The 57192-nt window shown below is 65.9% G+C and carries 46 protein-coding genes and 2 tRNA genes (2 of these 48 cut by a window edge); 25 read left to right on the top strand and 23 right to left on the bottom strand.

Features of this window, described 5'->3' with window-relative positions:
• The 7 genes from plsX to GYH26_RS14965 all read left to right on the top strand — a co-directional run.
• On the top strand, positions 1-679 hold the 3' portion of the coding sequence (plsX, locus tag GYH26_RS15000; protein ID WP_014068242.1) for a phosphate acyltransferase PlsX. Its footprint begins 329 nt before the window's first position; the window shows 679 of its 1008 coding nt (coding positions 330-1008); its start codon lies off the left edge, out of view; its stop codon occupies positions 677-679.
• Between the two features lie 26 nt (positions 680-705).
• On the top strand, positions 706-1746 hold the full coding sequence (locus GYH26_RS14995) for a beta-ketoacyl-ACP synthase III (protein WP_014068241.1): 1041 nt from the start codon (positions 706-708) through the stop codon (positions 1744-1746).
• A gap of 5 nt (positions 1747-1751) precedes the next feature.
• Positions 1752-2711: an ACP S-malonyltransferase gene (gene fabD, locus GYH26_RS14990; RefSeq protein ID WP_161542330.1), complete on the top strand. Its 960-nt coding sequence runs from the start codon at positions 1752-1754 to the stop codon at positions 2709-2711.
• A 3-nt stretch (positions 2712-2714) separates the two neighbouring features.
• Entirely contained in the window at positions 2715-3464 is a 750-nt protein-coding gene (gene fabG, locus GYH26_RS14985) for a 3-oxoacyl-[acyl-carrier-protein] reductase (RefSeq protein WP_014068239.1), read from the top strand.
• A 91-nt stretch (positions 3465-3555) separates the two neighbouring features.
• Positions 3556-5073, top strand: a complete 1518-nt coding sequence (locus tag GYH26_RS14980; RefSeq protein ID WP_014068238.1) for a DEAD/DEAH box helicase — start codon at positions 3556-3558, stop codon at positions 5071-5073.
• Entirely contained in the window at positions 5070-5945 is an 876-nt protein-coding gene (locus GYH26_RS14975) for a ChaN family lipoprotein (protein ID WP_161542329.1), read from the top strand. The genes GYH26_RS14980 and GYH26_RS14975 overlap by 4 nt, the downstream gene beginning before the upstream one ends.
• A gap of 397 nt (positions 5946-6342) precedes the next feature.
• Positions 6343-6939 (top strand): type 1 glutamine amidotransferase, encoded by a 597-nt coding sequence (locus GYH26_RS14965; RefSeq protein WP_242006495.1) that lies wholly within the window; start codon positions 6343-6345, stop codon positions 6937-6939.
• A 135-nt stretch (positions 6940-7074) separates the two neighbouring features.
• On the opposite strand, the gene GYH26_RS14960 is transcribed toward GYH26_RS14965, so the two are convergent.
• The 3 genes from GYH26_RS14960 to GYH26_RS14950 form a co-directional block, all read right to left on the bottom strand.
• Positions 7075-9651, bottom strand: a complete 2577-nt coding sequence (locus GYH26_RS14960) for a family 20 glycosylhydrolase (protein WP_161542328.1) — start codon at positions 9649-9651, stop codon at positions 7075-7077.
• A 139-nt stretch (positions 9652-9790) separates the two neighbouring features.
• A complete protein-coding gene (locus GYH26_RS14955) occupies positions 9791-11413 on the bottom strand; it encodes a SusD/RagB family nutrient-binding outer membrane lipoprotein (protein WP_161542327.1) in 1623 nt (540 codons plus the stop codon).
• Positions 11414-11437: 24 nt separating this feature from the next.
• Complete coding sequence (locus tag GYH26_RS14950) at positions 11438-14578, bottom strand: SusC/RagA family TonB-linked outer membrane protein (protein WP_161542326.1); 3141 nt, start codon at positions 14576-14578, stop codon at positions 11438-11440.
• Between the two features lie 295 nt (positions 14579-14873).
• On the opposite strand from GYH26_RS14950, the gene GYH26_RS14945 reads away from it, so the two are divergent.
• Positions 14874-15818 (top strand): N-acetylglucosamine kinase, encoded by a 945-nt coding sequence (locus GYH26_RS14945; protein ID WP_161542325.1) that lies wholly within the window; start codon positions 14874-14876, stop codon positions 15816-15818.
• A gap of 6 nt (positions 15819-15824) precedes the next feature.
• Here GYH26_RS14945 and GYH26_RS14940 read toward each other — a convergent pair whose 3' ends face one another.
• Genes GYH26_RS14940 through nagB form a run of 3 tightly spaced genes read right to left on the bottom strand, consistent with a single transcriptional unit; the run spans position 15825 to position 19949 of the window.
• Complete coding sequence (locus GYH26_RS14940; RefSeq protein ID WP_161542324.1) at positions 15825-16898, bottom strand: hypothetical protein; 1074 nt, start codon at positions 16896-16898, stop codon at positions 15825-15827.
• A complete protein-coding gene (locus GYH26_RS14935; protein WP_161542323.1) occupies positions 16895-18034 on the bottom strand; it encodes a carbohydrate-binding family 9-like protein in 1140 nt (379 codons plus the stop codon). The genes GYH26_RS14940 and GYH26_RS14935 overlap by 4 nt, the downstream gene beginning before the upstream one ends.
• The gene (gene nagB / locus GYH26_RS14930; protein WP_014068229.1) at positions 18021-19949 is read right to left on the bottom strand and encodes a glucosamine-6-phosphate deaminase; all 1929 of its coding nucleotides are present in this window, start codon (positions 19947-19949) and stop codon (positions 18021-18023) included. The genes GYH26_RS14935 and nagB overlap by 14 nt, the downstream gene beginning before the upstream one ends.
• 186 nt (positions 19950-20135) lie before the next feature.
• Here nagB and GYH26_RS14925 point away from each other — a divergent pair, with 186 nt between their 5' ends.
• The 4 genes from GYH26_RS14925 to GYH26_RS14910 are packed head-to-tail and all read left to right on the top strand — an operon-like array spanning position 20136 to position 24469.
• Positions 20136-21872, top strand: coding sequence for a GMC family oxidoreductase (locus GYH26_RS14925; RefSeq protein ID WP_161542322.1), 1737 nt, complete (start codon positions 20136-20138; stop codon positions 21870-21872).
• Positions 21869-22477, top strand: coding sequence for a gluconate 2-dehydrogenase subunit 3 family protein (locus GYH26_RS14920; RefSeq protein ID WP_161542321.1), 609 nt, complete (start codon positions 21869-21871; stop codon positions 22475-22477). Before GYH26_RS14925 ends, GYH26_RS14920 begins: the two co-directional genes overlap by 4 nt.
• Positions 22478-22505: 28 nt before the next feature.
• Positions 22506-23525, top strand: a complete 1020-nt coding sequence (locus GYH26_RS14915) for a LacI family DNA-binding transcriptional regulator (protein ID WP_014068226.1) — start codon at positions 22506-22508, stop codon at positions 23523-23525.
• A 50-nt stretch (positions 23526-23575) separates the two neighbouring features.
• Positions 23576-24469, top strand: a complete 894-nt coding sequence (locus GYH26_RS14910) for a tetratricopeptide repeat protein (RefSeq protein WP_161542320.1) — start codon at positions 23576-23578, stop codon at positions 24467-24469.
• Here the strand turns inward: GYH26_RS14910 and mgtE are convergent.
• Positions 24466-25854, bottom strand: coding sequence for a magnesium transporter (mgtE, locus tag GYH26_RS14905; RefSeq protein WP_161542433.1), 1389 nt, complete (start codon positions 25852-25854; stop codon positions 24466-24468). The two genes, GYH26_RS14910 and mgtE, sit on opposite strands and share 4 nt — an antisense overlap.
• Positions 25855-26070: 216 nt before the next feature.
• Between mgtE and GYH26_RS14900 the strand changes: the two genes are divergently transcribed.
• Entirely contained in the window at positions 26071-26961 is an 891-nt protein-coding gene (locus tag GYH26_RS14900) for a manganese catalase family protein (RefSeq protein ID WP_014068221.1), read from the top strand.
• A gap of 69 nt (positions 26962-27030) precedes the next feature.
• Here the strand turns inward: GYH26_RS14900 and GYH26_RS14895 are convergent, their stop codons facing one another.
• The 3 genes from GYH26_RS14895 to GYH26_RS14885 form a co-directional block, all read right to left on the bottom strand.
• Entirely contained in the window at positions 27031-28833 is a 1803-nt protein-coding gene (locus tag GYH26_RS14895) for a methyl-accepting chemotaxis protein (RefSeq protein ID WP_161542319.1), read from the bottom strand.
• Positions 28834-28837: 4 nt separating this feature from the next.
• On the bottom strand, positions 28838-29437 hold the full coding sequence (locus GYH26_RS14890) for a hypothetical protein (protein WP_014068219.1): 600 nt from the start codon (positions 29435-29437) through the stop codon (positions 28838-28840).
• Positions 29438-29506: 69 nt separating this feature from the next.
• Positions 29507-30454, bottom strand: coding sequence for a LysR substrate-binding domain-containing protein (locus tag GYH26_RS14885; RefSeq protein WP_161542318.1), 948 nt, complete (start codon positions 30452-30454; stop codon positions 29507-29509).
• Between the two features lie 109 nt (positions 30455-30563).
• Between GYH26_RS14885 and GYH26_RS14880 the strand changes: the two genes are divergently transcribed.
• The 3 genes from GYH26_RS14880 to GYH26_RS14870 all read left to right on the top strand — a co-directional run bounded on the left by GYH26_RS14880 (position 30564) and on the right by GYH26_RS14870 (position 33797).
• Positions 30564-32060, top strand: a complete 1497-nt coding sequence (locus tag GYH26_RS14880; protein ID WP_161542317.1) for a catalase — start codon at positions 30564-30566, stop codon at positions 32058-32060.
• 131 nt (positions 32061-32191) lie between these two features.
• Positions 32192-32413, top strand: coding sequence for a hypothetical protein (locus GYH26_RS14875; RefSeq protein WP_161542316.1), 222 nt, complete (start codon positions 32192-32194; stop codon positions 32411-32413).
• A gap of 196 nt (positions 32414-32609) precedes the next feature.
• Positions 32610-33797, top strand: coding sequence for an XdhC family protein (locus GYH26_RS14870; RefSeq protein WP_161542315.1), 1188 nt, complete (start codon positions 32610-32612; stop codon positions 33795-33797).
• Between the two features lie 379 nt (positions 33798-34176).
• Here the strand turns inward: GYH26_RS14870 and GYH26_RS14865 are convergent, their stop codons facing one another.
• From GYH26_RS14865 to GYH26_RS14830, 8 genes are all read right to left on the bottom strand, one after another.
• Complete coding sequence (locus GYH26_RS14865) at positions 34177-34809, bottom strand: nucleotidyltransferase family protein (RefSeq protein ID WP_161542314.1); 633 nt, start codon at positions 34807-34809, stop codon at positions 34177-34179.
• The gene (locus tag GYH26_RS14860) at positions 34806-35843 is read right to left on the bottom strand and encodes an XdhC family protein (protein WP_161542313.1); all 1038 of its coding nucleotides are present in this window, start codon (positions 35841-35843) and stop codon (positions 34806-34808) included. Before GYH26_RS14860 ends, GYH26_RS14865 begins: the two co-directional genes overlap by 4 nt.
• Complete coding sequence (locus GYH26_RS14855) at positions 35836-36996, bottom strand: vWA domain-containing protein (RefSeq protein WP_161542312.1); 1161 nt, start codon at positions 36994-36996, stop codon at positions 35836-35838. Before GYH26_RS14855 ends, GYH26_RS14860 begins: the two co-directional genes overlap by 8 nt.
• Positions 36997-36999: 3 nt before the next feature.
• Positions 37000-37893 carry an AAA family ATPase gene (locus GYH26_RS14850; protein WP_161542311.1) on the bottom strand — a complete coding sequence of 298 codons (894 nt, stop codon included), beginning with the start codon at positions 37891-37893 and terminating at the stop codon, positions 37000-37002.
• On the bottom strand, positions 37890-38441 hold the full coding sequence (locus GYH26_RS14845; protein ID WP_161542310.1) for an SRPBCC family protein: 552 nt from the start codon (positions 38439-38441) through the stop codon (positions 37890-37892). Before GYH26_RS14845 ends, GYH26_RS14850 begins: the two co-directional genes overlap by 4 nt.
• A gap of 102 nt (positions 38442-38543) precedes the next feature.
• Positions 38544-40910 (bottom strand): aerobic carbon-monoxide dehydrogenase large subunit, encoded by a 2367-nt coding sequence (locus tag GYH26_RS14840; RefSeq protein WP_161542309.1) that lies wholly within the window; start codon positions 40908-40910, stop codon positions 38544-38546.
• A gap of 34 nt (positions 40911-40944) precedes the next feature.
• A complete protein-coding gene (locus GYH26_RS14835; RefSeq protein ID WP_054685088.1) occupies positions 40945-41448 on the bottom strand; it encodes a (2Fe-2S)-binding protein in 504 nt (167 codons plus the stop codon).
• A gap of 3 nt (positions 41449-41451) precedes the next feature.
• Positions 41452-42327, bottom strand: a complete 876-nt coding sequence (locus tag GYH26_RS14830) for an FAD binding domain-containing protein (protein ID WP_161542308.1) — start codon at positions 42325-42327, stop codon at positions 41452-41454.
• A 126-nt stretch (positions 42328-42453) separates the two neighbouring features.
• Between GYH26_RS14830 and GYH26_RS15710 the strand changes: the two genes are divergently transcribed.
• Positions 42454-42891: an IS1 family transposase gene (locus GYH26_RS15710; protein WP_161540667.1), complete on the top strand. Its 438-nt coding sequence runs from the start codon at positions 42454-42456 to the stop codon at positions 42889-42891.
• Between the two features lie 26 nt (positions 42892-42917).
• Entirely contained in the window at positions 42918-43508 is a 591-nt protein-coding gene (locus GYH26_RS14820; RefSeq protein ID WP_206751733.1) for a hypothetical protein, read from the top strand.
• Positions 43509-43693: 185 nt separating this feature from the next.
• Here GYH26_RS14820 and GYH26_RS14815 read toward each other — a convergent pair.
• Together GYH26_RS14815 and GYH26_RS14810 are read right to left on the bottom strand one after the other, a co-directional pair.
• A tRNA-Val gene (locus GYH26_RS14815) sits at positions 43694-43767 on the bottom strand.
• A 67-nt stretch (positions 43768-43834) separates the two neighbouring features.
• Positions 43835-43907 (bottom strand) — tRNA-Gly (locus GYH26_RS14810).
• Positions 43908-44132: 225 nt separating this feature from the next.
• Here GYH26_RS14810 and rpmH point away from each other — a divergent pair.
• The 4 genes from rpmH to mnmE all read left to right on the top strand — a co-directional run bounded on the left by rpmH (position 44133) and on the right by mnmE (position 48072).
• Positions 44133-44291 (top strand): 50S ribosomal protein L34, encoded by a 159-nt coding sequence (gene rpmH / locus GYH26_RS14805; protein WP_012845243.1) that lies wholly within the window; start codon positions 44133-44135, stop codon positions 44289-44291.
• 13 nt (positions 44292-44304) lie between these two features.
• A complete protein-coding gene (locus GYH26_RS14800) occupies positions 44305-44766 on the top strand; it encodes a ribonuclease P protein component (protein WP_014068207.1) in 462 nt (153 codons plus the stop codon).
• Positions 44767-44841: 75 nt separating this feature from the next.
• Positions 44842-46665: a membrane protein insertase YidC gene (gene yidC, locus GYH26_RS14795; protein ID WP_161542307.1), complete on the top strand. Its 1824-nt coding sequence runs from the start codon at positions 44842-44844 to the stop codon at positions 46663-46665.
• A gap of 18 nt (positions 46666-46683) precedes the next feature.
• Positions 46684-48072 (top strand): tRNA uridine-5-carboxymethylaminomethyl(34) synthesis GTPase MnmE, encoded by a 1389-nt coding sequence (mnmE, locus tag GYH26_RS14790; RefSeq protein ID WP_161542306.1) that lies wholly within the window; start codon positions 46684-46686, stop codon positions 48070-48072.
• On the opposite strand, the gene GYH26_RS14785 is transcribed toward mnmE, so the two are convergent.
• The gene (locus tag GYH26_RS14785; RefSeq protein ID WP_161542305.1) at positions 48049-50406 is read right to left on the bottom strand and encodes a PAS domain S-box protein; all 2358 of its coding nucleotides are present in this window, start codon (positions 50404-50406) and stop codon (positions 48049-48051) included. The two genes, mnmE and GYH26_RS14785, sit on opposite strands and share 24 nt — an antisense overlap.
• A 1-nt stretch (position 50407) precedes the next feature.
• On the bottom strand, positions 50408-52981 hold the full coding sequence (locus GYH26_RS14780) for a PAS domain S-box protein (protein WP_161542304.1): 2574 nt from the start codon (positions 52979-52981) through the stop codon (positions 50408-50410).
• Positions 52982-53140: 159 nt separating this feature from the next.
• On the opposite strand from GYH26_RS14780, the gene mnmG reads away from it, so the two are divergent.
• From mnmG to GYH26_RS14765, 3 genes are read left to right on the top strand one after another with little or no spacing between them, the layout of a single operon-like run.
• Complete coding sequence (gene mnmG, locus GYH26_RS14775; RefSeq protein ID WP_161542303.1) at positions 53141-55042, top strand: tRNA uridine-5-carboxymethylaminomethyl(34) synthesis enzyme MnmG; 1902 nt, start codon at positions 53141-53143, stop codon at positions 55040-55042.
• 33 nt (positions 55043-55075) lie between these two features.
• A complete protein-coding gene (locus GYH26_RS14770; RefSeq protein ID WP_242006493.1) occupies positions 55076-55762 on the top strand; it encodes a 16S rRNA (guanine(527)-N(7))-methyltransferase RsmG in 687 nt (228 codons plus the stop codon).
• A gap of 40 nt (positions 55763-55802) precedes the next feature.
• Entirely contained in the window at positions 55803-56813 is a 1011-nt protein-coding gene (locus tag GYH26_RS14765; RefSeq protein WP_161542301.1) for a helix-turn-helix transcriptional regulator, read from the top strand.
• Here GYH26_RS14765 and mfd read toward each other — a convergent pair.
• On the bottom strand, positions 56786-57192 hold the 3' end of the coding sequence (mfd, locus tag GYH26_RS14760) for a transcription-repair coupling factor (RefSeq protein WP_161542300.1). It continues 2932 nt past the right edge of the window; the window shows 407 of its 3339 coding nt (coding positions 2933-3339); its start codon lies off the right edge, out of view; its stop codon occupies positions 56786-56788. The genes GYH26_RS14765 and mfd overlap by 28 nt on opposite strands.

The raw sequence follows: 57192 nt of genomic DNA, 5'->3' as shown, positions 1-57192 counted from the left end.
CATCATGGCCGCCGCGCTGTTCATTCTGGGGCGTTTGCCCGAGGTCTCGCGTCCGTCGGTGGTGGGCTTTTTCCCCACGACGAAGGGCCGTTGCCTGGTGCTCGACATCGGCACGAACGTCGACTGCAAGCCCGAGCACCTGCTTCAATTCGCCCGGATGGGATCGATCTTCGTCGAGCGCGTCTGGCATGTCGAACGGCCGGTCGTGGGCCTGCTGAACGTCGGGGAAGAGCCCGGTAAGGGCAATGCGCTCACGAAGGCGGCCTACGAGCTGTTGCGGGCCGCGCCGGATCTGAACTTCCGCGGCAACGTCGAGGGTCGGGATCTGATGCACCATGTGGCCGACGTGGTCGTGTGCGACGGCTTCGTAGGCAACGTGATGCTCAAACTGGGCGAGAGCATGGTGACGGCCTTCGTCGAGATGCTCCGCCAGGAAATGGCGGCGCAGGGGCTCGACGCCGCGCAACAGCGACAGGTGCTGGGATTGCTCCGCGGTGTGCTGCGTCGCTTCGACTATGAAGAATACGGGGGGGCGCCGCTGCTGGGCGTCAACGGTGCCGTCGTGATCGGACACGGTAGCTCTTCAGCCCGAGCCATTGCCCGCATGATCCAGGCCGCGGCCGAGCTGGTCGAGCAGGACGTGGTTCGCTCCATTGCCGCCGCCTTTCATCCAGCCTGAACTGCACGTAACCGCAAACGGGAGCAATGCCCTACGCAGCCATTACCGCCGTCGGCCATTTTCTACCCGAAGATCGGCTGACGAATGCCGATCTGGAAAAGATGGTCGACACCAGCGACGAGTGGATCCGCACGCGCACCGGCATTCGGGAACGCCGCATTCTGCGGGATCCAAACAAGGCCACTTCGTACATGGCCACCGAGGCGGCCCGGGAGTGCCTCCGGAAGCGCGGGATGGATCCCGAGGATGTCGAGTTGATCATTGTGGCCACGGTCACGCCCGACATGTTCTTCCCGGCCACGGCCTGTCTGGTCCAGGCCAACCTGGGAGCCCGTAACGCCTGGGGGTTCGATCTCTCGGCCGCCTGCAGCGGTTTTCTGTTTGCGCTCTCGACGGCCGCCCGCTTCATCGAAAGCGGCAAGCACAAGCGGGTGATGGTGATCGGCGCCGATAAGATGAGCACGATCACCGACTATACGGATCGAAAGAACTGTATTCTGTTCGGCGATGCGGCGGCGGCCGTGCTGCTCGAGCCGGATCCGGAGTGTGGCGTGATCGATTCGGTCGAGCACTGTGATGGCAACAACTGGGAACTGCTCTGCATGCTGGGGGGCGGCAGCCTGAACCCGCCCACCCACGAGACGGTCGATCGCAAGATGCACTATCTGCACCAGGAGGGCCGTGCTGTCTTTAAGCTGGCCGTCGAGGGGATGGCGCAGGTGGCCGTCGAGATCATGGAGCGCAACAACCTGACGGCCGACGACGTGCGCTATCTGGTGCCCCACCAGGCCAACCTTCGCATTATCGACGCCACGGCGCGCCGCATGGGGCTTTCGCCCGACAAGGTCATGGTCAACATCGATCGCTACGGCAATACGACGGCGGCCACCATTCCGCTCTGTCTGTACGACTGGGAACGGCAACTCCGGCGAGGGGACAACCTGATTCTGGCCGCTTTTGGCGGCGGTTTCACCTGGGGGGCTATCTACCTGAAATGGGCCTACGACGGGGATAAAGTGGCGGCCGCGGCCGAGGCTACCGCCGAAACTTCCACCGAAAACGCCTGAGCGCAATGGCGCAGGTCTGGTTGTTTCCCGGACAGGGATCGCAACGGGTAGGCATGGCCCGGGATCTGATGGAACGCTTCCCGGAGGCCCGGGCACGTCTGGAAGCAGCCGATCGGTTGCTGGGCTTTCCGCTGACCGCCTACATGTTCGGCACACACACCGACGATGCCGAAGCGGCCGCTTCGGCGCTGGCGCAGACCGACATCACGCAGCCGGCGCTTTACGTGCACAGTCTGGCCGTGGTGACCGTACTCGAAGCAGCCGGACGGCGTCCCGACGCGGTGGCCGGCCACAGCCTGGGCGAGTACAGCGCGCTGGCGGCCGCCGGCGCGCTTTCGTTCGAGGACGGGCTTCGACTGGTGCGGCTCCGCGGCCAGCTCATGGCCGAAGCCGGCCGCACGCGGCCCGGCACGATGGCGGCCATTCTGGGGCTGGACGACGAGGCCGTCGAGGCGCTCTGCCGCGAGGTGGTGGACGAAGGCGGGGGCTTCGTGCAGCCGGCCAACTACAACGCGCCGGGTCAGGTGGTCATCTCGGGCGAAGTGGCGGCCGTGGAGCAGGCGGCCGAAAAAGCGAAGGCCCGTGGTGCCCGCCGCGTGGTGATGCTGCCCGTCAGCGGGGCTTTCCACTCGCCGCTCATGGAGGAGGCCAGCCGGAAGCTGGCCGAAGCCATTGCCGAGGTGCCGCTCGAGACGCCCCGCTGTCCCGTCTATCTGAACGTGACGGCGGCGCCTACCACCGATCCCGAAGAGATCCGGGCCCGACTCGTCGAGCAGATGCTCGCCCCGGTGCGCTTCACGCAGATCCTGCACCGCATGCAGGCCGACGGCTTCACGTCGTTCCTGGAGGTGGGACCGGGCAACGTGTTGACGGGGCTGGTGCGGCGCACGCTGGGCCGTGACGTGGAAGTGGCCACGGCCGGAACGGCCGACGAACTGGAATCTCTCCTGCAGCAAACCTCCTGAGCCATGACGTTCGATTTCTCCGGGCAGTCCGTACTGGTGACCGGCGGTACGCGCGGCATCGGCCGCGCCATCGTGGAGGCCTTCGCAAAGGCCGGCGCCCGCGTCGCCTTCACCTATCGCAGCTCCGTGCAGGAGGCCGAGGCGCTCAAGGCGCAGCTCGAAGCGCAGGGGACCGAGGTGCTGGCCTTTCAGGCCGATGCGGCCGACTTCGAGGCGGCCGGACGCGTCGTGGAGGCCGTGCTGGAGGCCTGGGGGAAGATCGACGTGCTCGTGAACAATGCCGGGATCACGCGCGACAACCTGCTGCTCCGCATGAACGAGGCGGACTGGGATGCCGTGCTGGCGGCCAATCTGAAAAGCGTGTTCAACTTCTGCAAGCACGTCTACCGGCCCATGATGCGCCAGCGCAGCGGCCGCATCATCAACATCTCGTCGGTGGTGGGCGTGGTGGGCAATGCCGGGCAGACGAACTATGCGGCCTCGAAGGCCGGCATCATCGGCTTCTCGAAGAGCCTGGCGCGGGAGCTGGGCAGCCGGGGCATTACGGTGAACGTGGTGGCGCCCGGCTACATCGAAACCGACATGACGGCCGCGCTGCCCGAACAGGCCCGTCAGGCCATGCTGAGCGGCATTCCGCTGGGCCGGCCGGGCACGCCCGAAGACGTGGCGCAGGCCGTGCTGTTTCTCGCCTCGCCTGCCGCCGGCTACATTACCGGACACGTGCTGCACGTCGACGGCGGCATGGCCATGTAGGCGCTTCGGATCGAACCGGCGGGCTTCGGCGTTGGGAAAAACGGCGGCCTCTGGCCGCCGCATCTGTTTTGATCAAAACCACAGGAAAACCATGGCCGAAGAACCGGTTCGCTCGCCCTACACCACCGTCATCGATCTGACGCGACGGGCTCAGCAGAAAAAACAGGAGGCGGCGGCCGTTCAGGCCACCGGCGCGCCGTTGCCGGAAGTATCCCTTGCGGAGCTGCCCGAACGCATGCAGCAGGCCGCCCGCGCGATCGGCTGGACCGAGCTGATGCCGGTGCAGCGCCGCACGTTGCCCTATCTGCTGGAAGGTCGCGACGTGATCGTCCAGTCGCAGACCGGTTCGGGCAAAACCGGCGCCTTTCTGCTGCCGCTGTTCGAGCGGCTGGACCCTTCTCGCGGACAGGTGCAGGCGCTGATTCTGACGCCCACGCGCGAGCTGGCCCGGCAGATCTTTGAAGCGTTCGAGCAGATGAAAGCAGGCGTATCCGGGGCGCAGTCGCTTCGGGCCGTGCTCGTCTACGGTGGCGTGCGCTACGGTCCGCAGCTCAAGGCGCTGGAGCAGGGTGCCCAGGTGGTGATCGGCACCCCCGGTCGCATTCTGGACCTGATCGAACGCGGGGCGCTCCGGCTGGGCGCGCTCCAGGTGCTCGTCTTCGACGAGGCCGACGAGATGCTCTCGATGGGCTTCTACCCGGCCATGCGCCAGCTCAAGCGCTACCTGCCACGCGCGCGCAACACGGCTATGTTCAGTGCCACGATTCCGCCGCGCGTGCAGGCACTGGCCCGTGAGTTTCTGAAAGATCCGGCCTACGTGTCGCTGAGCACGGATCGGATCGCGGCCGAGACCATCGAGCACCGCTACTTCATCGTGCCGCCCATGGAGAAAGACCGGGCGCTCGTGCAGCTCATCGAACTGGAAAATCCGGAGTCGGCCATCATCTTCGCCAACACGAAGCGTGACGTCGAGTACCTGGGGCAGTTTCTCAAAAACTATGGCTACAATGCCGACGCGATCACGGGCGACCTGCCGCAGAAACAGCGGGAGCGGATCATGGACCGGCTCCGGAAGGGCCAGCTCCGCCTGCTGGTGGCTACCGATGTGGCGGCGCGCGGCATCGACATCTCGGACCTGAGCCACGTGTTCATGTACGACGTGCCCCAGGATCCCGAGTACTACGTGCACCGATCCGGACGCACCGGGCGCGTGGGGAAGGAAGGCACCACGATCGTGCTGGTGACGCCGCTCGAAGAGGCGCGGCTTCGCGCGATTGCGCGACAGTACGACATTCCGCTCGAAAAGGGCACGTTGCCCACGCCCGAGGTCGTGGCCGAGCGGGTGGCCGAACGCGCCGTCGCGCTGCTCGAAGACCGCTACCGCGAAACGACCAGTCTGGACCGGGAGCGGATTGCGCGCTTCGTGCCGCTGGTGGAGCAACTGGCGCAGGAAGAGCCGGAGCTGCTGGCCATGCTGGTGGATGCCCTCTACGTGCAGGAAGGGCACCGCAGGGGGATCCGTCCCGAATCGGAAGTCGAGGCGCCTGCGTCCGAGCAGAACGCCCCGCCCGGGAAGAAACGTCGCCGCGGTCGCCGGAAGAAGTCATGAATCGCCGAATTCTGCTGATCGGAAGCCTGCTCGTGGCGTTGGGGGTTCGGGCGCAGGCGCCCGAGCCCGGCCTGTTCACGGCCGACGGGCGCCCGGCTTCATGGGCACAACTGCTGGAAGTGGCCGGGGCCGTCGAGGTGGTCTTTCTGGGTGAGCAGCACGACGACACGGTGGCGCACCGGCGGCAACTCCGCGTGCTGGAGGCGCTACAGGAGCGCTACGGCGACGAGCGGCCGCTGGTGCTCTCGCTGGAGATGTTCGAGCGCGACGTGCAGCTCGTACTCGACGAGTACCGGGAAGGGCTGATCACCGAGGCGCAATTCCTGGAGGCCGCTCGTCCCTGGCGAAACTACGAAAGGGACTACCGGCCGCTGGTGGAGTTTGCCCGGGCACACGGCTGGACGATCCTGGCCGCCAACGCGCCCCGTCGCTACGTGAACCGGGTCAGTCGTCTCGGGCGCGAGGCGCTGGCGGTGCTTTCGCCGCAGGCGCGGGCCTACCTGCTGCCGCTCCCTTATCCCGAGCCGTCGGACCTGTATCGGCGGCGCTTCCTGAACCTGATGCGCGGCGCCGGTCATGGACCCGTGCAGGTCGATCCGGAGCGGTTGCTGCAGGCGCAGGCGCTCTGGGACGCCACGATGGCCTACACGCTGGCCGAGCACCTGATGCGCCAGCCCGAAGCGCTCATCGTGCACGTGACCGGCGCCTTTCACGTGGAAGCACGTCTGGGCACGCCCGAGATGCTGCGTCGCTACCGGCCCGGTACGCGTATGCTGGTGGTGGTGCTTCGCCCGTCGGCCGACCCACTTCGGTTCGATCCGGCGCAGCACATGGGCCTGGGCGACTTCGTCTGGCTGACGCCGGCCCATTGATGCTGTTGATCCGATGTGGCTACTAAATCAGTGATGACTATTCTGTCCTGATTATTTTTTGAGCTGCGTTGTTTTAAACTGCAGCGTGGTATGCACCTGCACGTGTTGCAGCATGTCCCGTTCGAAGGGCCTGCGCACATTGCCACGTGGGCGCAGCAGCGCGGGCATCGGCTGTCGTTTACGCGCTTCTATGCAGATGATATGGGATCGCTGATTTACCGGTGCATGAGGGTGCCACACCCCGTGTGGCGGACGTGATCCGGCGGGTATGATCGGGCGGACACAGGGGTCCGCCCCTACGGAATAGGGAAAATGTCAGGGATCTGTAGGGGCGCACCGCAGTGTGCGCCCATGCTTCCTCACATGCACTATAATTTCCTGAAAATCGTATGAGACGTTGCCCGAGCCGGAGGCCGTCGAGGGTGTGGTGGTGATGGGCGGCCCGATGGGCGTCTACGACGAAGATCGTTACCCGTGGCTTTGGGATGAGAAGGCGTTCCTTCGGGCCGTGCTCGAAGCGGGTGGGCCGGTGGTGGGGGTGTGCCTGGGGGCGCAACTCCTGGCCGAGGTGCTGGGCGGGCGTGTCTATCCGGGGCCGCAGCCCGAGATCGGCTGGTTTCCGGTGCGCCGCACGTCGCAGGGGCGCGTGCATCCGCTGCTGGCCGACGTGCCCGACGAATTGACCGTCTTTCACTGGCATGGCGATACGTTCGATCCGCCACCGGGCGCGGTGCACCTCATGGAAAGCGCAGCCTGTGCCCATCAGGCGTTCGTCTGGGAAGACCGGGCGCTGGGGCTGCAGTTTCATCTGGAGATGACGCCCGCGAGCGTGCAGGCGCTCGTGCGCGCCGGTCGGGCGGAGCTGGAAGCCGCCCGTGCCCGCTCGGCCTACGTGCAACCGGCGGAGACGCTCCTGGCGCACCCGGCCGAGGCCTACCGCCCGCTGCACGGGGTGCTGGAGCGGCTGCTCGACCGGGTGCTGGGCGTTCGGTGACACGAACGCGCTCGGGCTTACAGGCGGGCACGAAGCGAAGCGGCACGCCGCTTCGGAAGCGTGCCACTTCGGCTGGCGCCTCCGTGGCGCACTACAAGCTGGCCGCGCAGGTTTATTCCGGCGCAACAACCTCGCTCAGTAAACCACGTGCACGGTGCGGCTGCCGCGTCCGTTCGTGTCGAACGTGCGCAGGCGCACTTCGCCGTGTCCTTCAAGTCGGACCGGCTCCGTGTACCGGGGTGAATCAGCTGTGGGTTCGCTGCCGTCCAGCGTGTAGCGGATCGTCAGGCCCGGGAGTGCCACGTTGGCCTTCAGGTAGCCGTCCTCGACGACGGCGCCGGGCGGCGGCAGGCGGTAGGGCACGGCCTCGCCGTAGAGCGCATCGAGCCGGGGCAGTTCGCGCTGGCCCAGCCGGTTGGCAAACGCATTCCAGGCCGTCTGCAGGGCGCGTTGCCGTGCTTCCGGATCGGCAATCCGGCTCCAGGCCGGACGTTCGGCCCAGGCGCGTTCGGCCAGCGCCAGCATCCGAGGCACGGCCATGTAGAAGACCCGGTCCGGCGTGCGCAGCGTCTCGCCCCAGAGCTGGCCCTGCAGCCCCACGATGCGAGGCCGTCCTTCGGCCGTCAGACGCTCGTGGTGGACGAACGCTTCGGGTGGGAGCGTGTGGCCCAGCCAGTGCTGGATCGGACCCAGAAACAGATCGAACGGCTCCAGGCGGTACGGCGCGTCGTTGTCCACAAATCCCGCCCAGTAGAGCCCGGCCTCGTCGGGATGCTTCGTGTAGGCCAGATCGAAGTACAGGTTCGAGGCCAGCGAGAGCACCACGTCGTAGCCCGCATTGGCAAGCCGGTAGGCATGATCCTCGGCGCCGCTACCCCAGATGTTGTTCCAGGCGTAGACCAGGAAGCCCCGATCGCGGAAGCGCGGGTTGGGACGGTGCACGCGCCGGCCGTTTTCCTCGGTGGCGACGAGCCCGATCTCTTCCCAGCCCGCCGTGCGCAGCCCGCGCCGTCGCAGGATCTGATCGAACCGGTCCAGGAAGTACTGCTGCAGCGCGGCCGGATCGTCGAGGCCTTCGGCCTGCATGACGGCCCGGCAGGCGGGCGAGCCGGCCCAGGCCCCGTGCGGCACCTCGTCGCCGCCGGTGTGCACCACGCGGAGCGGCGCCCCGGCTTCGTCGTAGAGCCGCCGGAGTTCGTCCACCACCTTTTCCAGAAAGCGGTAGGTCGAGGGCAGGCAGACGTTGATCACGTTGTCGTTCCAGCCCTGCACGGAGCGGTAGACGGACGTGTCGGCCGGGTCGACGAGCCGGTAGGCGGCCGCCTCGGCTTCCGGGCGGCCGGCCGCCTTCAGGCGGGCATAGCGGGCTTCCATGGCTTTGATGGCCGCGCGGGCATGGCCGGGCACGTCGATCTCGGGGATCACCTCGATGTGCCGGGCCGTGGCGTAGCGCAGGATTTCGACAAAGTCTTCGCGCGTGTAGTAGCCGCTTCCAGGCGGCCGGCCGGGGATCGGTCCGGAACCATGGGACGGCACCAGGCAGGTTGCTTCCGTTTCGGTGTGGCCGCGGCAGCCACCCACTTCGGTCAGTTCGGGCAGGCCCTCGATCTCCAGGCGCCAGCCCTCGTCGTCGGTCAGGTGAAAGTGGAACCGGTTGAGCTTGTAGCGCGCCATCAGGTCGAGCAACCGGAGCACCACCTCCTTCGGATGAAAGTTGCGAGCCACGTCGAGGTGCAGGCCCCGGTAGCCGAAGCGCGGCGCATCACGCACTTCGAGCGCCGGGATCGGGATGGCCTCGGACGTCTGTCGATAGAAGGACGGATCGATGAGCTGTTGCAGTGTCTGGATACCGTAGAAGACCCCGGCCGCGTCGGTGCCGGTGAGCGTGATGCCCGCTTCCGGGTCCACGATCAGGTGGTAGGCCTCCGGGCCGGCCGGGCCGTCGGGCAGGCGAACCGCGCCGAGGCGCAGGCGGATCGTGGCGGGCTGGTCGGCGCCTTCCAGCAGGAGGGGCCGTGCGTCCAGCAGCGACGCCAGTACGTCGGCCAGGAAGGCCGCCTCGCGGGCCAGGGCGGGATCGTAGGCGATGGCGGCCGTGCGGTCGAGCGTCCAGTGCCCTTCCCGGCGCGTAAGATGGCGCGGGGTTGGGATGACCGGCGTCAGACTGTCGGCCGGCAGCAGTCGGAGCGGGGCGTTCCGGTAGTAGCGCAGGGCCGGTGTGGGCACAGGCAGCCGATCGGCCAGATGCCGTCGCGTCTGAAACTCCGAGGCGAAGGGCAGCACGCGCACATCCTGGATCGGGACCGGACGGTTCGGCGCCTCTTGGAAGACGAGGTAGAGCCCCGAGGGAGCGTCGATGGCCTTGATGAGGGGACCCATCGATTCGAACGACAGCGTGCGGCGTGCGCCCGGCGGCAGCGGCGCGAACGTGTCGGTGGGGTCCAGGCGGTAGAAGTCGCCGTTGACGTGCGTGAGCCGCACCGAAGGCGGGGCGCTTTCAGGCAGGATCGGACGCATGAAGTTGAAATAGAGTGTCCAGCCCGAGGCGGGCAGCGCCACGGTGTCCTGGTTGACCAGGGTCAGTTCCCAGCGGGCCCGGCCGTTGTCCTGGTTGGCAACCACGCCCCAGTAAACGGTCAGGCGCTCGGGGTGCCGGGCCAGCGTCAGGGCAGGCAGCAGGCCGGTCAGCAGCAGAATCCGAACGGTTCGCATGGTGCGCGCAGCGGTTTAAGTTTTTCTTTTTGAAAGAAAAGAACAATTCGTCGGAGAAACCAGCGATGCGGTCCGGGGAGCAAAAAAGGCCCGCCGCTGGAAAGCGTGCGGGCCTTTCATGGAACCGGCCGGGGGAGGTTCATTGCCGGTCCCACCAGACAGGCACGGCCATGTCGCTGGGGTCGCCGCGCAGCCCCTGACGGCTGAGGGCTTCCTGGTAGTTTTCCGCGTTCAGCACGCCCTCGGAAGGCGGATAGGTCAGCCGCCGCGGGATCTGGCCGTTGGTCACGTTACCCGGGTAGGGATTGGGGTCATCGACCGGTGCCGGCTCCAGTACGGGATAGCCGCTGCGGCGCCAGTTGGCCCAGGCTTCGATGCCGTCAAGGAACGTGGCAGCCCAGTACTGTTCGTTAATCTGGCGCAGGGCTTCGTCGGGGTCGCTGCTGAGCGGATTGGCGGCCAGGTAGGCGTCGATCGCTGCGTCGTCGATGTCGGCCGCCCCGCTCGCATCGTAGAGCGACAGTTGCTTCATGGCGGCCCGGACCCCTTCGGCGTAAAGTGTGGCCGGGTCTTCGCTCGTCCAGCCGCGCACGGCCGCTTCGGCCCGCAGCAGGGCCGTCTGGGCGTAGGTCACAAAGAAAAATGGATCGTCCAGGCCGGTCAGCAGCGGATTGACCCGCGAATAGTCATCAAGGCTTCCCGTCCAGCTCGGGTGGTTCTGGATCGTGTTGGCGTCGTAGCCATTGGGCATGCCTTTCTGCTCGGTCGGATCGGTGATGACCTGTCCGTCCTTGATGACGGCCCCAAGAACAGGCAGGCGCGGGTCGTTATGCGCTTTAAGCCAGTTAACGAACGTCTGACTGAGCCGCGGAACGTCCACGGCAAACACTTCGCTGTTGGCATTGGTGTTGATGCCGGCCGGTCCGGTAGAGGGGCCGGTCTGATGGCGCATGTAGACAATGTCGTCGTTGCTTTCCATTACGCCGCCGTTGATGGCCCTGACGGCCCACTGCTGAGCGGTAGCCGGATCGACCTTCACCAGCCGCATGGCCAGCCGCAGCATGAGGGCGTTGCCGAACTTCTTCCATTTCGTGATGTCCCCCCCGTAAACGAGGTCCGCGTTGCCGAACGTGGGTTGAGATGGATCGAACTGGGCCACGGCCTCTTCCAGCTCCTTCAGCATGTCCATGTAGATCTCCTGCTGCGGGTCGTAACGGGGCGCGAAAATGCCTTCCAGATAACCTTTGCCCGCCTCGGAGTAAGGCGTATCCCCGTAGGTGTCGGTAATGCGGTGGTAGATCAGCACGCGCCAGATTCGTACGGCGGCCAGTAGGTTGTCAACCGACTCGCCGTTAGCCTTCGCTTCCTCAAGACGAGCCTTCAGGTCTTCGATGTTTTTGACAGCGGCGCGCCAGGACACTCCCGCGCCTGAATAGGCGGTGCGCCACAGCGAAGTCGCCCAGTCTTCGTTGAAGGTGTACTTGTCGCCGGCCCACCAGGTATGGGCCAGGTGCTGCACGATAGCTTCGCCATAGATCAGGTTGACGCGCCAGGTTTCGTAGCGGGAGCCGGCTGTGGCCAGCTGTACCGTGGAAAACTGCATGCCGGGATCGATGGTGGAGGCCTGCGTGGGATCGACGTTCATGTCGCCGAAGTCGCTCAGCGCATCGCACGAGGCGAGAAGCACGGCGATGAGCAGGACGAGCAGGCTTTCTGGCCATCTCAGCAGGCGCGTGCGGTTCATGGCTTTATTGCGATACATGGTTGGCTCTACCGGTTGGTGGACTTAGAAACGGGCGTTGATGCTGAGGCCCAGGCTGCGCGTCTGCGGCACGCCGGCCAGTTCCAGGCCCTGGGCGTTGCCGTTGTTGTAGCTGGACTCGGGGTCCACGTTGGGGACCGTGTTGTAGAGGTAGGCCAGGTTGCGGCCCACAAGCGCGACGGTCAACGACCGCAGCGGCGTGCGCATCAGCCATCGATCCGGAATCCGATAGCCAATGCGCAGCTCGCGCAGCTTGATGAAGTTGGCGTCGTAGACGAACTCCTCGGCAATCTGGCTGGCAATACGGCCATAGTAAGCCTGCGGCAGGACCTTCACGGTGTTGGGCTGTCCCTGCTGGTTGACGCCTTCGCCCACCATGCAGCCGGTTGACGGATAGCCGTTGATGGGATCGGCCACAGCGTCGCACTCGGCGCGGCCTTTCAAGGTGTTTTTGTGCAGACCCACACTGTAGGCGTAGGCATTGGTTGCCGAGAAGAGCTGGCCGCCCCATTTGACATCGATCAGCAGAGACACGTTCAGATTTCTGTAGCCGAGTTCGGAAAGGAAGCCGGCCGTCCAATCGGGCGTGCCGCGGCCCAGCACGACGCGTTCTGGATCGCGCATGGGCAGCCCGCTGTCGTCGTGCACGATGCGTCCCTGATCGTCCCGCAGGTAGCGGTAGCCCCAGATCGTGCCGTAGGGCTTGCCTACTTCGGCCGTGATCCAGGCCGTCTGTCTACGGCTCTGGTCCAGTACCAGAACGGTCTGGTCGCCGGCCAGCGCGAGCACTTTGCTGATGTTTTTCGCAAAATTGACGCTAAGATTCCAGAACATCTGTGAAGTCTGAAGCGGGGTCCCACGCAGCAACAGTTCCACGCCCTGATTGCGCAGTGCGCCGGCGTTGATGACGCGGGCGCCGAAGCCTGAAGCCTCTGAAATTGAGGTCGAGAGAATCTGATCGGTGGTTTCACGCCGGTACCACGTCAGGTCCAATCCCAGGCGATTGTTCAGAAACTCCAGGTTGACGCCCAGCTCCGTTTCGGTGGTGGTGGTGGGCTTCAGGTTGAACAGCGGGACGGAGTTCTGCCCGATATATCCAAGCGGCTGGCCAAGGTGCGACGTGTTGTCCAGCACGTAGGTCAGGTTGAGCATGTAGGGATCCGTGTCGCTTCCCACCTGGGCCCAGGCGGCCCGGATTTTACCGAAACTCAGCCACGAGGGCACCGGCAGCACGTCGCTGAAGACGAAACTGGCACTGACCGACGGATAGAAGTAGCTGTTGTTGTCCGGCGGCAGCGTCGAGGACCAGTCGTTGCGGGCGGTCAGGTTCAGGAACAGGTAGTCGTTGTAGCCTATCTCCAGGGCACCGTAAAGCGAGTTGATCTGCTTTTCGGAAAAGTCGTACTGTGGCGACTGATTGCTGGTGTTGGAGATGGTGATGAGCCCGGGCACCTTGAATTCGGAGCCAAAAGCGCCCAGCATTTCGGTCTGTCGCCAGCGGACGCTCCCTCCGCCGTACGCGTTCAGGTCCAGGCGCCCCAACGACGTGGTCAGCTGGTGCCGGGCCTTCAGCAGCACGTCCGTATTGCTTTCAAGGACGCGCCATTCGTTTTCCGACAGGTCGCCGCCAGGTCGATAGGCCGTGCCCCAGGGCGTGACGCTCCGGCGACGGAGCGTGTACCAGTCCAGGCCGGTGCGGCCCTCGATCGCGAGCCAGTCGGTCAGCCGATATTCGACGTCCAGGGCGCCGATGAGGCGATCTTTGTCGTCGTCCGACTGAAAGCGATTGACCACCCACCAGGGGTTCGTTGCGTAGATGTTGTCGGAGAACTGCAGCTCGGTGCCTTCTTCGGTATAACCCGGCTTCAGCGTTTTCGGATCGACGTTGGGTGGCAGGAAGGCGATGGTCCAGTTTGCGTTGCCCGGGCTGTCGGACAGACGGGGACGATCGTCGGCCAGCTCATTGACATAGTTGGCCTTGGCATCGACGGTAAAACGCCCCAGTGTGGCCGTGCCGCGCAGCGTCAGCGAGGTGCGCTGCAGGCCCGAGCCCGGCACGATGCTCTGCGCGTCGAGCTGGGTGACGGAAAAATAAACGGCCGCGTTCTCCTGCCCACCGTAAATGCTCAGCGTGTTGCGCGCCGAAAGTCCTGTGCGGTAGAAATCTTCCAGCCGCCGGTTGACGGCCCGGTAGGGCCGGGCCACACCGTCGAACTGAATGACGGGCGACCCGTCCAGCTTCGCGCCCCAGCTCGAAAGACCAAACTGTAACGCTTCGGCCTGGGTAGCAGGCTTTTTCCCCTGAGAACCCTGGCCGTAGATGTTCTGATAATCTGAAAAGCCGACCAGCCCTTCTTCGGCCGTGAGCGTGGTGCTGAACTCGACGTTCAGGCCGCGCCGCCCCTTGCCCGAGCGCGTGTTGATCAGAATGACGCCGTTGCGGGCACGGGTGCCATAAAGCGCAGCGGCCGCAGCGCCTTTCAGCACCGAGATGCTCTCGATGTCTTCGGGATTCAGACTGGAGATGCCGTCGCCCCCGTCGAAGCCACCCCACATGCCGGCCGAACCGATCGTCGAGTTGTCGATCGGCACGCCGTCGACCACGATCAGCGGCTGGTTGTCGCCGGTGAGCGACGAAACGCCGCGGATCACGATGCGGGTCGAGGAGCCCGGGCCACCGGCCGTCGGATTGATCTGCAGGCCGGCCACCTTGCCCTGCAGCAGATTGCCGAAGTTGGTCTCGGTGCCCGTGACCAGGTCCTGTGCGCTTACCTGGCTGATGGCGTAGCCTACGGCCCGGGCTTCCCGCTCGATGCCCAGCGCCGTGACCACGACCTCGCCCAGCTGGGCCACGGTCGGTTGCAGCAGCACCTCCAGGTAGTTGCGGCCGTTGAGCGGCACGTCCTGCGTTTCGTATCCCACGAACGAAAATCGGAGCGTGGCCTGGGGGCTGCTGACGGTGAGCACGAAGTTGCCGTCGGCGTCGGTGGTGGTCCCGTTCATGGTGCCCACCTCCACGATGTTGACGCCCGGCAGGGGACTGTTGTCGTCGGCTGCGCGCACGACGCCTCGCACCTCGAACTGGGCGTAGGCCGCCGAGGCGCTCAGCAGCAGCACGCTCAGCAACAGCAGACGTCTGCGGAGCCTCTTGTAGCAACGTTCCATAGCTTTGGACAGCTTGGTTGGAAAATTTTTGTCTTCGCCTTGATGTGGTTTTCATAATAGGGTGGACCACAGGCTTCAGCAAGGCGGCTGCGTACTTTGGGATCGGTTCCACTGAAAAAAGTGTGATTTTGGGAGCGTTACCAGGTTGCACCGGACGGGCTGCTGCTGTTTCTTGCGCCGAGCAGGCTTCTCGAGATTTCTTTTTGATAGAAAATCGTGAACAGAAGGCGTCCTGCTGGAAGCGCAGGCATAAATGAAAGGTAAAAGGCGCCGGCCAATGCCAAGTGCTTGAAACATGGAGCATTCCGTGCCATCGCTGCTCGTCGGTCTGGACGTGGGCGGCTCGTCGACCGAGCTGCTGGCCGTTACGCCGAATGCCCGAAGCGAGCCCGTGCGGCTGGTCGGGCCGGGTGCCAATCTGCAACGGGTCGGCTTCGAACAGACCGTGGCCGTTCTGCAGGAGTTGATCGAACAGGCGCTGCGCCATTTCCCCGAGGTATCGGTGCTTTCCGTATGCGCGGGCATTGCCGGATGCGGCCGTCTGAAAGACCAGGAGCTGCTGGCCCGGCGACTCCAGCAGGTGCTCGGGGACGGCGGGCGCGCCGTGCAGGTACGGGTGGTCCACGACGCGGAGATTGCGCTGGAGGCGGCCTTTGAAGGAGGGAGCGGCGTCGTCCTGGTGGCAGGGACCGGCTCGGTCATTCTGGCCCGTACGCTGCAGGGGCGGATCGAAGTGGCCGGCGGCTGGGGCTACCTGCTGGGCGACGAAGGGAGTGGCTTTGCCATCGCCCGCGCCGGGCTGCAGGCCGTCGCCCACGCGCTCGACGGCGGGCCTCCCACGCGCCTGCAGGCGTTGCTGGCCGAGCGCTTTCAGCTCAGCGAACGCGACGCCATCATCCACCGCGTCTATCAGGAGCGCTGGCCGCTGCAGCAGTTCGCGCCGGTCGTGCTGGAGGCCGCGCGTACGGGCGATCCGGTGGCGCGGCACATCGTGGACGATCAGGTGGCCCGGCTGGTCGAACAGGTCGGATGGCTTCTGCAGCGACTCGGCGACGACGTGGCCCCCCGCATGGCTCTGGCCGGAGGGTTGATGAACGAGCCGTTTTACGTGGCCCGATTGCGCGAGCAGCTTGCCCGGCGCTGGCCGGACTGGTCCGTCGAGGTGCAGCGGCGGCGGCCGGTCGAAGGCGCGTTGCGCCTGGCCCGGCGCCTGCTGGCGACCGGTGTCGGCTCGGAATGAAGGCGCTCAGGATGCCAGCCGGGTCTTCAGCACCTGCCAGTGCGCGTCGGTCAGCGATTCCACGTTGAAGAGTGAAATGCCCGAAGCGCCGCCCGCCAGCGCATAGTCGATGGCCTGCGCCAGTTCCTCGGGGGTGAGTGCCGGCACGAACAGCCCGCTGTAGAGCGGCATGCGGCCGCCGAGCGCGTCGACGCCTTCTCGCGTGGCCGTTTCGATCCAGGCTACCGGTCTGTCATAGAAGTTGTGGTAGATCATGGGCATGACGGCGTCGAGCGGCCAGCGGGGCCAGTCCTGGCGCACCAGCGTGCGGGCAATCTCCGGGGTGGGAAAGACGGCGGCCGTCAGCGGTTTGCCCCGCGCATGCACGCGCTCGGCGATCTGACGCACCACGGCCGTGATCTGATCGTAGCGGAACTGTCGCCAGGCTTCGTTGGCCGAGGGGTCTTCCAGTTCGAGCGGATCGAGGCCGGTCTGCGCTTTGAACTGCGCCCGGCATTCAGGATGGTAGCCGTAGTCGAAGGGCGGATACTCTCGGTCCTGCACGAGCCCGTACTTCGGCTGGAGCGTGATGGGCAGGATCACGTCGGGAAAGCGGATGTAGTCGAGGTGCAGGCCGGCCAGCCCTTCGATCTGCGCCATGCGGTCGTAGTAGTCGGCCAGGTAGGCCCGCACGCCGGGCACGCAGGGCGAAAGGAAGCGGTAGTAGTCCACGTAGGGGGGCTTTTCGGCCGTCGAGACGCCCTCGCGGTTGACGGCGTACCAGTCGGGATGCGTCTCGAGCAGCTCGGCCTGCAACATGGTGGGGATCCAGGCATGTAGCTCGATCCCTTCGGCCTGCGCGAGCGGAATCAGGCGCTCGTAGAAGGCCGGTCCTTCTTCGCGGTTTTCGTGGAGCAGGAGCGCATCGATTCCGCTGCTTTTCAGGCGGGCAAAGGTGCGGCGGGCATCGTCGTCGCTGCCCACGCTGGCGCCCATCCAGGCCCAGTGCTTGTAGCGCGGCGTGGTGGATTCAGGGCGACAGCCAAGGGCCAGCGCGGCAAGGCCGGCCCCGAGACGTTGCAGCAACTCCCTGCGGGTCATGGGGTATCGGGTCGGGTTTTCCAGATCCGTCCGTCTTCGCGAAGGTGCAGGCGTGCGCCGTCGGGCAGCGCGGCCGTGATTTCGTAGAGGCTTTCGGTAGTCTGGAGCGTCAGGCGGTAGCGCGTGTGCCGGTTGGCGGGGACCTCCAGTTCGTCGAGCGTGCGGGCGTAGCGGCCATGCCGCTCGCGGAACAGCCGCTGGCGATAGTAGAGCTGGCGGAGCAGCCAGCGCACCGGCTCGTCCGAGTGTGGAAGGAACGGTTCGGTCCCGGTGCCGGCCACGAGCGCCGAAAACTGCACGTAGCCCCAGCGTTCGGGCAGGTGCATGTTGACCACGCCTTGCGGCGACCAGACCCAGTTCGATTCGGGAAGGGGGCGTCCGGTTGCCGGATCCCGACGTTTGCGGTAGCGGCCGTTGACCACCTCCAGCGGCCACTGCACGCGCGAGAAGTTCATGCGCCACTGCTCCCCGGGGCGGGGCGGGCGCCCTTCGGGGGCCGCTTCTTCGAGCACGTCCCAGGGCAGGGCCAGTTCGACGGTCCAGCCACGGTCGGTATCGGACGGATCGTTCAGCGTGCCGTCGAGCGCCACGGCCGCCTGCAGCTCCCGGATGTCCCAGGCGTCGAGGGCCGGGCCGCCGTCGCGGTAGGGTTTGAGCAGCAGCAGGTCCCAGACGGTCCCCAGCGCGTTGATCTCCAGTTCGTAGTAGGCGTGCGTATCGCCGTCGGGGTCGATGAAAACCTCGAAGTCGTTGTCGTAGAAGATGACCGTATCGCGCCGGGTCAGCGTGGCCCACAGGTGGGGTTCTTCCAGCTCGGCGCCAATGTAGAGGTACGTGTCGTCCCAGAGCAGCTTGACGCGGGTGCGGTAGGGTGGGGGTGGGCGGCGTGGTCCTTCGATGTCCACAAACGGCGCGCTCCACGGGGCGGCCTGCCAGGCGGGTTCGTCGAGGCGGCCGTCGATGTGAAGCGGCCGATCGCTTCGGTAGCAGACGTAGGTGCGGGGCGCAAAAGGCAACAGCGAATCCGGAGCCATGACCGGCTGCCCGGCCACCGTCGAAGCGTCCAGAAGCAGCCGGAGGAAGCCGAAACAGACGGCCAGACAGCCGGCCCGGCTCCAGGGTTCAGGGCATCTCATAGCAGGTGACGAAGGCTTCGGCGGCATAGAATTCGGGCAGGCCGAGGCGGTTGAGCGTTTCGGCCGTGCCCCGGTTGCGATCGCGGGCGCGCTGCCAGAACTCCCGGTCGTCGTAGGCACCCGGAAACATGGCCCGGTCTTTCTGGCTCTCGTGTTTGAAGATGGCCTCGATCTTGCGGTCGAGGTCCGCCTTCGACATGGGCAGAAAGACGTCGGCCTGGTGCACCTCCCATTCCTGCCAGGCGCCCCGGTAGAGCCACACCAGCGGCCACTCCTCGCGCGGGTGCGCCCGGTGGTAGCGCTGCAGCGCCTGCTGGATGGCCGTGTAGCACATGCGGTGCGTGCCGTGCGGGTCCGACAGGTCGCCCGCCACGAAGATGTGATGCGGGCGGATTTCTTCGAGCAGGTCGTGCACGATGCGAATGTCAGCCTCCCCGATGGGGTCTTTGCGGACGGTGCCCGTCTTGTAGAAGGGCATGTCCAGAAAGCGGGCGTGCTCGGCCGTCAGGCCCACCACTTCGATGGCCGCCACCGCCTCGGCGTAGCGAATGTGCGCCTTGAGCTTCTGGATCACCTCCAGATCCACCTCGCCCGGCTTTTTGCGGGCGAAGAAGTCCAGGATTTCCTGCTGGCGCGCCCGGAAGCGTTCGAGCGCTTCGCCTTCCAGCCCCAGAATGTCGTGGCTGAGCTCGACGAAGCGGAGGTAGCGCCGCACGTCGGCGTCGAAGACGGCCACCGAGCCGTTCGTCATGTAGGCGACGATCACCTCGTTCTGATTGGCCACCAGCTTGTCGAGCATCCCGCCCATCGAAATCACGTCGTCGTCCGGGTGCGGACTGAAGACGATCACGCGCTGGCGCTTGAAGAGCTGGTGGGGATAGACGATGCGCTGGCGCAGGTCTTCGAAGATCTCCAGGCAGAGCGCATCGACATCGGGGTAGGCGTGCACGAGGCTGTGCAGGTGATTCCGGTAGAAGTCGGCCGCCTCGAGTTTGAGAATCGCCTTGCCTAGCTTTTCCGAAAGCCAGATGATGGCCCGCTTGGCCATCGGCTTGTCCCAGACCACCTCGCGCACGAGCCAGGGGGTCTTTTCACGGGTCAGTTCGCTGGCGGCCGCGCGGTCCAGGTAGAAGGCGGCGTTCGGGTGCGTCTGCAGGAAGCTGGCCGGCACCTGGCGGTCGGGCGGTTCCTCGACGGCCCGGCGGACAATAGGCGCCTTGTGCTCGCCGGTGGCCATCAGGATGATCTCGCGGGCTTCGAGGATCGTGCCGATGCCCATCGTGATGGCGTGGCGCGGCACGTTTTCTTCACCGAAGAAGTCGCTGGCGGCGTCTTTGCGCGTGATTTCGTCGAGCACCACCAGCCGCGTGCGCGTCTCGGGGCCCGAGCCCGGCTCGTTGAAGCCGATGTGGCCGCTGCGCCCGATGCCCAGCAGCACCAGATCCAGTCCGCCGGCCTTCCGGATCTCCTCCTCGTAGGCCTGACAGTGCGCCTCGACTTCTTCGGGCGGGATGTCGCCGCGGGGGATGTGGATGTTTTCGGGCGGAATGTTGAGGTGGTCGAAAAGATTTTCCCGCATGAACCGGTGATAGCTCTGAAGGCTATCCGGATGCATGGGGTAGTATTCGTCCAGGTTGAAGGTGATCACGTTGGAAAAGTCGAGCCCCTCTTCCCGGTGCATGCGGATCAGCTCCTGATAGACGCCGATGGGCGTGGAGCCCGTGGGCAGGCCCAGCACCACCGTGCGGCCTTCGGCCTGTCGCTCCCGGATCAACTCGGCAATGCGCCGGGCCACCTCGCGGGCGAGCTGCGCCGGATTGTCGAAGATCCGCACCGGCACCCGCTCGCGCTGCGTTCCCTCGGTGGTCGGACTTACGGCAGGGATGGATGATTGCATTGTGGCGTTTACCGACATGGTTGCTCTGCTTCGGTTGGTTGCCCTTCCAATGATCCGGTGCTAAAGCCACCGTACGCAAGGGGTTTGGCATTTCGGGACCGGTTCCAAAATGCAGGGAGACGGCGCCCGGACTTGAGTCTGTAACCGCTCTCGCCTATACTTCACGGTACGTTAACCGTTTGTCGAAGCAGCCGGAGTTTGCCGATGCCTCAGGTGCTTGACCGGGCCCCGGCGTACGATGTGTGCATTATCGGTTCCGGGGCCGGGGGCGGCATGGCCGCCTACGTACTGACCCAGGCCGGGGCCAACGTGGTGATGCTCGAAGCGGGGCCGATGTGGGATGTGACCCGCGACGGCGCCATGTTTTCCTGGAACTACGAGTCGCCCCGGCGCGGTGCTTCCACCGTGGAGCGTCCTTTCGGGGAGTTCGACGCCTGCTACGGCGGCTGGGAGATCCCTGGCGAGCCCTATCTGAAAGACGAAGGGACCGACTGGATGTGGTTCCGGGCACGGATGCTGGGCGGGCGGACCAACCACTGGGGCCGCATCTCGCTCCGCTTCGGGCCCGACGACTTCAAGGGTAAAAGCCGCGACGGCTACGGCGACGACTGGCCGATCGGCTACGAAGACCTGGCGCCCTACTACGACAAAGTCGATCGCCTGATCGGCGTGTTCGGCTCGAAGGATAACTTCTACAACGAGCCGGACGGCATTTTTCTGCCGCCGCCGAAGCCGCGCTGCTACGAGCTGCTGGTGGCAAAGGCCTGCGAGAAGCTGGGTATTCCGGTGCTGGCCTCGCGGCTGTCGATTCTGACGCGACCGCTCAACGGCCGCCCGGCCTGCCACTACTGCTCCCAGTGCAACCGGGGCTGCACGGTGCGGGCCAACTTCGCCTCGAGCTACGTGCTGATTCCGCCCGCGCTGGAGACGGGCCGGCTGACGATCATCCCGAACGCCATGGCCCGGGAGATTCTGGTGGACGAGAACCTGCGGGCGCGGGGCGTCTCCTACATCGACAAGGAGACGATGCAGGAGCGGCAGGTGCGGGCGCGGATCGTGGTGCTGGGGGCCAGTGCCTGCGAGACGGCGCGGCTGCTTCTTAACTCGCGCGGCCCGCGCTACGAAAACGGCCTGGCCAATTCGAGTGGGCTGGTGGGGCGCTACCTGATGGACTCGACGGGCACGAGCGTGGCGGGCTTCATCCCGGCGCTGGTCAAGAACCTGCCGCACAACGAGGACGGCGTGGGCGGCATGCACATCTACATTCCCTGGTGGGCCTACAACCAGAAGCTGGACTTTCCGCGCGGGTATCACCTGGAGGTGTGGGGCGGGCGCCGCATGCCGGGCTACGGCTTCGGGGCGGGCATTCACCGGCTCAACGGTCGGCTGCCCGGCCCGGATGGTCGGCCCCGTCCGAAAGGCGGCGGAGGCTACGGCCTGCAGCTCAAGGAGGACTACCGCCAGCTCTACGGGGCGATCGTGGGCTTTTCGGGGCGCGGCGAGATGATCGCCCGCTACGAGAACTATTGCACGGTCGATCCGAACGTGGTGGATCGCTACGGCATTCCGGTGCTGCGCTTCCACGTGAAGTGGAGCGACGAAGAGATCCGCCAGGCGCGGCACATGCAGGAGACGGGGCGGGAGATCATCCGGGCGATGGGCGGCGAGCCGCTCGACGAGATGCCGGGGCCGGAGCGGGGCTACGGCATTACGAAGCCGGGCGAGATCATCCACGAGGCGGGCACCACGCGCATGGGACGTGATCCGAAGACCTCGGTGCTGAATCCGTTCTGCCAGGCGCACGACGTGCCGAACCTGTTCGTGGTGGATGCCGGGCCGTTCGTGTCGATGCCGCACAAGAACCCGACGTGGACGATTCTGGCGCTGGCCTGGCGCACGGCGGACTACATTGTCGAACAGCGCAAACAGGGCAACCTATGAGCGAATTGAATCGACGGGACGCACTCAAGCTGCTGGCGTTGATGGCGGCGGCGCCGACGTTCAGTTTCGGATGCCGCCCCGAGGAGGTGCAACAGGCGCAACAGCGACGGGGCCAGACGCAACCAGGCCCGGACTACCGGCGGCAGTTTTTCACCGAGCACGAGTACCGGACCGTGACGGTGCTGGCCGACTGGATCATTCCGGCCGACGAGCGCTCGGGCAGTGCCAGCGATGCCGGCGTGCCGGCCTTCATCGACTTCATCATGAGCGATCCGCTCATTCCGGGGCTGGAGCGGCGGCAGACGGCCATCCGGGGCGGGCTGGCCTGGCTCGACTACCAGTGCCTGCAGCGCTACGGGGCGCCATTCGTCGAATGCAACCGGAGCCAGCAGCAGGAGATGCTCGACCTGATCGCCTATCCCGACGTGGCACCGCCCGAGATGGCGCCGGGCGTGGCCTTTTTCAACAGCTTTCGGGATCTGGTGGCCTCGGGCTTCTGGTCGAGCAAGATGGGCATGGAAGACCTGCAGTACATGGGCAACACGGCCGTGGCCGAATGGAAAGGATGTCCGGACGAGGTGCTCGAACATCTGGGTCTGAAATAAACCCGGACCGTATCCGGAGGAGGGGAGCATGGAGAAGCTGACGATCGATCAGGTGGCAAGCCTGGCGTGCGTGTCGCGCTCGGTCGTCTCGCGCGTGCTCAACAACCACCCGAACGTGAGCGAGGAGGCGCGGCGGCGCGTGCTGGAGGTGATCAAAAAGTACAACTACCGGCCCAGCTCGGTCGCGCGCAGCCTGGCCACCCGCCGCACCTACGAGATCTGCATCCTGACGCCACGCCGGGGCAACGAGGCACTGGCGAACGGCTTCTGGACGCTACTGCACCTGGGCATCTTCGAGCAGTGCGTCCAGCGTGGTTACTACGTGTCGCTTTCGATGCTCTCGGGCGACGCCGAAGAGGAACTGGAGGATCGGCTGCTGAACGAGCACAGTTTCGACGGCTTTGTGCTGCTCACCTCGGAGGTGGCCGAGCGCGTGATCGACACGTTGCGGGAGCGGGGGACGCCGGCCGTGCTGGTCGGGCACGATCCGGCCTACCCGGACGTCAGCTCGGTGGACGTGGACAACTTCGGCGGGGCCTACCGGGCCGTCCGGCACCTGTGCCGCCTGGGGCATCGGCGCGTAGCGGCCATCCTGGGGCATCCGGAGCTGCAGGAGACGCGCGACCGCCGCGCGGGCTACCTGCAGGCGCTGCAGGATGCCGGCGCCGAGGTCCAGGAAGCGCTCATCGAGATCGGCGACTACTCGCAGCGCTCGGGCTACGAAATCATGCGGCGCTGGCTGGAAAAAGGTCCGGACTTTTCGGCCGTCTTCTGCGCCAGCGACACGATGGCGATCGGGGCGCTGCTGGCCCTCTACGAAGCGGGCGTGCGCGTGCCCGACCAGATGGCCGTCGTGGGCTTCGACGATCTCCCCGTGTCGCAGTACACCTGTCCGCCGCTGACCACCGTTCATCAGCCGATTTACGAGAAGGGCCGGTGGGCCGCCAACATCCTCATCGACCAGATTGAAGGTCGCAAACGGCTGGCCGTGCATGCCAACCTGCAGGCCGAACTCATCGTGCGGCGCAGCTGTGGGGCGCAGGCATAGCGCTGCTGCTGGTGCTGGCGTCTGGCTGCCGGTCGGAGCGACCGGCGCCCGTGCCCGACGCGACCACGACGGCGCTGGTAGGGCAGTTGCAGCGGGCCTATCGGGCCGGCGAACGGGCGACGGCCCTGGCGCTGGCCGACAGTGTGGTTCTTCGGGCGCCGGCGTGGCCGGATGGCTACGTGTGGAAGGCCGTCGTGCTACGCGAGCTGGGGCAGCTCCGCGCGGCCGAAGCGGCCCTCCGCGAAGCGTTGCGGCTGCAACCGGACCATGTCGAAGCCCGCCTGTTGCTGGCGCGGGTGCTCCAGCAGCAGGGACAGCTCCGGGAAGCACTCGGCCAGTACCGGCAGGCGCTGCACCGGGCCACAGGCACCCTGCGGGCGGCCGCGTGGCTGCAGCTCGGCCACGCCTATCGCGAGCTGGGCCGGCTCGACAGCACGCTGGCCGAGGCCTGGGACGGGCTCCGGCAGGTGCACGAACTGGAAGGACGGCTTCCGGAAGCGCTGGCCGCCGCCCGAAAGGCGCAGCAGCAGGCGCCCGACAATCCCGACTACCGACTGGCGCTGGGGACGCTGCTGGTGCGAATGGGGCGCCCGGACGAAGCGGCCACCTGGCTGGAAGGCGTGCTGAAGGCGCGGCCCTGGCATGCCGTCGCCCACTACCACCCGGGGCGAGCGTTGCTGGCCCGGGGCGACACGGCCGCCGGGCGCTGCCATCTGGACCGGGCCGAACAGCTTCGTCGACTGGAGCCGCTGCTGACGCAGGCCGAAGTGGAAGTCGCCCGCCAGGCCGACGCCCTGGCGCTGCTCAAGCTGGCGCGGCGACTGCTGCAGGAAGGTTATGCCGAACAGACGCGCCAGGCCGTCGAAGCCGCCCGCGCCCTGCAACCCGAGAGCCCCGCACTGGAGCGCCTGCTCCGGGCCATGAACGAACTGGCCATCTCCTAAAGCAGCGTGCCGGTCAGGATAAACCGGGCTACTTCGAAATAAATGGTAATGCCGGAAACGTCCACCAGGGTGGCGACAAAGGGGGCCGAGGAGACGGCCGGGTCCAGTCCCAGCCGTCGCAAAAGAAAGGGCAGCATCGACCCGATCAGCGTGCCCCACAGCACCACGCCGATTAACGCCAGAAAGATCGTCAGGGCGATCAGGTACCAGTAAGGTCCATAATCAAAAATACCGGCCAGTTGCCAGACCGATACGCGTAGAAAACCAATGGCTCCCAGGATAGTCCCCAGCGCCAGCCCGGAAAGGATTTCCCGGCGCATGACCCGCCACCAGTCGCGCAGCGTGATCTCGCCGACGGCCATGGCGCGGATGATCAGCGTGGCGGCCTGAGAACCGCTGTTGCCACCGCTGGAGATGATCAGCGGCACGAACAGCGCCAGCACGACGGCCCGGGCGATTTCATGCTCGAAGCGGCCCATGGCCGTAGCTGTAAACATTTCACTCAGGAAAAGAAACACCAGCCAGCGGGCGCGTTTTTTGATGAGCGTGCCCAGCGAGGCCGAGATGTAGGGCTCTTCGAGCGCCTCCATACCACCGATTTTCTGGATGTCCTCGGTGGCTTCCTCCTCGGCCACGTCGAGCACGTCGTCGATCGTGACGATGCCCAGCAGCACGCCCTCCGTGTCGGTCACGGGCAGCGCCACGCGGTCGTAGTCGCGGAAGACCTGGACGGCCGTTTCCTGGTCGTCGGTGGCCTTGAGTGCCACGAAGCGGCCGTCCATCAACTCTTCGATCTTCGTATCCGGATCGGCCAGCAGCAGCTCACGGATGCGCAGGTCGTCGAGCAGCCGCCAGTTGTCGTCAACGACGTAGATGACGTTGAGCGTTTCGCTATCTTTGCCGTAGCGGCGGATGTGGTCGAGCGCCTGCTGGACGGTCCAGTGCGGGCGGACGGCCACGTACTCGGTGGTCATGAGCCGCCCGACGCTGTCCTCGGGGTAGCCCAGCAGCTTGATGGCCACCTCGCGTTCCTCGGGCGCGAGCATGTTCAGCAGCCGCTGGGCCACGGGACCGGGCAGCTCTTCGAGCAGGGCCGTGCGGTCGTCGTCGGAGAGTTCGTTCAGGAGCTGGGCCAGCCAGTCTTTTTCGCGGGCCAGCGCTTCGATCAGCTCTTCCTGCTTTTCGGTGCTCAGGTATTCGAAGACTTCGGTGGCCAGCTCGCGCGGAAGCAGGCGAAAGACGGCCACGTCGTCGGGCGAGGGAAGCTGATCGATCAGGCCGGCAATCTCCGGGGGCTCCCACTCGACGAGCACGTCGCGCAGCGCGCGCAGATTGCGCGTGCGGATGAGTTCCTGCACCTCGGGCTGAAGCAACTGGGCCAGCATACGCATCGGTTGTCAGGGGTGGTCGGCGTCGGTCCGCAAAGTACAGGGACCGATTGGAAGTTTCCAGAGCGATCCCGTAATGGACCTGCGAAAGCTTTTTTTCTATATCGACAGCTTCTATTTCATAGATAAAAATTATCGATTGGACATATCGATAGGGCAAAGATATATTGCGAACGGTTCGAAACCCGTAACCCAAACCTAGGGAGGTGTGCCATGATTCTCCGGATCGACAAGCTGCAGATCGAACTCCCCATGCCCAAGGAGGCCGATCCCGATGCGGCCGCCGTGGTGCAGGAACTGCTGGGTGGACGGTTCGGAGAAATGTCCACCCTGATGAACTACACCTTCCAGTCCTTCAACTTTCGCGGGAAGAAGGAGCTGAAACCGTTCTATGACCTGATCGCCAACATCGGCGCCGAAGAGTACGGCCACGTGGAGCTGGTGGCCGCCACGGTGAACGCGCTGCTCAACGGTGCCTCGCGCAAGGAAGACCCGAGCGAGACCCCGCTGGCTCCGGGACTCAAAGCGCGCAACACGCACCACTTCATCGTGACGGGACAGGGAGCCCTGGTCGCCAACTCCATGAACACGCCCTGGCAGGGAGACTACGTGTTCAACAGTGGCGACCTGGTGCTGGACCTGCTCCACAACTTCTTCCTGGAGTGCGGGGCGCGCCTGCACAAAATCCGGGTCTATGAGATGACCAGCAATCCGGTCGCCCGGGAGATGATCGGATACCTGCTGGTCCGGGGTGGGGTACACGCGACGGCTTATGCCAAGGCGCTGGAGATCCTGACCGGCGTCAACGTCACGAAGATGCTCCCCATTCCCAAGATCGAAAACAGCCGCTTCCCGGAAGCCCGGAAGTACGAGGAGGCCGGACAGCACCGCAAACTCTATCGCTTCAGCCTCGAAGACTACCGGGACATTGTCCGGATCTGGAAAGGTACCCATCCGCAGGACGGGCAGCCGCTGGAAGTGGTGGATGGTACTCCGCCGGGAGGACCGCAGCTGGATCTGGACGAAGCGCCGGAAGCCTCCATTCCGGGCTTTGCACCGGAGGAGCTGCACGAGATCGCGCAGCGGCTGCTGAAGGAACTGTAAGGCCCGTCTGGTGACAGGGACGGGGATGGCCGAAAGAGAGGGGGCGCCCACATGGGCGCCCCCTCTCTTTCAATCTAGCCAGGGGAAGCCAGGGGTGGTGGGGTGCCCGTTGGCGCGTACCGATTCGGCCGTCTCGCCGGTGCGGAACTGCTCCATGAGCGCTTGCAGGCGCTGCGTCAGGTGGGCCAGTTCCTCGGTCGTCTGTGCGATGGTGGCCACGTTACGGGCCGCTTCGGCCGCCAGCGACGAGATGGTCTCGACGTTGCGCGAGATCTCCTCGCTGGTGGTTGATTGCTCTTCGGTGGCGGCGGCAATCTGCGTGACCGTGTCGATGGCCTGCTGCACGCCTTCGACGATGCGGGCAAGCGCCTGTCCGGCCTGATCGGCCAGCCGGATGCTTTCCTCGACTTCGTGCGTGCCGCGCTCCATGGCGGCGACGGCCGCGCGCGTGTCGGCCTGGATCGTGGCGATCATGTCGGCGATCTGGCGTGTGGCCTGGGAGGTGCGTTCGGCCAGCTTGCGCACCTCGTCGGCCACCACGGCGAAGCCGCGGCCCTGCTCGCCCGCGCGGGCCGCTTCGATGGCGGCGTTCAGCGCCAGCAGGTTCGTCTGATCCGCAATCTCGTTGATGACCGAGACGATCTCGCCGATTTCTTCGCTGGAAGCGCCCAGCTTCTGGATCGTTTCGCTGGAGCCGCGCACCACGTCGGCCAGCTCGCGGATCTTGTGCACGGTCTGATCGACGATGTTGCGGCCTTCCTGCGCCAGTTGCCCGGCGTTTTCGGCCACCTCGGCGGTTTTGGAAGCGTGGCGGGCGCTTTCAATGATGGTGCGGGTCATTTCCTCAATAGCGGCAGCCACGTCGTGCGTCTGCGTCGACTGTTGCTGGGAGCCAGCAGCCAGCTCTTCGGTGGCGTTGCTGATCTGGGCCGAGAGCGCGGCGGTCTCGGAGGCGATCTCGCGGGCTTCCCGGATCATCTGTTCCACGCGATCCAGTGCCTGGTTGAAGCCGCAAAACAGCCGGCCCAGGTCGCCCTCCCGGTCTTCGGGCAGCCGCACGCGCAGATCGCCGTCCGCAAAGCGGTCCATGGCCTCCAGCATGGCCTCTACGCCGCTGCGCAGCGCGGAGCGCTCGGCCTCCAGCGCAGCCATGGCCTGCTCCAGCGCTTCCTGCTTCTGGGTCAGCAACGCTTCCTGCTCGCGCGACTGCTCCAGGAGCTGCTGATTGGAGGCGTTCATCTCCTCGATTTCGGCCTGCTGGTGGGCCATGCGTTTGACCTCGGCGATCGTGTTCGCGTAGTTCTTCAGCAGAAAGGCTACCATGAACACCACCCACCAGGCGTGTTCGACCACACGCCAGAGGTCGGAGGTCAGAATGCCAAAGACCGACTGGGGGTAGTAGATGCCCCGGAACAGGTGGTCGAGCGCAATGACCACGGTGGCGATGATGAACACCTTCCAGTCGCGATAGCCGGCCAGGATGCCCAGCGAGGCGAACACGTGAAAGTGCGTCTCGATGCGGCCGCCCGTCAGGTGAATGAGCAGGGCCGAGGTGAGCATCTGGCCGACGGCGATGGCATAGCGCGTGGAGGCGCGGCCCGGTCGCCGGAAGGCCAGAAAGGCCGGCACGAGCATGACCAGCGCGCCCAGAATGACGGCCGCGTACACGTGCAGGTGCACCTTGCCGGTGTCGCCGATCCACGTGCGCGGCGAGACGATCAGCGCCAGCGCAATCCCCGCCACGTACTGGGCGACCATCAACCAGCCGAAAAGCCGGTCGGTCTGCACGTAGGTCTGGTGCTGAAACTGCTGATAGACTTCTCGGGAGCGATCGTTCAGCTCGACGTCGCTTTGAAACAGGGCACGCCACATCGCGCTATTCCGGTTTGGTTGCTTCCTTTTCCTGAATCAGACAGCCCCAGACGGCCGTGTGGTCGGCGGTGCCGACGCCCTCGCGCACCAGGTGGAGCACCTGGTTGCGGCCGGGGTTGGGGCCTTCGTGACCGCGGCCGGCCGTGATGCCGCTGTAGAACACGCGGCGGCCGTCGGGACGAAACAGCACGACCTGTCCGGAGGCCAGCGCACCGAAGCGCTCGGCCAGCTTGCCGTCCGGGTCGCGATGCACCGTGGTGAACGGAATCGTCCGGGCGTAATGCCAGAGGTCGGTTTCGATCCAGGCGTCCGGCCGGTGGGCGGGCTGGTAGAAAAAGATGTGCGCCGTCAGGTTGTGGCGGGCCCGCGCCATGATGTAGGCCAGTTCGCGGAGGCTGGCCCGGCTGCAAGAGCAGCGCGGGTGCACGAACATGACGAGCGTCATGCGCGTCGCGTCGGGCCCGAAAGGCGCGTCGGCGGGCCAGACCTCCGGTACGTTACCCACCGGGGCCGGCCGGCTGCTGTAGTCGGTGACGATTACCCAGCCGGCCCCGATCAGGCCCAGCCAGGACAGGATGCGACGGAGTCCGGAAAGCAGACGCACGGCGCAGGGTCGGTTGGTTCCGGGCGCTTTCTGTATCGGCCGTGCGTCGTCGCGGACAAGTACGTACCCCTACGAATTTATCGGGGCGAGCGCGTCGATCGCGGCGTTCGGTTGCGGCAGGAGCGGCCGGATGCTTTCCTGCAGGACGGCCACGTAGGCGTCCAGCAGCGTGCGCTTCAGGTGGGCGCGGGCGTAGATCAGATAGATCGTGCGGTGGGGCGCCGGCTCGCGAAAGTGCCGCACGCGCTCGCGCGCTTCAGCCGGCAGGTAGTGCGTGGCCAGAAACGGCAGCAGCGTCACCCCGCCGAGCCGATCCACCAGCAGCCGGAGCGTTTCCAGATTGCCGCTCTCGAAGCGTAGCTGGGGGGCCGGACCCGCCTCCTCACGGCGACTGCACACCTGAAGCACCTGATCCCGGAAGCAGTGCCCTTCTCGAAGCAGCCAGAGTTCTTCGAGCCGGAGCTGGGACGGATCGAGCCGCGTTTCGGCCAGCAGGGGATGGTCGGCCCCCAGGTACGCCACAAAGGGCTCCCGGAACAGGGCGCGTCGCCGCAGGCCCGGACGGCCTTCTTCGGTGGCGATCAGTCCGGCGTCGAGCCGGTCGGTGGCCAGCGCCTCCAGGATCTGCTCGGTGGTCAGCTCTTCCACCTGAACCGTCAGCTCCGGATAACGCTCCTGCAACGGACGCGTCACCAGCGGGAGCAGATAGGGCGACAGCGTAGGAATCACCCCCAGCTTCAACTCGCCCCGGACGGCCTCCAGGTCTTCGTTCAGCAGTTCGTAAAGCCGCTCGCACTCGCGCAGGATCACGCGCGCCTGGGCCAGAATCCGTTCCCCGATGGGCGTGGGCAGAATCGGCTTGCGGCTCCGGTCGAAAAGCTGCACGCCCAGCTCTTCCTCCAGCTTCTGCAGCTGCATGCTCAGCGTCGGCTGGGATACGTGGCAGTGCTCGGCCGCCCGGCCAAAGTGCCGGTACGTATCGACGGCCACCGCATAGGCCAGTTGCGTCAGCGTCATAGCTCGATAGCTTATTTCTATGATCCGGTAGAAATTATTGATTGGACAAATAAAATGCCGACCCGTATACTGCAGGCCATTGTGTTTCACCAACAATTACGCAGCGTTTATGGAAGCTCGGAAAGCACCGCGTCTGACCACGGCCGACGGCCGGCCGATCGGCGACAACCAGAACGCGTTGACGGCGGGACCGCGGGGCCCGCTGCTCATCCAGGATGTGCAGCTGCTGGAGCAGATCCAGCACTTCAACCGGGAGCGCATCCCGGAGCGCGTCGTGCACGCCAAGGGAAGCGGCGCCTACGGCACCTTCACCGTCACGAACGACGTGACCCGCTACACGAAGGCGGCCTTCCTGTCGGAGGTGGGCAAGCAGACCGAGGTGTTTGTGCGCTTTTCGACGGTGGCGGGCGAGCGGGGCGCTGCCGATGCCGAACGGGACGTGCGGGGCTTCGCCGTGAAGTTCTACACCGAAGAAGGCAACTTCGACCTGGTCGGCAACAACACGCCGGTCTTCTTCGTGCGCGATCCCTACAAATTCCAGATGTTCATCCACTCGCAGAAGCGGCACCCGAAGACGAACCTTCGGGATCCCGACATGCAGTGGGACTTCTGGTCGCTCTGCCCCGAGTCGCTGCACCAGGTGACGATTCTTTTTTCCGATCGCGGGATTCCGGCCTCGTACCGCCATATGAACGGCTACGGCAGCCACACCTATTCGATGTACAACGATCGGGGCGAGCTTTTCTGGGTCAAGTTCCATTTCAAGACGCAGCAGGGCATCAAGTGCCTGACCGACGAAGAGGCCGCGCGCCTGATCGGTGAGGATCGGGAAACGCACCAGCGGGACCTCTACGAGGCGATCGAGCGGGGCGACTATCCGCGCTGGACGCTTTACATCCAGGTGATGACGCCGGAGCAGGCCGAGAACTTCCGCTGGAATCCGTTCGATCTGACGAAGGTCTGGCCGCACGCCGAGTTTCCGCTGATCGAGGTCGGCGTGCTGGAGCTGAATCGCAACCCGGAGAACTATTTCGCCGAAGTCGAGCAGGCGGCCTTCAAGCCCAGCGCGTTCGTGCCGGGCATCGGGCCCAGCCCCGACAAAATGCTCCAGGCCCGGCTGATGAGCTATGCCGATGCGCACCGTTACCGGCTGGGCGTCAACTATCAGCAGCTGAAGGTCAACCGGCCGCGCTGCCCGGTGCATCACTATCAGCGGGACGGTTTCATGGCGCAGATCGAGGGCTCGGGGCACCCGAACTACTTCCCGAACTCGATTCCCGGTGCGCCGCAGGACGATCCGATCTACAAGGAGCCGGCCTGGCACCTGGGCGAGGTGATCGTCGATCGGTACGACAGCCGGAAGGATCACGACGACTACACGCAGGCGGGCAATCTCTACCGCCTGTTCGACGAAGGCCAGAAGGATCGCCTGGCGCGGGCCATTGCCGCGAGCCTGGGCCAGGCGCGCCTGGAGGTGCAGAAACGCCAGCTCGGGCACTTCTACCGGGCCGACGTGGACTATGGCCGGCGGGTTGCCCGGGCGCTGGGCTTCGATCCGGCCACCATCGAAGCGGAACTGGGCATCGACGCTTCGGTCGCCGGCTGAGGGAGCGCCATCGCCTGCAAAGGCCCGGTCCGAAAGGATCGGGCCTTTTTTGTTGGGGACGGGACGCTCGGGTTTTCTTTGATGAATTTTTTTTGTACTTTCCATGGCCGAAAGCGAACCCTGCACGCACGATGCCCTGGATCTACGGACTGGCGCTGCTGCTGATGGCCGTCGGGCTGGCCATTGCCGTCTGGCTCATTCGCTACGCCAACCGGCAGGCCAACCGTGGAGGCCGGGGATTCCGGCGTCCGGGCGCCCATGGTCCGACGGGACCGCGCAAGGGCATGCGCCGCGCCCGGGCACGTCGGGATTTAAGCCGGGACCGCCGTCCGGTCCCGCCACGCCTCCAGTAGCCTTTGCTCCTCCGAATCGTAGTTCCACCGTTGGGGTGTCGGGGGAGTGCTGCTCTTTGATGCCATGCCACTTTTTGTCGGTGGGTTTGTCTCTCAGCCTGTCCGACTGGACGGGAAACCTCTGGTGCAACAGGCGTTTGCCTTCACAGGGCTTTTTTGTTTTTTTTTAGAAGAAGAAAGCGCTTCGGGAAGGGCCATGCGTGAACTACGGGATCTGCTGCAGGAGGCCGGGCGGCTGACGGCCGCTGGCACCCCGCACGTCGTCGCCACCGTCGTCCGTATCGGCGGCTCCACCTACCGGCGGCCGGGCGCCCGCATGATCGTGGAAGCGGACGGCACCAACCACGGCACGATCAGCGGCGGTTGTCTGGAAGGCGAGGTGACGCGCCGGGCCCTCCAGCTTCTGGAGGAAGGCGCCCCCGCCCGCCTGCTTCCGTTCGATCTGGCCGACGACGATCTGATCTATGGCTTCGGGACCGGATGCGACGGCGTGGCGCACGTGCTGCTGGAGCGCGTGCCGGCGCCGGGACGGCTCAGTCCGCTCGAACTGCTGGGCCGGTGCCTGCAGGAGCGGCGACAGGCGGTGCTGGCCACCGTGATCGAGACCACCGAGGCCTGGACGAACTGGCTCGGGCGGCACCTGCTGCTCCGGGCCGACGGAGGCGCCGAAGGCGATCTGCTGGAAGGACCTCCGGCCCGGTTGATCTACGAGGCGGCCCGCCAGATGCTCGAGCGCCTGCTGGCCGGACGCGAGGAGCGGGGCTGGGCCACCCACCGCGTCGCCGAAGGCCCGGCGCAGATGGACGTGCTGCTGGAGGCCGTGCAGCCACCCGTGCGCCTGCTCGTCTTCGGCGAGGGACACGACGTGTTTCCGGTGGTGCGCTTTGCGCGGGGGCTGGGCTGGGAAGTGGAGGTCATCGGCCGCCGTCCGCCGGAAGAGCTGGCCCGACGCTTTCCCGAAGCGGACACCTGTCGCTTCCTGATGCACCCGGAGCAGCTCACGCAGCATGTGCGGGTCGATCGCCGCACGGCCGCGCTGGTCATGAACCACACCTACCTGCGGGATCGGCAGATCCTGGGGACGCTGCTCTTTGAGACCGACATCCCGTACATCGGAATGCTGGGGCCGAAGGAGCGCACCGAACGGATGCTGAGCGAGCTGGCCCGCACGCACGGCGAGCGCCTGGAGGCCGAGCGCGCGCGCATTTACGGGCCCGTCGGGCTGGACATCGGCACGGAGACGGCCGAGGAGATCGCGCTCTCGGCGCTGGCCGAAATCCAGGCCGTGCTGCACGGACGTTCGGCGCGGCCGCTCCGGGAACGCGACGCGCCCATCCACGGCGAGCGCCCGCCGCTTCCGCGTCCGCTCAACGTGTCTTCGTGAGCGGACGCGGGATCGTCATGCCGCGGCAGGACTCTTGTCTTCCGAAGCCCCTACAACTGACGCCTCCTACCAGCGCGCCTGTCGTCAGGCACGGAGCGAAAGCGGAGTGCCGTCTCGGGTAATATGGGATCGCTGGTTTACTGGCGCATGAGGGTGCCACACCCCGTGTGGCGGACGTGATCCGGCGGGTATGATCGGGCGGACACAGGGGTCCGCCCCTACGGAAGGAAAACGTCAGGGATCTGTAGGGGCGCACCGCCGTGTGCGCCCGTGCTTTCTCACATGCACGATGATTTCCCGGAAATCGTATCAGGCACGGAGCGAAGCGGAGTGCCGTTCTCCAGGAGCCCTTCGTGGCGCACTGCAGGAGGAGATGGGCTCAGCGCGGTGTTTGCCCGGGCGTGCGTTCGGTGAGCGCTGCGAACGCTTCGGGCGTGTCAATGTCCTGCAGGATGTGATCGGTGGGCATGGGCACGCGCACGACGTGTTCGGGATGGCGCTGCACGAGGCCGCGGCAGCCGGTCAGCCGCTCCTCGGCCAGGATGGCCGTTCGGTAGCGGGCCGCGAACAGGACGGGGTTGCCGCGCCGTCCCTCGAATTCGGGCACGATGATGCAGGCCGGATCGCGGGCGTGGGCTTCCCGGAACGCGTCGAGGAGCCGGTCGTACTCCGCCGCTTCGATCAGGGGCAGGTCCGACAGGCAGATCATGTAGCCGAGCACGTCCGCCGGCGCCGCCGCCACGCCCGACTGGATCGAGGTGGTCATGCCCTCGGCATGGCGCGGGTTGTGAACGAACGTGACGGGCAGTTCGGCCAGCGCAGCGCGGACGGCCTCGGCCTCGTGTCCCAGCACCACAAGGACCGGATCGGCCCGGCTTGCCAGAATCGTGGTCACGACGTGGCGCACGAGGGGCTGGCCGCCGAAGGGCAACAGCAGCTTGTTGCGGCCGCCCATGCGCCGGGAAGCGCCGGCCGCCAGCACGATGGCCGCCACGCGTTCCGGTACCTTCATGGTTCGGCCACGGTGTCGGTGCGCAGATGATACCCCCGGGCTTCGAGCGCCTCGGCCAGCGCACTCAGCGTTACCCGGGCGGGGTCGTAGGCCACTTCGGCGTAGCCGAGCTCCACCGTGCGCACCACCACGCCGGGCAATGCTTTGAGCGTCTTTTCGACGGTGTGGAGGCAGTGCGCGCAGCTCATGCCCTCAATGTGCAGCGTGGTTTCGATCAGGCCTTCGGCCGGAGCCGGTTCGTCGGCGAGCGCCGGCACGGGATTCCGGTGCCGTTCCTGCACGATCTCGGCCAGGATGCTCAGGGCAATTTCCTCCGGGGTGCGGGCGCCGAGGTTCAGTCCGGCCGGGGCGCGCACGGTCGCCAGACGGTCGGCCGGCACACCGCGTTCGGCGAGCACTTCGCGCAGGCGGGCGGCCTTGCGGCGGCTGGCCACCAGCGCCACGTACGGAAAAGGATGGGCGAGGGCGGCTTCCAGCGCTTCTTCGTCGCCTTCGCCCTGGGTGGCCACGACGGCGAACGTCCAGGGCGTCAGCGGCAGGTTGTCGAGGGCGAACGACGGCACCAGAAAGTCGGCTTCCGGAAACAGCGCGGTGGAAGCTTCGGGGTCGGCGACCAGCACGCGATAGCCGAGGGCCCGGCCCAGGCGCACCAGAGCCTGAGCCACGGCCGAGCGGCCCAGCACCAGCAACTGCGGCGGGGGTAGCAGCGGCTCGATGTACACGTCGAGCGTGCCGCCGCTGTAGCAGGTCATCGAGTAGGCGACGATGCCCTCGACTTCGACTTCGGCCGCTTCAGGCGTGATGCGCACCAGACGGGGGCGGCCGTCGCGCATGGCCCGCAGGGCTTCGCGAATAACTACCGGGCGCGTGCAGCCGCCGCCCACCCAGCCGTGCAGCGTGCCGTCGGGCAGGATCAGCGCCTTGTCGCCGGGCTTGCCGGAGATCGGCGCTTCGTAGCGCACGACGATGGCCAGGGCGCAGGGTTCACCCCGTTCCGTCTGCTCGCGGGCACGTTCGAGAATCGGGTCAAACATGGCGCAGATGCTGCTCCAGGCGGAGCAGGCTGTCGAGGTTGTGGGCGGGATGAAACACGTCGAGGTAGGGCAGGGCCGCCTGCATGCCCCGGGCCAGCGGTGCGTAGCCGTCCATGCCCATGAGCGGGTTAAGCCAGATGATCCGGCGGCAACGGGCACGGATGGCCTGCAGTGCGTGGGCCAGCAGGGCCGGGTCGCCCGTATCGAGACCGTCGCTCAGGATGAGTACGAGCGTGCGGCGCGAGAGCAGCCGGCGGCCGTAATGCGCCACGAACGCCTCGAGGCAGGCGCCGATGCGGGTGCCGCTGGACCAGGGCGTGGGTGTTTCGGCCAGCTGACGCAGGCTGTCGGGCAGCGTCGGCTGGCGCAGCAGCTCGGTGATGCAGGTCAGCTCGGTGCTGAATACGAACGAATCGACGCGCCGGAAGTGTTGCTGGAGCGCGTGCAGGAAGCGCAGCAGGAAGTAGCTGTAGCGGTCCATGGAGCCGCTCACGTCGAGCAGCGCCACCAGGCGGGGACGATCCGGCTGGCGTCGGCGGTAGCGGAGCGTGACCAGCTCGCCGCCCCGGTCGAGGTTGCGGCGGATCGTGCGCCGCAGGTCGATGCGACGGCCGCGGCGGGCGGCTTTTTCCCGGCGTGAAAGACGCACGTGCAACCGGCGGAAGAGCTGTTCGGCCAGCGCTTCGAGCTGTTCCTGCTCGGGTGCCGGCACGCGGGCAAAGTCCACCTGGCGGAGCCGGTGGGCCGTGCTGGCGCCCGTGGTGGTCTTGCCGTCTTCTTCGGGCGGGGCCGCCGTCTGCTGCAGGGCCATGAGCAGCGGGGCGGCCCGTTCGGTGGCCGGGGGACGTTGACGCCGCTGGCGCGGGGCAGGCGGCGTGTCGCCGTCCGGCGAGCGGCCGAGCCAGTAGGTGTCGAACAGCACGTCGAAGCGCCGGCATTCGTCCGGCGAGATGCACAGCAGCGCACGCAGGGCCGTCCGGAAACGCTCGGGCGTGTGCAACAGCTCGCTCCGGGCTATGTGCAACGCGTCGAGCGTCTCGGCAACGCCGATCGTGAAGCCATGGCTTTTCAGGAAGGTGCAGAAGCCCCGCACCGCCCCGGTGAAGTTCGTGGAGGCCGAAAAGGTCGGCGGTATGGTGCCCGGCGCCCTCATGGCTCAGGCTTCGATTTGGGCCAGCAGCTCTTCCAGCACGTGGTTGCGCAGGCGTTCGAGGTCTTCGGCCGACTTGAGCAGGCAGCCCGCCGTGCGTGCCACCGTGGCCTCGTCGATCCGACGCACGCCCAGCGCCACGAGCGCCCGCGCCCAGTCGAGCGTCTCGGCGATGCCGGGGATCTTGTGCAGCCGCTCTCGGCGCAGCGCCTGCACGAAGCGCACCACCTGGCGGGCCAGCTCGGTCTCGATGTCCGGCAGCCGCTTCCGGATGATACGCAGCTCTTTCGCCTCGTCGGGGTAGTCGAGCCAGTAATACAGGCAGCGCCGCTTGAGCGCGTCGCTCAGCTCGCGCGTGCGGTTGGAGGTCAGCACCACGTACGGCACATGGCGGGCGCGGATCGTGCCCAGCTCGGGGATCGAGATCTGAAAGGCCGACAGCAGCTCCAGCAGGAAAGCCTCGAACTCCTCGTCGGCCCGGTCGATCTCGTCGATAAGCAGCACGGGCGCTTTCGCCTCGGCCTGAATGGCCTTCAGCAGCGGCCGCGCCAGCAGATAGGTTTCGCTGAACAGGTGCCGCTCGCGCTCTTCCAGCGGCACGTCGCTCCTTTCCCAGAGCTTGATGGCCAGCAGCTGGCGGGGATAGTTCCACTCGTAGACGGCCGAGTGGACGTCGAGCCCTTCGTAGCACTGCAGGCGGATCAGCTCCGTGTCGAGGTAGCCGGCCAGCGCGTAGGCGATTTCGGTTTTGCCCACGCCGGCGTCGCCCTCCACGAGCAGCGGCCGGCGCAGCGTCAGTACCAGGTACAGTACCGTGGCCAGCGCCTCGTCCACCACGTAGCCCTGCTGCTCCAGTCCTTCGATCAACCCCGCAATGCGGGCGGCGGCCTCCGTACTCATTCGCCTTCCTTCTTCCCGAAGAATCGTCCGGCAACCGATTTGATGCCTTCCTTGATCAGCGAGCCGGCGCTGAGCGCCTGATCTTCCGGCGCCTCGCCCGCCAGCAGCGACTCGAAGCATTCGGTAAACTGATCGAAAAGACGGCTCGAGACATCCTCGATCAGGCGCGAGCCGAATTGCGCCAGCATGCCGGTCACGGAGATTTCGATCTGATTGGTGATCTCGGTGGTGCCGTCGTCCAGCGCCCGGGCCTGGCCGCGCATGGTCATCGAGGCACTTCCCTTGCCACGTGCGTCCAGCCCTTTGCCCACGAGCTGGATCGTGTGCGTCTCGTGGTCGAGCGTCTCGATGGTGATTTCCCCTTTGTAGCTGGCGCTGACCGGTCCCACCTTCAGGCTGACGGTGCCCCGGTAGTGGCGTTCGTCGAGCTGTTCGGTGAGCTGGGCCCCGGGCACGCAGGGCACCACCTTGGCCGGATCGCTCAGGTAAGTCCAGACCTTTTCCAGCGGCTGGCGAACGGTAAAAGTTTTCTCGATGGTGGTTTTCATGGCGTTACATGTTTATGCACAGGCGTACTTCCGTGTAGGCCCGACAGGGTTCGTTTCCCGGCTCCGTCCGTTTTAGACGGGCGGCCCGCCTGAAAGTTCGCTTCAGACCACGCCTTTTTCGTGCAGGATTTTCCAGACTTTATAGGGCGTGATCGGGATGTCGATGTGCGTCACGCCATAGGGCGAGAGCGCATCGACGACGGCGTTGACGATGGCCGCGGGAGCGCCCACCGTGGCCGATTCGCCCACGCCTTTGGCGCCCAGCGGATGGTGCGGCGAGGGCGTGACGGTGCGGGCCGTCTCCCAGCGCGGCGTCTCGACGGCCGTGGGCAGCAGGTAGTCCATGAACGAGCCGGTCAGGATGTTGCCCTCTTCGTCGTAGACCAGCTCCTCCATCATGGCCGGCGCGAAGCCCATCGTGAGGCCGCCGTGGATCTGGCCTTCGACGATCATCGGATTGATCACATGGCCGCAGTCGTCCACGGCCACGAAGCGACGGATCTTCACCTGGCCGGTGCCTTTGTCGATGTCCACCACGCAGATGTACGAACCGAAGGGGAAGGTGAGGTTGGGCGGATCGTAGTAGTGGACGGCCTCCAGGCCGGCCTCCATGCCCGGCGGATGGTTCGTGTAGGCCGCAAAGGCGATCTCCTGAATGGTGACGGACTTGTCCGGCGCGCCTTTGACGCGGAAGACGCCCGGCTCCCATTCGAGGTCTTCTTCGCTGACTTCGAGCAGGTAGGCGGCGATTTTGCGGGCCTTTTCGCGCACCTTGCGGGCGGCCATGGCCGCGGCGGCACCGGCCGTCGGCGTGGAACGACTGGCATAGGTGCCCAGCCCGTAGGGCGCTGTGTCGGTGTCACCCTCTTCCACCTGCACGTGCGCGGCCGGAATGCCCAGCTCCTCGGCGATGATCTGGGCGTAGGTGGTCTCGTGACCCTGGCCCTGCGACTTCGTGCCAAAGCGGGCGATGGCCTTGCCCGTGGGATGGATGCGCAGCTCGCAGCTGTCGAACATCTTGATGCCGAGGATGTCGAAGTGCCGCGAGGGACCCGCGCCCACGATCTCCGTGAAGCTGCTGATGCCGATGCCCATCAACTCGCCCCGGGCGCGCCGCTCGGCCTGCTCGCGGCGCAGCTCCTCGTAGCCAATCAGGTCCATCGCCTTGCGCAGGGCGGCCGGGTAGTTGCCGCTGTCATACTCCCAGCCCAGCGCCGATTTGTAAGGAAATTGGTCCGGCTGGATGAAATTCTTGAAGCGCAGCTCGGCCGGATCCATGCCCAGCTTCTGGGCCAGCACGTCCACCATGCGTTCGATGGCGTGCACGGCCTCGGTCACGCGGAACGAGCAGCGGTAGGCCACGCCGCCGGGCGGCTTGTTCGTATAGACGGCGTCGACTTCGACGAAGGCGTGCTTGATGTCGTAGGAGCCGGTGCAGATCGAAAACAGCCCGGCCGGGAATTTCGACGGGTTGGCGGCCGCGTCGGTGTAGCCGTGGTCGGCCAGCGTCTTGATCCGCAGCGCCGTGATCTTGCCGTCTTTCGTGGCGGCCAGCTCGGCCGTGATGTGGTAATCGCGCGCAAACGAATCGGCCTGCAGGTTTTCGGACCGATCTTCGATCCACTTGACCGGCTTGCCCAGCAGCACCGAGGCGGCAATGGCGATGACGTAGCCCGGATAGATGGGCACCTTGCCCCCGAAGCCGCCGCCGATGTCCGGCGAGATGACCCGGATCTTCTCCTCCGACAGACCCACGTGGCCGGCCACGAGCGCCAGGGCCGTCCGCACCACGTGCGGCGCCTGCGTGGTCATGTAGACGGTCAGCTTTCCCTCGACGGGGTTGTAGTCGGCGATGCAGCCGCACGTCTCGATGGAGGCCACGTGGATGCGCGGAATGTAAATCTGCTGCTTGACGACCACGTCGGCCTCCTGAAAGGCGCGCTCGGTGGCCTCGCGATCGCCGACCTCCCAGTGCCAGATGTGGTTGTCCGTCTTGCCCTTGTCGGTGCGGAGCACCGGCGCGTCGGGCTCCAGCGCCCGGAACGGATCGACGACCGGCTCCAGCGGCTCGTACTCGACTTCAATGGCCTCGACGGCGTCGGCCGCGATGTAGCGATCCGTGGCGATCACGGCCGCCACCTCCTGCGCCTGGTACATGACGCGATCGGTGGGCAGGACCATCTGGGTGTCGCCCATCAGCGTGGGCATCCAGTGCAGGTTGTATTTCTCCAGGTCCCTGCCCGTGATGACGGCCACGACGCCGTCCATGGCCAGGGCCCGTTCGGCGTTGATGCTTTTGATGCGGGCATGGGCAAAGGGGCTCCGGACGATGTCCATGTAGAGCATGCCGGGCAGCTTGATGTCGTCCACGTAGCGCCCTTTGCCAAACAGAAAGCGGGCATCTTCCTTGCGCTTCATGCGATGCCCCATGCCGCAGATCGTCGGGGGCGTCCGGACTTCGGTTTCCATGATTTTTCCGTGGCTTGCGTGGTTGGCGGAAGCTTCAAGAGCCGGCCGCTGCCTGCTCGCGTTCGCGCAGCTTGCGGGCGGCGTACTGGATGGCCTTCACGATGTTGACGTAGCCGGTGCAGCGACACAGGTTGCCCGAGATGCCCCAGCGGATCTCGTCCTCCGTGGGATCGGGATTTTTCGCCAGCAGCTCGGCAGCCCGCATGATCATGCCGGGCGTGCAGTAGCCGCACTGCAGTCCGTGCTCCACGTGAAAGCCTTCCTGCAACGGGTGCATTTTGCCGTTTTCGGCCATGCCTTCGATCGTCTTGATCGTGGCCCCGTCGGCCTGTACGGTGAGCACGGTGCAGGACTTGACGGCCCGGCCGTTCATCAGCACGGTGCAGGCGCCGCAGTGCGTCGTGTCGCAGCCGATGTGCGTGCCGGTCAGGTTCAGATGCTCCCGCAGAAAGTGCACGAGCAGCAGGCGGGGCTCGACTTCGGCCGTGTGTGTTTCCCCGTTGACCGTAAGGGTTACCGTTACTGTTTGCTTTGCCATGGCTTATTGACCTCCCTGGGCTCGCTCAAGGGCTCGACGAAAAGCGCGACGGGTGAGCTCCCGCACCATCGCGCGTTTGTATTCGGCCGAACCGCGCAGGTCCGACCGCGGGTCGCAGTCTTCCGAAGCCATCCGGGCCGCTTCGTCGATGCGTTCCGGCGTGGGACGCTGGCCCTGCAGATGAGCGCACGACCGGGCGGCAAACAGCGGCACGTGGGCGACGTTCGTCAGGCCGATGCCCACGTAGCTGAGCGTGCCGTCCTCGGCCAGCGAGAGCTGCACGGCCACGGCGGCTGTCGCATAGTCGCCCACCTTGCGTTCCAGTTTTTCGTAGGCGCCGCCGCTGCGCGGAGGTGGCGTCGGGATGCGGATGGCCGTGAGGATTTCTTCCGGCTCCAGCGCCGTCGTGTAGAAGTCCAGGAAAAACTCCCGCGCCGGGATGACGCGCTCGCCGCGCGGCCCGACCACCACGAATTGCGCGTCGTAGGCCATCATGGTGGCCGGGTGGTCGTTGCCCGGGTCGCCGTGGGCCAGGTTGCCCCCGACGGTGCCCATGTTGCGGACCTGGGGATCGGCGATCCAGCGCGTCGTTTCGTGGAGCAGCGGGTATTTCTCCCGGATGAGCGGGTGTTCTTCGAGTTCGACCTCGCGCACCATGGCCCCGATGTGCAGGTAGCCGTTCTCCTCGCGGATGTCGGCCAGGCCGGGCACGCGTCGCAGGTCGATGAGCACTTCGGGCTCCAGCAGGCGGAGCTTCATCATGGGCAGCAGACTGTGGCCGCCGGCCAGGATCTTGGCCATCGGACCGTGCTGCTGCAGCAACGCAAGCGCTTCCTCCAGACTGGCGGGCGCCGCGTACGTGAAGGGTGGGGGAATCATGACATCTCCCAGCTGATGAACACAGATGTTGAAGCTTCCTTCAAGGAATCAAAAATAATAGGTTGAGTCTTGCTGTTGGGTTGTCACTCTTTATGGTGTTGATTATAATGGGGCAGGAGGTGAACTATGGCGAGAAGACCATCCCCGAACAATCCCCCCTGTCCCCATTGTGGCCACAAGCACACGGTGCGTAACGGCCGCAAAGACGGGCGCCAGCGCTGGGTGTGTCGCGGCTGCGGGCGTTCCTTCGGCCCCACCTTCGGCACGCCCTTGTACCGCCTGCGCACCCCACCGGCCGAAGTGGCCCGTGCCCTGCTCCTCGTCATGCGGCGAGGGAGTTTGAGCGCCGCCGAGGAGATCACCGGCCACAAGTACGAGACGATCGGCCGCTGGCTGCGGCGGGCGGCCGACCATGCGGAGGCCATCACCCAGGCCCTGGTGCGCGAGCTCCAACTGAGCCAGCTGGAAGTGGACGCCTTCTGGTCATTTGTTAAAAAAAGCGGGGCGCGCTTAGAAGCAGGACAGGCACGCCGGACGGGGTGGGCCCGCGCTGGGGATGCATAAGCCAGGAGCGGGCCAGCCGCTTTGTGGTGGCCTGGGCCTTTGGGCCGACCGAGGATGCACTGGCGCCGGAAGTGGTCCGTCTGAGCCGTGAGCGCACTCGGGGGCAGGCCGGTGTGTGTTGGGTCAGTGATGGCCGGAAGGCCTACGAAAAGGCCGTCCGGCGGGTGTATCGTGACCCGCAACGGAGCGGCAAGCGGGGGCGTCCGCCCCTGGTGCTGCGGCAGGATGTGCGCTTGACGCAAGCGGTCAAGCAACGGGTGGGTGGGCGCGTCGTTGGGGTGGAAGTGCGCCCGGTCGTGGGGGAGCCGGTCGCCTGTCCCTACTGTGTGCACGTGGAACGCCTCAACGGGGTGTTGCGAGATCGGCTCAACGCCTTGACGCGCAAAACCCATGCTTTTGCGAAGCAGCCGACGACTTGGGATGCGCTGGTGCGGCTCTGTTTGTTCGAGCACAACTGGATGCGTCCGCATCGGGCGTTGCGAGAGCGCGTTGGAGGCTTGCCGGGCGGGCGGCGCTATCGACCCCGCACGCCAGCTATGGCGATTGGCCTGGCTGAGCATGTTTGGAGTTGGGAAGAATTCCTGAGTTTCAGACATTATCAATACAAGAGGGAGTGACTACCTGCTGTTGCAACAGATGATGAAAAGGTGAACCGGTTAGAATTGTAACGATCTTGTAACGCGGTTGTAATGACCTGTCAGAAAAAGTGGCCGGGTGCTTTGCAGCAACAAAAGCTTTGCGGCAACAAAAAAAGCCCGTGCCGGAGCACGGGCAAACGCAGGAGGGCGCCATGAACCGAACGTGGGCGGTAGTGGACTCGAACCACTGACCTCCTGCTTGTAAGGCAGGCGCTCTAACCAGCTGAGCTAACCGCCCGCGTGTCCACGAAAAAAAGCGATTGCCGCGCCCGGCATTCGGGGGGCAATCGCCACCTTTGCGTGGGAGCGGAAGACGGGACTCGAACCCGCGACCCTCAGCTTGGGAAGCTGATGCTCTACCAACTGAGCTACTTCCGCTCGTTCGTCACCGGCCCTTTCCGGGCACGGGCAACATTAAGTTTACTGCAGGTTTTCGGTGAATGTCAAGAGGACCCGTGCCGCGCGTTGCCGGTGCATTGTAAATTCCAGGTCCTTCTATCGCCTGATCCCGTCCGCAGGTTCCAGGCAACCTGACCGCCGGGCGGGCGTTTCAGCAGCCGTTTTCGAGCGAAAAAGGCTTTCCGAAATAGACCCGAACACGCCATGCCCAAGCGTACGTATCAGCCGAGCCGTCGCAAGCGTCTGAACACGCACGGCTTCCGGGCCCGGATGAAAACGAAGGACGGCCGCAAGATTCTGGCCCGCCGCCGCAAAAAAGGCCGCAAGAGCCTGACCGTCAGCGACCGGATGTCGGGCAAGTGAACCCGTCTTCAGGGTGACGACGTCGCAGGAGCAGGCACCATCCGGGGGTGGTCCGCGGGGCACAAACCGGTTGCCGCGCGCCTTTCGGTTGCGGCGTCAGCGCCTGATTCGTCCGTTATTCGACCGCTCGCGGACCGACGTCGGCACCATCGCCAGGGGGTGCGTGCGGCTGCTCTATCGCGTGGTGCCGCGCAGCGAAGTGGGCGCCGACGTGCCGGTGCAGGTGGGCTTTTCGGCCGGACGCCAGGCTCGGCGCGCCGTGGTGCGCAACCGCATTCGCCGCCTGCTCCGCGAAACCTACCGCCTGCATCAGCATCCCCTGGTGGAACTGTTCCGGAATCGGCCCGACACGCTCACGCTGATGATCCTTTACCGGGCCGATCCGGCCGTCGCCCGCGAGTGCATTCGCCGTGACCTGCCCGAGGCGCTCCGGCGTCTGACGGAACAGCTTAAAAACACGCTACTTGAAGCCTGAGCGGAGACGGAACAGCGGGTCATCCGCTCCGTATCCTGCTCCGTTTGAATTGCCGAGCCAGAAGAAGGCCCTGCCGTGGACCGCAACGTTGTCATCGCCACGATTCTGACCGCGCTGATCATGTTCGTCTGGCTGTGGTGGCTGGCCCCACCGCCGCCACCGCTGACGACGGCCGCGCGCGACTCGCTCCAGCAGGAAGACACCGCCGCGCAGGAAACGCCCGTTCCCGAAGAGACCCCGGCCAGCCCCGGGGCGCCACTGCTGGCCGGTCCCCTGAGCGACACGCTGCTGGCCGCCGCCCGCAACGGCCGGGCCCGCACCATCACGATCGAAACCGATCTCTACGAGGCGCGGCTTTCCACGAAAGGGGCCACGCTGGTCTCGCTGAAGCTCAAGAAATACAAACAGTACGACTTCGAGACGCCCGTCCAGCTCGTCGATACCACCAAACCGGGCGCGCTGAGTCTGGTCTTCACCACACCGACCAACCACCTGGTCGACACGCGCGCGCTGTACTTCCGGACGGCCACGACGGCCGACACGATCCGCGTGGCCGACGAGCCGGTCGAGGTGGCCTTCGAGGTGCCCGTCGGCGACGGCCGCATTCGCCAGGTTTACACGTTCCTTCCAGGCGACTACGAGGTCCGGCTTCGCGTTGAGCAGGAGGGCGCGGCCACCTTCAGCACCATCGAAGGCTACGAGCTGGTCTGGAACGGTGGCGTGCCGTTCGCCGAGCGCGACCGTGACGACGAGGCCCGGCACAGCGGCGCCTTTGCCCGCAGCGGCGGCGAGCTGGAAAAGATCACGCTCGACCGGCACCGCACCGAGGAAAAGCGCCTGGCTGGACAGGTCGACTGGGTGGCCGTCAAGAACAAGTTCTTCACGGCCGTAATGATTCCCTCCGGCGAGACCCGGGGGGCCGAACTGGTCGGCGAACGGCTGGGCGAACCCGAAGATCCTTCGTACTGGGAGGACTATGCCGCCCGGCTCCTGATGCCCCGGCCCGAAGACGGGCAGGTGGATGAATTCCGGCTCTATCTGGGTCCCATGGAATACTTCCGCCTGGCCCGCTACGACCTGGGGCTCTACGACATGGTCGATTACGGCTGGGACGCCTTCGAGTGGATGACCCGGCCGCTGGCCAAGTTCGTCTTCATTCCGCTCTTCACGCTGCTGGGGCGCCTGCTGGGCAACTACGGGCTGGCCATCATCGTCTTCGCGCTGCTGGTCAAGATCGCGCTCTATCCGCTCACGCGGGCTTCGTTCCGCAACATGGCAAAGATGCGGGAGCTGCAGCCCGAGCTGGAGGCCATCCGCGAAAAGTACGCGGACAATCCCCAGAAGCAGCAGGAGGCCATGATGAAGCTCTATCGGGAGAAGAAAATCAATCCGCTGGGCGGATGCCTCCCGATGCTGCTGCAGTGGCCCGTGCTGATCGCGCTCTGGCAGTACTTCCAGCAGTCGCTCATCGTGCGCCAGCAGGCCTTCCTCTGGGCGAAGGACCTTTCGGCACCGGATCCCATCCTGCACCTTCCGTTCAAGATTCCGCTCTACGGCGACTTCGTGGCGGGCTTCACGCTGCTGATGGGCCTTTCCATGATCATCCAGATGCGCATTCAGTCCGCTTCGACGCCCTCGAACCCGCAGACGAAGATCCTGACCTACGTCTTCCCGGTCTTCATCTTCGCGATTTTCAACCGGCTGTCTTCGGCGCTCAACCTCTACTACCTCTGCTACAACATCTTCTCGGCGATTCAGCAGTTCTGGATCAATCGTTCGCTGGAGAGAGAAAAAGCGAAGGCGGCGGTGGACGGGCAGGGAGATCGCCGGGCCGCGCAGAAGGCGGCGCGTAAGGCGGCCGAAGCCCGGCGCAAGAAGAAAGCCCGAACCCGTCGATAACGTAGCAGGCGTGGGGTGATGCGGCAGCGGGGGGACACGATCGCGGCCATTGCCACGGCCCGCGGGCGGGCCGCCCTGGCCATCGTGCGGCTGTCGGGACCGGAGGCGTGCCGGATTGCCGCGGCCTGCTTCCGGGGGGCCGATCTGCAGGCGGTGCCCTCGCACACGGCGCATTTCGGCTATGTGCTGAGCCCGGACGGTGAACCCATCGATCAGGTGGTGGCCACGGTCTTCCGGGCGCCGCGCTCCTACACGGGCGAGGACGTGGTGGAGCTGACCTGTCACGGTGGCGATCTGGCGCCGCAGCTCATTCTGGAGACGCTGTTGCACTACGGGGCGCGGCTGGCCGAGCCCGGCGAGTTCACGCTCCGGGCGTTTCTGAACGGTAAGCTCGACCTGGCGCAGGCCGAGGCCGTTGCCGATCTGATCCATGCCGGTTCCACCCGGGCCCACCGCGTCTCGCTGGCGCATCTGCAGGGTCGCTACTCCGAGCAACTGCAACGCCTCCGCAGCGACCTGCTGGAGCTGTGCGCCTACGTGGAGCTGGAACTGGACTTCTCGGACGAAGACGTGGAGTTTGCCGATCGCGCGCAGCTCGAAGCGCTGCTGGACCGCACCGAACGGCTGCTCGACGAACTGCTACGCTCCTATCGGCTGGGCGAACTGCTCCGCGACGGTGTGCGCGTGGTGATCGGCGGGCGGCCGAACGCCGGCAAATCGACGCTGCTCAACGCGCTGCTGGGACAGGACCGCGCCATCGTCAGCCCCGTGCCGGGCACCACGCGCGACCAGATCGAGGCCGAGGCGGAAATCGAGGGCCTTCGCTTCCGATTCGTGGACACGGCCGGGCTACGCCCGACGGCCGACGAGATCGAGGCCGAAGGCGTGCGTCGGGCACAGCAGGCCATCGCGGCGGCCGACGTGCTCGTGTACGTCTTCGACCTGACGGCAGGGCTGGCGCCTGACGAGCGGGCCTATCTGGTGCAGCTTCGGACCGAGCAGCCGGCGCTTCCGGTCATTGTGGTGGGCAACAAGCGGGACCTGCTCGACTCGGCCCCGGAGCTTCCCGAACTGGATCGGCCGGTGCTGGTGCTTTCGGCCCGCCGGGCCCGCGAGGACGCCGCCGAGCTGCAGCCGCTCATCCGGGAACTGGTAGCCGCCGTGACGGCCGACCTGGGCAGCATGGACGAATCGGCCGTCGTGATGAACCAGCGGCACCGTCAGCATCTGGCGCGTGCCCGCGAGGCGGTGCAGGCCGCGCGGGCCGCGCTCGATCAGGGGCTCAGCGGCGACCTGCTGGCGCTCGAACTCCGTCGCGCCCTTCACGAGCTGGGCGCCATCACCGGAGAGATCACCACCGAGGACGTGCTCGACCAGATCTTCTCACGCTTCTGCATCGGCAAGTAGCGCCGGAAACGTCACGGTGAAGGTTGTGCCTTTGCCCGGCGCAGATTCCACCGTGATCCGGCCGCTCATCTGCTCGACGAGCCGCTTCGTGATGGCCAGGCCGAGTCCGCTTCCTTCGCTCCGGTCGTTTTCGGACGGCGCCCGCTGGAACGGCTCGAACAGATGCGGCAGGAAGTCGGGGTCGATGCCGGGGCCGGTGTCCGTCACGCGCAGCACGACCTGTCGGGCTTCGTCTTTCGTTGTTTCGTGCAGTTCGATCCGCACTTCGCCCTGTTCGGTGTACTTGATGGCGTTGGCGACCAGGTTGGTCACGATCTGGTGGAGCCGTCGGGGATCGCCCAGCACCGGGGAGACCTGTTCGGCGCGTACGACAAGCGCCAGCCCTTTCTGGGCGGCCTGTGGCTGGAGTTCGGCTACGGCTTCTTCGACGATCGTGTGCAGCGCACAGGGTTCGGTCTGCAGCACGAGTCGGTCGGCTTCCAGCCGGCTCAGCTCCAGAATATCGTTGATCAGGCGGAGCAGGCGGCGGCCCGAGCGCTGGATGATGCCCGTGAATTCCCGCAGAGGCTCCAGGCCGTTGGCGGCGAGCTGTTCGTCGAGCAGCTCCGCGAAGCCCAGGATGCTGTTGAGCGGCGTGCGGATCTCATGGCTCATGTTGGCCAGGAAGGCGGCCTTCAGGCGGGCAGCCGTTTCGGCCTCGGCGCGGGCGCGCTCCAGCTCCTGCTCGTATTCGACCAGCGCGGTGATGTCGTGGTTGAGGCCCATAAAGCCGATCAGGCGGCCCTGCTCGTCCCGGAGCGGCTCGATGCGCAGTTCGTCCCAGAAGCCCGTGCCGTCTTTGCGGTAGAAGTAGATCCGGGTGTGGACCGGCAGCCCCTCGCGCAGGCGCTCTCCGATCCCTTCCAGCGTGTTGCGATCCGTCCGCTCTCCGGCCAGAAATTCCGGCGGGCGTCGTCCGTAGACGTCGGCCAGCGTGTAACCGGTCAGGCGCGTGAAGCCTTCGTTGAGCCACAGCACGCGGCGCTCGGAGTCGGTGATGAGCACGCCCGAAGAAGTCTGGCGGGCCACCTCGGCCAGGCGGGCGTTCTCGGTCTGCAGGCGGTGGGTCTCCAGGATGAGCGTGGCCAGCGAGGCGCCGTGGGCCAGCACTTCCTTCTCGGACGGCTCCGGTGTTCGCTCCTTGGGGAAGTACACGGCGAACGTTCCCAGCACCTCGCCGCGGGCATTCTGGATGGGATAGGACCAGCAGGCGCGGAAGTTGAACCGTTCGGCCAGCTCCCGGTAGGCGGCCCAGCGGGGATCGGAAAAGACGTCGCTTACCCAGACCGGCTGCTTCGTGAAGGGCGCCGTGCCGCAGGAGCCGACTTCGGGGCCGATTTCCAGTCCTTCGATCAGTGCGTCGTACTCCGGCGGCATGTGCGAGGCGCCTCGGTAAAGGCGGTCTTTGGAGAGCAACAGGATCGTGCAGATGCCGTCGGGCAGGCGCGTTTCGATGGCGGTGCACAGCGCGTCGAGCAGGGCCTCCTGGGGAGCGCCCCGGAGCAGGTCCTGCAGGATGCGGCTTTCGGTCTCGTAGAAGCGGGCCTGACGCCGGGCCTCGCTCGTGTGGAGCATGACGCCGAGCACGGCCGGGCGTCCCCGGTAGGTGGTGGCCGAGCCGATCACCTCTACTTCCACCAGGTATCCTTGTCGGTGAAAGCCTCGAAGACTGTAATGGACCGTGCGAATTTCACCCGAAAGCCGCTTCTGAATATTTGCCGTTACCGTAGGAAGGTCTTCGGGGTGAACCAACTCGACCAGGGACCGGCCGATCAGGTCCTCGGGGCGCTCGTAGCCCAGAAAATCGGCAATGTACTGATTGACATAGACGAAGCGACCGTCCTGGACCAGGTACACGCCGATCAGGTTCTGCTCGGCCAGGATGCGGTAGTGGCTTTCCGCTTCGTTCAGCTTTTGCTCCAGCTCGCGGCGCGGGCGCAGGTCGCGGAAGATGCCGATCAGTGCCGGACGTCCGTTGAGCACGACGCGGGAAGCGCTGATCTCGACGGGGATGCGCGTGCCGTCGCTGTGTACCACCTCGACGTCTTCGATGGCCTGGCCGGCCTCGGCGTGACGCTGAAAGATGGCCCGGTAGCGTTCGCGTTCTTCACGGGGGTGCAGTTCCAGGTGGTGCATGCCCCGGATTTCATCCCGCGTGCGGCCGATCAGTTCGCAGGCACGCGGGTTGGCGTCGAGCAGGCAGCCGGTTTCGACGTCGGCCAGAAAGATGGCATCGTTGGCCTGCTCGAAAAGGATGCGGTAAATGTCCGGCAGTGGTTCGGTGGGGGCGGGCATGTCAGGAGGGTGTCGGTTGCCGGGTCAGCAGGCGGTCCAGTTCGCGGTAGAGCGTGAGGCGGTCGATGGGTTTGATCAGAAAGCCGTCGAACCCTTCGGCCAGGAAGTCTTCCGGACGGAAGGGTTCGGCGTAGGCGGTCTGGGCGACAATCGGGACGTGGTGGTAGGCCGACCGCCGACGGATTTCGTGGAGGAGTGCCTGGCCGTTGAAGTCGCCGGGCAGGTTCAGATCCAGCAGAATCAGGTCGAACGTCTGGCCCTGCAGCAGGCCGGCATCGATCAGCTCCAGTGCCCGGTGGGCGTCGGTGGCCACCGTCACCTCGGCCACGTCCTGCAGCGCCAGCTCCAGAAAGCGGGCGTTTTCCGGATTGTCTTCGACGATCAGGATGCGCGGATGACGCTCTTGAAGGCGTTGCTGCAGACGGCGCAGCTCGCGGGCTTCCGGATGCAGGGCCGAAGACGTGGAAGCGGATTGCGCTGTGAGTAGCGGCAGATATACCGTCACGGTGGTGCCCCGTCCGGGCGCCGTGTCCACTTCGATGCGGCCGTGCATGGCTTCGACGAAACGGCGGGCAACGGCCATGCCCAGCCCGGCTCCCTCGTGGCGACGCGCCGTGCCTTCGGACTCCTGGCGGAAGGGCTCGAACAGGCCGGTGCGGGCAAACGCCGGATCCATACCGGGGCCGGTGTCGATCACCTGGATCCAGCCTTCCCGGTCGCTCCGGCCGACGCGCAGCCGCACCGTACCGTTTTCGGTGAACTTGACGGCATTGTGCACGATGTTGGCCAGCGCCCGGTACAGCATCTCGCTGTCGGCCACGACGCGTACGGGCTGTTCGGGGCACACTGTTTCCCACCGGAGGCCTTTCTCCCGGGCCATCGGGGCAAAGTCGGCCGCTAAGCGGCGCGCCAGATCGTTCAGATCGACCGCTTCGGCTTCCAGTCGGCGACGTTGCGTTTCGAGCAGGCTCAGGTCCAGCACATCGGAGAGCATGCCCAGCAGTCGGCGGCCGCTGTCGCGGATGACGTCGACGAACTCCAGCAGCTCCGGCGGAATCTTATCGGCCAGTTCTTCTCGAAGCAGATCCGCATAGCCGAGGATGGTGCTGAGCGGCGTGCGGATCTCATGCGTCATCAGCTCCAGGAAGCGGCTTTTGAGCTGGCTGGCCTCCTCGGCCTGCTTGCGGGCCTGCTTCAGGTAAGCCTCCGCCTCGCGCTGAGCACTCAGGTCCCGGAAGAAGCCCAGTACAGCAGGCTCGCCTTCCCAGCGGATGTTGATGGAGATGGCCTCGACGAGGATTTCCTTCCCGTCTTTGCGTCGGATCCATAGTTCATAGCGCGGAGCTACAGGAAGGCCCTGACGCCGCCGGGCCAGGCGTTCCTGAACGACGGGGAGGCTCTGAGGCGCCACCAGGCGCATTGCGTCGAATCCGGGTGCGGTCAGCTCCTCGGCCGAATAGCCTGTAAGTCGCACAAAGGCCGGGTTGACCAGCAGAAATTGCCGGTCGCGCCGCACGTACATGGGGGCCGGGGCGTTTTCAAAGAGCGCCTGATACTGGGCTTCGCGTTCGGCCAGGCGGCGGGCCGTGTGGAGCTGTTCACTGACGTCCCACATGAAAAACAGCACGGCCGGCTCGCCCTCCCAGGTGATAGGCACGCCGCGGAAGTCCACGATGGCTGAGCGGCCGTCCAGCCGCTGAATGCGTCCGCGACCGTAGGAGACGGACTCGCGCCGCTCGACGACTTTGCGGACGTTTTCCAGCGCGGCCTCCAGGTTGCTGGGGTGGATCAGATCGGCGGCGGTCTTGCCCAGCAGGTCTTCCGGCCGCTCCGCGCCGAACAGCCGGGCCATGGACGGGTTGGCGTAGACCACCTGGCCGCGGCAGTAAACCCCGGTGGCGATGGGGTTATTCGAGATCAGGTCCTGGTAGCGTTGCCGGAAGACTTCCAGCTCCCGACGTGTTTCCTGCTCCTCGGTGACGTCCAGCAGCAGGCCGCGCAGGCGGTGCGGGCGCCCCTGCTCGTCCGGCACCACGGTGACGATGTCGCGCACCCAGATCACCTGGCCGTCGGCACGGATCATCCGGTAGGTGAAGTCGTGGTCCTTGCCCCGGTCGGTCGTTTCGCGGCAGTAGGCGACGGCCCGGTCGCGGTCTTCCGGATGGATGTGGGCGGCCCAGAAGTCCGGCTCCTCCAGCCAGCGATGGACCGGATAGCCCAGCAGCTCCTCGGCTTGAGGGCTCACGTAGGTGAAGCGAAACGTGTGTGCATCGGCTTCCCAGAGCACGGCCCGCAGGCTCTGCACGAGCGTGCGGAAAAATGTGTCCGTTTCCGGGAAAATCGTGCGCAGGTCCAGCGCGGCTATCAGCAGCGGCGGCTCCGAAGGGTAGGGAAGGGCGAGCAGCAGCAGCGGACCGGTGGCCGTGTCGAACGGATGGGCCAGGGGGGCCTGAGGCGGGTTCTCACGCACCGCTTCGATCCAGCGCCGGGCCTCCGGCGGCAGCCGTTCGGCCAGCTCCGCCGGAAGCGGCGCCTCCGCCGTCGGCGTCCAGCAGGTGATGGATACGGCTTCCATGCGCGGAAAGGGTGGTCACGACTTTTTGTTCAAACAAAAAGCATACCTGCACTTTTTAATTGTAAAGAAAATGTGAACGATCCTGAACTGTCAAGTGAAACCGTTGCCGGTCCCGGCGTTTTAAGCCCTGTCTCCGGTAACGAACTGGAAAAAAGCGCGATGGAGATTTTTTCGGATGAGCGGTACGATGTGATCGTGGTGGGGGGCGGCCATGCCGGGGCTGAGGCGGCGGCGGCCGCGGCGCGGATGGGAGCCCGCACGCTGCTGATCACGATGAGCCTGGAGACGATCGGCCGCATGTCGTGCAACCCGGCCATCGGGGGAATCGGCAAGGGACATCTGGTGCGGGAGATCGATGCGCTGGGCGGGATCATGGGGCGGATGGCCGATCAGACGGGCATTCAGTTCCGGATGCTCAACCGGAGCAAGGGGCCGGCCGTCTGGGGGCCGCGCGCCCAGTGCGACCGCAAGCGTTACGCGGAGGCCGTGCGGCGCGAGCTGGAGTCGATCCCGAACCTGTGGATGCGGGCCGACACGGTCACCGAGGTGCTCGTCGAAGACCGGCGCGTGAAGGGGGTGCGCACGCAGCTCGGCAAGACCTTCTATGCGCCGTGCGTGATCCTGACGAACGGCACCTTCCTGAACGGCGTCATTCACGTGGGCGAGCGCCAGCTCGGCGGCGGCCGTATGGGCGAGCGGGCGGCCACCGGGCTGACGGCCTGTCTGGAGCGGCTGGGCTTCGAGAGCGGGCGGCTCAAGACGGGTACGCCGCCGCGCATCGACGGCCGCACGATCGACTACAGCCGGTTGCAGGAGCAGCCGGGCGATCCGGAGCCGCTCCCGTTTTCCTACATGACGGATCGGCTTCCGGACCGCCAGCTCAGCTGCTGGCTCACCTACACGACGCCCGAGGTACATGCCATTCTGCGCACCGGCTTCGACCGCAGTCCCATGTTTACGGGCCGGATCAAAGGCCGGGGACCACGTTACTGCCCGTCCATTGAAGACAAGATCGAGCGCTTCGCGGAGCGGGAGCGCCATCCCATCTTTCTGGAGCCGGAGGGCTGGGACACCTACGAGGTCTATGTGAACGGCTTTTCGACGAGTCTTCCCGAGGAGGTGCAGGTGGCCGCCCTTCGGAAGATTCCCGGCCTGGAGCGCGTGCATGTGTTGCGGCCGGGCTATGCCATCGAGTACGATTACTTTCCGCCCTATCAGATTCGCTACAGTCTGGAGACGAAGTACGTCGAGGGGCTGTTCTTTGCGGGGCAGATCAACGGCACGACGGGCTACGAGGAAGCGGCCGCACAGGGTCTCATGGCCGGGATCAACGCCGTGCAGAAGCTCCGGGGCGCCGAGCCGGTCGTGTTGCGACGTTCCGAGGCCTATATCGGGGTGTTGATCGACGATCTGGTGGCGAAGGGGACGGACGAGCCCTACCGGATGTTCACCTCGCGGGCCGAGCACCGGATCCTGCTCCGGCAGGACAACGCCGATCTCCGGCTGACCGAGCTGGGCTATCGGCTGGGACTGGCCACGCGCGAGCGATACGAGCGCCTGCTGAAAAAGAAGGAGGCGATCGCGCGGACGCGTCGGGCGCTGGAAGAGACGACCGTGCGGCCGGAGCAGGTGAACGGCTACCTGGAGCGGGTGGGCACTTCGCCGATCGATCGGCCCGAACGGCTGGTGCGGCTGGCGCTCAGGCCGCAGGTCAACCTCCGCGACCTGCTCGAAGCCACCGGGTTGCGTGAGCAGGTGGTGGTGCCGGCGCCGGGCATGGAGCCCGTCGAGATGCTCGTGGAGATCGAGCTGAAGTACGAGGGCTACATGGACCGGGAGCGGGAGCTGGTCGAGAAGATGCGGGAGCTGGAGGACTGGCGCATTCCGCCGGACTTCGACTACGAGGCAGTCGAGACCATCTCGAAGGAAGCCCGCGAAAAGCTCAGCAAAATCCGGCCGGAGAATCTGGGGCAGGCCTCGCGCATCAGCGGGGTGCGTCCGGCCGACATCTCGGTGCTGATGGTGCTGCTCCGGCGCTACCGGCGTCCGCAGGCCGCCTGAATGTTTCACGTGAAACATCCGGCGCGGCTTCCCATGCGTGTTTCACGTGAAACACCGCCCGCGGGATGGGATCCGTGGGCGCAGCTCGATCCGGCGCAGCGGGAGCAACTGGAACACTATGCCCGGCTGTTGCAGGAGCTGGGTCGGCGTCACAACCTTGTTTCACGTGAAACACTCCCCGAGCTGCACCGCCGCCACCTGCTGCACTGTCTGGCGCTGACGTGGCAGCCGTTCCCGCCGGAAAGCGTCGTGGTGGACTGGGGCACGGGTGGGGGCTTGCCGGCCGTGCCGCTCGCCATCGCCTTTCCCGAAGTGACCGTGCACGCCGTCGATGCCGCGCAGAAGAAAGTGCTGGCCGTGCGCACGATGGTCCGGCGGCTGGGACTGACGAACCTGCACGTACACCACGCGCGGGCCGAGCACTGGGAGGGCGCGGCGCACTACAGCGTCTCACGGGCCACGGCCCCGCTCGCCACGCTCTGGCAGTGGCACCGCCGCGTGGCCCGACCGCTTGCGGCGCCGCCGGACGCCTGGCCACCCGGCCTGCTGGCCCTCAAAGGCGGCGATCTGTCCGACGAACTGGCCGCGCTCGAACGGCTGGATCCGCACCTGCACGTCAGGATCTGGCCGCTGGACCGGCTGCTGGGCGATCCACTCTTCGCGGAGAAATACCTGGTCCATGTTGCAGCGGAACCGGAGCCGAACGCTTCGGTTCGGTAACGGCAAAACGCCCGAAAAAACGCGCGTTGCAGCCGATCGCATGAAACTGGCCGAACGCACCCGGAACCGCACCGAACGTCTCTTTGCGCTGACGTTGCTGCTGCAGACGCGGCCCGGCCTCACGGCCCGGCAACTGGCCGAGCACTTTGGCGTGAGCCGCCGCACCATCTTCCGGGACCTCCGGGCGCTCAGCGAGGCGAACGTGCCGCTGACCTACGCCGAGGGCGGCGGCTACGAGATCCTCGAAGGCTATCAGCTCCCGCCGCTCATGTTCACGGCCCGCGAGGCGGCCACGCTGCTCATCGGCACCGCGTTCATGAAACGCCAGCCGGACGCCTCGCTCCGGGCCGACGCCGACGCGGTCGCGCTCAAGATCCGCTCCGTGCTACCCCGGTCCATTCGCGAATACATCGACCGCCTGCAGGAGCGTATCGTGATCGATCCCTACTGGCTGCAGACCATGCAGGGGTCGGACGAAGAGGCCGGCTACTGGTACGAACTCAGCGAGGCCATCGCCCGCCAGCAGTCCGTCCACCTCGAATACTACGTGCCCAGCCGCGACGAACTGACGCAGCGTAAGGTGGACCCGCTGGGGCTCGTCTACTACACGGACCACTGGAACCTGATCGCCTACGATCATCTCCGCAAAGACATCCGCAATTTCCGGCTCGATCGGATTCAGCGGCTGACCGTGCTTCGGGAGCGCTTCACACCGCCGCGCGACTTCGACCTGAACGCCTACCTGGAGGCGCAGGGCGCCCCGGCCGAGGCGCACCGCATCCGCCTCCGCTTCGCCCGGCCCACTTATCGCTGGGCGCGGCGCAGCATCCCGGCCCGGATCGAGTCGGAGCAGGAGACGGCCGAGGGCGTCGAGGTGACCTTTTCGTTCGAAAACCTGGAATACCTGGCGCGCTGGCTGTTGCGCTACGGCACGGAGGTCGAGGTGCTGGAGCCCGAAGCGCTCCGGGCGCAGCTCCGCGCGCAGGCGCGCGCCATCCTGGCCCGCTACGAACCGGAGGCTGCTCAGGAGACCGGCACTTCGGCGGGCTGAAGCTGGCGAAGCACCTGATAGGCCGTTTCCAGATCGGGCACGTCCTGCACGATGGCCCGCAGCTTTCTGTTCTGGTCCTTCAGCACGTAGCGGCGGTCGAGCTGGCTCAGCCGCTCCAGTAGCGGCATGAAATGGTGCGCGTAGAAGTGCGGGTCTTCGTCCTGCAGCGGAAATTCCAGAAAGAGCCGCCGGTTTTTGAACAGCACCTTCGGCAGGCGCAGCGCCTGACCCAGCAGCTTGAGGCGGGCGGCCCAGAGCAGGTTGTCCACTTCGGGTGGAACCGGCCCGAACCGGTCGGCCAGCTCCTCGCGGAAAGCCTCGATGGCCGCCTCGTCGGTTGCCTCGCTCAGGCGTCGGTACAGGTTGAGCCGCTCCACGT

This window comes from Rhodothermus marinus (genome assembly GCF_009936275.1).
GTDB lineage: Bacteria > Bacteroidota > Rhodothermia > Rhodothermales > Rhodothermaceae > Rhodothermus > Rhodothermus marinus_A.
The sequence above is the reverse complement of the archived record's forward strand: the minus strand, read 5'-3'. Positions and strand labels throughout refer to the sequence as shown.

Bases quoted from the DNA above. Each gene is read 5' to 3' on its own strand.
- GYH26_RS14995 (WP_014068241.1), top strand. From the start codon at position 706: ATGCCCTACGCAGCCATTACCGCCGTCGGCCATTTTCTACCCGAAGAT.
- fabD (WP_161542330.1), top strand. From the start codon at position 1,752: ATGGCGCAGGTCTGGTTGTTTCCCGGACAGGGATCGCAACGGGTAGGC.
- fabG (WP_014068239.1), top strand. From the start codon at position 2,715: ATGACGTTCGATTTCTCCGGGCAGTCCGTACTGGTGACCGGCGGTACG.
- GYH26_RS14980 (WP_014068238.1), top strand. From the start codon at position 3,556: ATGGCCGAAGAACCGGTTCGCTCGCCCTACACCACCGTCATCGATCTG.
- GYH26_RS14975 (WP_161542329.1), top strand. From the start codon at position 5,070: ATGAATCGCCGAATTCTGCTGATCGGAAGCCTGCTCGTGGCGTTGGGG.
- GYH26_RS14960 (WP_161542328.1), bottom strand. From the start codon at position 9,651: ATGCGAACCGTTCGGATTCTGCTGCTGACCGGCCTGCTGCCTGCCCTG.
- GYH26_RS14955 (WP_161542327.1), bottom strand. From the start codon at position 11,413: ATGTATCGCAATAAAGCCATGAACCGCACGCGCCTGCTGAGATGGCCA.
- GYH26_RS14950 (WP_161542326.1), bottom strand. From the start codon at position 14,578: ATGGAACGTTGCTACAAGAGGCTCCGCAGACGTCTGCTGTTGCTGAGC.
- GYH26_RS14945 (WP_161542325.1), top strand. From the start codon at position 14,874: ATGGAGCATTCCGTGCCATCGCTGCTCGTCGGTCTGGACGTGGGCGGC.
- GYH26_RS14940 (WP_161542324.1), bottom strand. From the start codon at position 16,898: ATGACCCGCAGGGAGTTGCTGCAACGTCTCGGGGCCGGCCTTGCCGCG.
- GYH26_RS14935 (WP_161542323.1), bottom strand. From the start codon at position 18,034: ATGAGATGCCCTGAACCCTGGAGCCGGGCCGGCTGTCTGGCCGTCTGT.
- nagB (WP_014068229.1), bottom strand. From the start codon at position 19,949: ATGTCGGTAAACGCCACAATGCAATCATCCATCCCTGCCGTAAGTCCG.
- GYH26_RS14925 (WP_161542322.1), top strand. From the start codon at position 20,136: ATGCCTCAGGTGCTTGACCGGGCCCCGGCGTACGATGTGTGCATTATC.
- GYH26_RS14920 (WP_161542321.1), top strand. From the start codon at position 21,869: ATGAGCGAATTGAATCGACGGGACGCACTCAAGCTGCTGGCGTTGATG.
- GYH26_RS14915 (WP_014068226.1), top strand. From the start codon at position 22,506: ATGGAGAAGCTGACGATCGATCAGGTGGCAAGCCTGGCGTGCGTGTCG.
- mgtE (WP_161542433.1), bottom strand. From the start codon at position 25,854: ATGCTGGCCCAGTTGCTTCAGCCCGAGGTGCAGGAACTCATCCGCACG.
- GYH26_RS14900 (WP_014068221.1), top strand. From the start codon at position 26,071: ATGATTCTCCGGATCGACAAGCTGCAGATCGAACTCCCCATGCCCAAG.
- GYH26_RS14895 (WP_161542319.1), bottom strand. From the start codon at position 28,833: ATGTGGCGTGCCCTGTTTCAAAGCGACGTCGAGCTGAACGATCGCTCC.
- GYH26_RS14885 (WP_161542318.1), bottom strand. From the start codon at position 30,454: ATGACGCTGACGCAACTGGCCTATGCGGTGGCCGTCGATACGTACCGG.
- GYH26_RS14880 (WP_161542317.1), top strand. From the start codon at position 30,564: ATGGAAGCTCGGAAAGCACCGCGTCTGACCACGGCCGACGGCCGGCCG.
- GYH26_RS14875 (WP_161542316.1), top strand. From the start codon at position 32,192: ATGCCCTGGATCTACGGACTGGCGCTGCTGCTGATGGCCGTCGGGCTG.
- GYH26_RS14870 (WP_161542315.1), top strand. From the start codon at position 32,610: ATGCGTGAACTACGGGATCTGCTGCAGGAGGCCGGGCGGCTGACGGCC.
- GYH26_RS14865 (WP_161542314.1), bottom strand. From the start codon at position 34,809: ATGAAGGTACCGGAACGCGTGGCGGCCATCGTGCTGGCGGCCGGCGCT.
- GYH26_RS14860 (WP_161542313.1), bottom strand. From the start codon at position 35,843: ATGTTTGACCCGATTCTCGAACGTGCCCGCGAGCAGACGGAACGGGGT.
- GYH26_RS14855 (WP_161542312.1), bottom strand. From the start codon at position 36,996: ATGAGGGCGCCGGGCACCATACCGCCGACCTTTTCGGCCTCCACGAAC.
- GYH26_RS14850 (WP_161542311.1), bottom strand. From the start codon at position 37,893: ATGAGTACGGAGGCCGCCGCCCGCATTGCGGGGTTGATCGAAGGACTG.
- GYH26_RS14845 (WP_161542310.1), bottom strand. From the start codon at position 38,441: ATGAAAACCACCATCGAGAAAACTTTTACCGTTCGCCAGCCGCTGGAA.
- GYH26_RS14840 (WP_161542309.1), bottom strand. From the start codon at position 40,910: ATGGAAACCGAAGTCCGGACGCCCCCGACGATCTGCGGCATGGGGCAT.
- GYH26_RS14835 (WP_054685088.1), bottom strand. From the start codon at position 41,448: ATGGCAAAGCAAACAGTAACGGTAACCCTTACGGTCAACGGGGAAACA.
- GYH26_RS14830 (WP_161542308.1), bottom strand. From the start codon at position 42,327: ATGATTCCCCCACCCTTCACGTACGCGGCGCCCGCCAGTCTGGAGGAA.
- GYH26_RS15710 (WP_161540667.1), top strand. From the start codon at position 42,454: ATGGCGAGAAGACCATCCCCGAACAATCCCCCCTGTCCCCATTGTGGC.
- rpmH (WP_012845243.1), top strand. From the start codon at position 44,133: ATGCCCAAGCGTACGTATCAGCCGAGCCGTCGCAAGCGTCTGAACACG.
- mnmE (WP_161542306.1), top strand. From the start codon at position 46,684: ATGCGGCAGCGGGGGGACACGATCGCGGCCATTGCCACGGCCCGCGGG.
- GYH26_RS14785 (WP_161542305.1), bottom strand. From the start codon at position 50,406: ATGCCCGCCCCCACCGAACCACTGCCGGACATTTACCGCATCCTTTTC.
- GYH26_RS14780 (WP_161542304.1), bottom strand. From the start codon at position 52,981: ATGGAAGCCGTATCCATCACCTGCTGGACGCCGACGGCGGAGGCGCCG.
- mnmG (WP_161542303.1), top strand. From the start codon at position 53,141: ATGGAGATTTTTTCGGATGAGCGGTACGATGTGATCGTGGTGGGGGGC.
- GYH26_RS14770 (WP_242006493.1), top strand. From the start codon at position 55,076: ATGCGTGTTTCACGTGAAACACCGCCCGCGGGATGGGATCCGTGGGCG.
- GYH26_RS14765 (WP_161542301.1), top strand. From the start codon at position 55,803: ATGAAACTGGCCGAACGCACCCGGAACCGCACCGAACGTCTCTTTGCG.